Below are 55,294 nucleotides of genomic sequence, written 5' to 3'. Positions count from 1 at the left end.
CTCGTGGTCACGGACTCCAAGGACCCCGAGGAGAGCGCCTTTTGGCTGGACGACGATCTGCCGCACGTGCGGCGCTGGGCGGAGGGCATCTGATGACGGATCTCGCGAAGCTGACCGGAGCGCGTGAGCGCTGGGTGCGCACGGGCGGTATCGAGCTGTGCGTCGTCGAGTTGGGGAGCGCGGGCGACGCGGCACGGCCGACCGTCGTCCTCGTGCACGGCTACCCCGACTCCAAGGAGGTCTGGACGGAGGTCGCCACGCGCCTCGCGGACCGCTTCCACGTCGTGCTCTACGACGTCCGCGGGCACGGCCGCTCCACGGCGCCGACCCCGCTGCGCGGCGGCTTCACCCTGGAGAAGCTGACCGACGACTTCCTCGCCGTGATCGACGCCGTGAGCCCGGACAGGCCCGTCCATGTGGTCGGGCACGACTGGGGTTCGGTGCAGTCGTGGGAGTTCGTCACGGTCAAGCGCACCGAGGGCCGCATCGCGTCCTTCACCTCGATGTCCGGGCCGTCGCTCGACCACTTCGGGCACTGGATCAAGCAGCGCATGAAGCGGCCCACGCCCCGCAAGGTGGGCCAGCTCCTCGGCCAGGGCGCCAAGTCCTGGTACGTGTACATGCTGCACACGCCGGTCCTGCCCGAGCTCGCCTGGCGCGGCCCGCTCGGCAAGCGCTGGCCCGGGATCCTCGAGCGCGTGGAGGGGGTCCCCGCGGGCGACTACCCGACGGCGTCGCTCCCCTCGGACGCCGCACACGGCGCCTGGCTGTACCGGGACAACGTGCGGGCGCGGCTGCGCCGCCCGCGCGAGGACGCGTACGCGCACGCGCCCGTGCAGCTCATCACGCCCCTCGGAGACGCCTTCCTGTCACCGAAGCTCTACGACCAACTGGAGCTGTGGGCACCGCAGTTGACGCGCCGCACGCTGCCCGCCAAGCACTGGGTGCCGCGCACCCGCCCCGACCAGCTCACTGCCTGGATAGGCGAGTTCGTCACGGCCCACGAGGAGCGGGAGGCGGGCGTGCCCGCACAGCACAAGAAGGCCGACGGCAAGTACGCGGACCGGTTCGGCGGCCAGCTCGTCCTGGTCACCGGGGCGGGCAGCGGCATCGGCCGGGCCACCGCGTTCGCGTTCGCCGAGGCCGGCGCGCGCGTGATCGCCGTCGACCGGGACGCCGAGAGCGCCGCACGCACCGCGGAGATGTCCCAGCTCATAGGCGCCCCCGAGGCCTGGGCCGAGACCGTCGACGTCACCGACGAGCAGGCCATGGAGAAGCTCGCGGAGAAGGTCGCCGCCGAGTACGGCGTGCTCGACGTCCTGGTGAACAACGCGGGGATCGGCCTGTCCGGCTCGTTCTTCGACACGACCCCGGAGGACTGGAAGAAGGTCCTCGACGTGAACCTGTGGGGGGTCATCCACGGCTGCCGCCTGTTCGGCAAGCAGATGGCCGAGCGCGGGCAGGGCGGCCACATCGTCAACACCGCGTCCGCGGCGGCGTACCAGCCCTCGAAGGTGCTCCCCGCCTACAGCACCTCCAAGGCGGCGGTCCTCATGCTCAGCGAGTGCCTGCGCGCCGAGCTGGCCGGGCAGGGCATCGGGGTCTCCGCGATCTGCCCGGGCCTGGTGAACACGAACATCACGGCGACGGCCCGCTTCGCCGGGGTCGACGCCGAGGAGGAGAAGCGCCGCCAGCAGAAGTCCTCGCGCCTGTACGGCCTGCGCAACTACCCGCCGGAGAAGGTCGCCGACGCGATCCTGGGCGCGGTCGTGCACAACAAGGCGGTGGTCCCCGTCACCCCGGAGGCCCGCGGCGCGCATCTCATGTCCCGCTTCACGCCCAGGGCGCTGCGCGCGATCGCACGGATGGAGCCGCCGCTGTGAACACCGAGAACGGTACGTACGAGCAGGAGGAGCACGCGGAGCGCGCCGAACACGCCGAACACGCAGAGCACCATCCGATCACCCCGCGCCGCGTCTCCTTCGACTGGCAGAAGACACCGCTGCACTGGATACCGGACGAGCCGACCGCCACCCACGTGATCAACGTGCTGCATCTGCTGCTGCCGGCAGGGGAGCGGTGGTTCGTGAAGGTCTTCAAGGAGGGGCTCCCCCTGGTCGAGGATCCCGAACTCCTCAAGGACGTCAAGGGGTTCATGGGCCAGGAGGCGACGCACAGCGTGCAGCACGCGTACGTCCTCGACCACCTGGCCGCGCAGAAGCTGGAGACGGCCGACTACACGAAGTACGTCGACTTCCTCTTCGAGAAGCTGCTCGGTGAGAAGCCGCCGCTGGGAGCGCCGATACCGACGCAGGAGTGGCTGCGCTTCCGGCTCGCGGTGATAGCGGCGATCGAGCAGTTCACGGCGGTCCTCGGCAACTGGGTGCTGCATGCGGAGGCCCTCGACCGCGCGGACTGCGACGAGGTCATGCTCGACCTGCTGCGCTGGCACGGCGCGGAGGAGGTCGAGCACCGCTCGGTCGCCTTCGACATGTACCAGCACTGCGGCGGCGACGGCCTGTCCCGCTACGCCCGCCGGATCGCCGGGATGGGCGTCACCGCGCCGGTGATGCTCTACCTGTGGGCGTGGGGAGCGGCCTACCTGATACGGCACGACCCGCAGCTCGCCGGGCGCCTCCGCTACTCGCTGGCCGAGCACAACAAGGCGGTCCGCAAGGGCCTGCTGCCCGGCTGGCGCGAGCTGGGTGCGGCGGTACCCCGCTATCTGCGCCGGTCGTACCATCCCTCGCAGGAGGGTTCGCTGCGCAAGGCGGTCGAGTATCTGGCGACCTCGCCGGCGGCCAGGGCCGCGGCCGGCGCGATCGGCCGCTCGGCCATCGCATGACCGCGCCGGCTCTTGTGCGCGTGCGAAGACGTACGACCAAAGGGCGTGGGGTGTGACGGAGCAAGCGGGGCAGCCGGTCGCCGAGTACCGGATCGAGGACCTGGCGCATCACAGCGGCGCCACGGTCCGCACGATCCGCGCCTACCAGGACCGCGGTCTGCTGCCGCGGCCCGAGCGGCGCGGCCGGGCCAATGTGTACACGGCCGCGCACCTGTCCCGGCTGCGCCAGATCGCCGACCTGCTCGACCGGGGCTACACCCTGGCCTCCATCAAGGAGCTCCTGGAGGCCTGGGACGCGGGCCGGGGCCTCGGCGGCGTGCTGGGCCTGGTGGCCGAGGTGGACGGGCCGTGGACCGACGAGCGGGCGGACCGCATCACGCGCGCGGAGCTGGACGAGCGGTTCGGGGGCAACCCCGACGAGGCCGCCGTGCAGGACGCGGTCGAGCTCGGCGTGCTCGAGCGGGTTCCGGGCAAGGACGACGAATTCCTCGTACCGAGTCCCCAAGAGCTGTCTGTGGCAGTGGAGTTGTATGCGGCGGGCGTCCCGCTCTCCGCGATCTCCAGCCATCTACGGGAGTTGAGGGGGCAGATCGAGCACATCGCCGCCCGTTTCCTGGAGTTCACGACCGAGCACGTGTTCGCGCGCTATCTCGGCCCACAGCCGCCGACCGACGCGGAAGCCGCCGAGGCCGCCTCGCTCGTACGCCGGCTGCGCCCGCTCGCACAGCAGTCGGTGGACGCCGAACTGGCGCGCGCCATGCGCCTGTTCGCCACCCGGCACCTGCACCGGCACCTCGCCGACGGCCCGGTGGCCGAACCCGCCGACGGAGCGCAGTCCGTCGCCATACCGGCCGGGACAATGCGGGCCGTGCGCGCGCTGGTTGGGCCGGAGAACATTTCGGTGTTCATCGCGACCGCCGCCGAACGCGAGGTTCAGGCACGGACATTGGACGCAATGACCGTAAAACACAATAAACAAGCATCAGTTGACCAAAAGGGGCCTATCGCTTGAGAGTTGTCCACAGAATCGCCAATTCCCCTGTGGATAACCGCACTTGGCTGTGGATCAAACATGCGAGAGGACGAAATCGGCGTGCGCGCCGGACCGCGTCCCGGGCACTGTGGCGCCATGAACGAACAACGCACCGTCAAGGTGTCGAAGTACCTCTCGAAGCATCTGCGACATCAACCCGAACGCATCGGACTGACCCCCGACAAGGGCGGCTGGGTGGAGATCGACGACCTGCTCGCCGCGGCCGCCGCCCACCACTTCAGGATGACCCGCGCCGACCTCGACCGCGCGGTGGCCGAGAACGACAAACAGCGCTTCACCGTCGACGGCACCCGCATCCGGGCCAACCAGGGCCACACGATCGACGTCGACCTGGGCCTGCCACCGGCCGAGCCGCCCGCGTACCTCTACCACGGCACCGTCGCCCGCGTCCTCGACGCGATCCGCGCCGAGGGGTTGCGGCCCATGAGCCGCCACGACGTCCATCTGTCCGCGGACCGCGAGACCGCCACCCGGGTCGGCGCCCGGCGCGGCCGCCCGATCGTGCTCCCCGTCGACGCGGGCTCGATGCACCGCGACGGCCACACGTTCCGCGTGAGCGCCAACGGCGTCTGGCTCACCGCCGCCGTTCCCCCGCGCTACCTGCGCTTTCCCTGCTGAACCCGCCCGCGGGAAGCGCCTCTGAGGCATGATCAGTGGTATGGACCACCCGCATCTGCCCACGACCGAGGCAGCCGTCGCCGCGCTGCGCGACATAGCCGGCGAGTTCCACCTCGAGATCGAGGTCACGCACGACATCGGCGCGGACCAGACCTCCCGCCGCACCACCGCAGGCGTCGGCACGACCACCGACCCCGACGGCTCCCTGCCCCACGAGGCCTACGTCGAACTCGGCGGCTCCCCACGGATCGACGTCCGGCTCTTCCCCGAGGACGACGCGTTGATCGAGGTCGAGGGCGTCCAGTTCCACGACGTCCCGCGCGACGAGGTGCCCGCGTTCCTGCGCTCCTGCTACAGCGGTCTCGCGTACGTGCACGGCAAACGCTTCCCGCCCGGCTACCGGCTCATCGTGCCGCTGCCCGGGGACCGTACGTACAAGGAGTTCCTGCCGATGATCAACCTGACGCCCTGGCTGAGCGGCCGCGTGCGCTGAGCGCCGCTGCGCCGAGGTCCGCGGCCACCCCGAGCACGGCCGAACCCCTCCGCATACGCTCACAGGCATGACCGACAAGTCCTCCGCTCCCCGGACCCCGCTCCGTCTGAGCACCGTGATCCTGCCCTACCGCCGCTGGCATGAGGGCGCCCGTGACGCCTGGGTGCGCGCCGAGGAACTGGGCTTCCACACGGGTTATACGTACGACCACCTGTCGTGGCGCGTGCCGTTCCGCGACGGCCCGTGGTTCGGCGCGGTCCCGACGCTGACCGCCGCCGCGGGCGCCACCGAGCGGCTGCGCCTGGGCACCCTGGTGACCTCGCCCAACTTCCGGCACCCGGTCACCCTCGCCAAGGAACTGATCTCGCTCGACGACATCTCGGGTGGCCGGATCACCCTGGGCATCGGCGCGGGCGGCACCGGCTTCGACGCGAGCGCCCTCGCGCGCGGCGACCAGGAGGCGTGGACGCCGCGCGAACGGGCGGACCGGTTCGCCGAGTTCGTGCCGCTGCTCGACCGGCTGCTCACCGAGGACGGCAAGGACGGGGTCTCGTACGACGGCACCTTCTACTCGGCGGGCGGCGCCCAGAACATCCCGGGCTGCGTGCAGCGCCCCCGGCTGCCGTTCGCGGTCGCCGCGACCGGGCCGCGCGGGCTCAAGCTCGCCGCGCGCCACGGGCAGGCGTGGGTCACCACCGGCGACCCCAAGCTGTTCGAAACGGGCACCCCCGAGGAGTCGATTCAAGCCATTCGCGGGCAGATCGAGAAGCTGACCGCCGCATGCGACGCCATCGGCCGCGACGTGGCCGAGCTCGACAAGATCCTGCTCACCGGATTCACCCCGGAACGCGGCCGTCCCCTGGAGTCGGTCGACGCGTTCGTCGACTTCGCGGGCAGGCACCGGGAACTGGGCTTCACCGAGCTCGTCGTCCACTGGCCGATCCCGGACACCGCCTTCGCGTCCGACCAGAAGGTCTTCGAGGCCATCGCCACGGACGCTCTCGCCCAGCTCGGCTGACCCGCCGAACGGCAGGCGGGGCGCATGAGCCAGGAACGTACTCATCTGCGCGCCCCGCCGCACGCCCGTGCGCGCATATGCGCGACCATAGGGCGGTGACCTCTCCGACTCCTGGGCCCCGGACCCCGGCCCCCTCGACACCCGCGCCCCGGCTGATCGCCACGGATCTCGACGGCACGCTGCTGCGCGACGACAAGACCGTCTCCCCGCGGACGGTCGCCGCGCTGGCCGCCGCCGAGGAGGCCGGCATCGAGGTCTTCTTCGTGACGGGCCGCCCGGCCCGCTGGATGGACGTCGTCAGCGACCATCTGCACGGTCACGGCCTGGCGATCTGCGGCAACGGCGCCGCGGTCGTGGATCTGCACGGCGGCCCCGGCAACCACCGCTTCGTCACGATCCGGGAGTTGGCCGTCCCCGACGCGCTCGACGTCGTCCGGGTCCTGCGCACGGCCGCCCCCGGCACGTCGTTCGCGGTCGAGCGGACCGGCGGGCTGCACCACGAGCCGACGTACCCGCCGCTGCACCTGGACCCGGGCGAGAGCGTCGCGCCCGCGGAGAAGCTGCTCGCCGGGGACGCGGCCGTCGCGGACCAGCCCGTCCTGAAGGTCCTCGCGTACCACCCGGAGCTCGGCCCCGACGCGTTCCTGACGCTGGCCCGCACCGCGGTCGGCGACCTCGCCGCCATCACGCGCTCCAGCCCGAGCGCCCTGCTGGAGATCAGCGAACGGTCCGTCTCCAAGGCGAGCACGCTCGCCCTGTGCTGCGAGGAGCGCGGCATCTCCCCGGCCGAGGTCGTCGCTTTCGGAGACATGCCCAACGACATGGAGATGCTCGCCTGGGCGGGCACCTCCTACGCGATGGGGAACGCGCACCCGGACGTGCTGACCGCCGCGACCGGCGTCACCGCCACCAACAACGACGACGGCGTGGCCCGCGTCATCGAGGACATCCTGGCCACCCGGCGATAGGGCCCTGGCTTACAGCCGTACGCCCCGCTCGGCGAACCACTTCACCGGGTCCACCCCCGACCCCAGATACGGCGTGAGCCGCACCTCGAAGTGCAGGTGCGGCCCGGTCGAGTTGCCGGTGGTGCCCGACTGCCCGAGCCACTGCCCGGTGCGCACCTTCTCGCCCTGGTCCACGGTGACGGCCGCCAGGTGCGCGTACTGCGTGTAGTAGCCGCCCGGGTGCTGCACGACGACCTCGATGCCGAAGCCGCCGCCGCAGGACACGCTCACCACCCGCCCGGCACCGGCGGCCCGCACGGGCGTGCCGATGCCGACGGCGAAGTCCTGCCCGGTGTGCCGGTGCGCCCAGCGCTCGCCCGCGCTGTCGAACCCGGCGGACAGCTCGTACGTCTCCACAGGGGGCACCCACGCGCGCGTGGCGCGGAATTCCGGCTGCTCCAGGCGCACGGCACCACGGCACTGCCCCGCCGCCGCGGACCGGTCCGCCTCGCCCTGCAGCTCCCACTGCGCCTGCTCGAGCTTGCTCGCGATGCTCCTCTTCAGATGCGCGAGTTGGACGTTGCGCTCCTGCAGGGCGTGCCATTGGGCGGCCGCCTTGCGCTGTCCCGCGGCAAGCTTCTTCTCGGCGCGACGGCTCTTGGCCACGGCGTTGTTGAGCGCCAGATCGGCCTGCCAGACGGCCCGCTGACCGTGCATCAGCTCTTCCGGGTCGTCGGTGAGCAGCATCTGCGCGGTGAACGGGATGTCGCCGCCGCTGCGGTACTGGGCGCGGGCGATGCGCCCGAGGTCGTCGTGGAGCACGGCGATGTCCCGCCGCTCCCGCGCGAGCAGCCGCTCGAGGCGCTGCGCCTTCGCCTTCTGCAGCGCGGCGGCCCTGCGCCCCTCTTCGTAGTGCTGCGTCGCCGCTGACGCCTCCTCAAAGAGGCGAGCCACCTGGGCACTTGGCTCGGGCCCTTCCGCGCCCTGCGACAGCGTGGGCCGGCCGCCGAGAGCGACGAGTACGCACAGCAGCACCGCGGGGGCGACGAGGGAGCGGCGAGGTCGTGGGCGCATGTCTCGGATCGTTGCCCGCTGCGCGGCCGCCCTCCTGTGGGACTCGTACGGCCGGGGGAACGCATGCCCCGTTCGGCGCAGAAACGTACCGCCAAATCGCCGAACCGGCGTGACCCGAGGGTCAGTACGGCGCCTGCCAGACGACCGTCGTACCACCGCCGTCGTCCCCGAGGCCCGGCCCGTACCAACTGTCGCCGCCGAGCGACTCGGCACGCCTCTTGAGGTTCTTCAGGCCGCTGCGCCGCCCGCCCTCCGGGATGCCCACGCCGTCGTCGGCGACCGTCAGGCGTACGCCCTGGCGCCCGTCGGGCAGCAGCACGGTCGCGTCCACGACGACGTCGATCCGCGCGGCCTTGGAGTGCCGGAACGCGTTCGACAGGGCCTCCCTCAGGGCCGCGATGAGGTTCTTGCCGGTGAGTTCGCCGACGACCGTGTCGACGGGCCCCAGGAAGCGGTGCGAGGGCTTGAAGCCGAGCGGCACAGCGGCCATGTTGATCTCGCGCAGCACGCGCGTGCGCAGCCCCGACGGCGCCTCGGCCGGGCCCTGCTGGAGCGCGAAGATGGCGGTGCGGATCTCCTGGATGGTGACGTCCAGCTCGTCGACGGCCTTGCCGACGCCCACCTGCACCTCGGGCACCACGGAACGGCGTTGAGCGGTCTCCAGCATCATCCCCGTGGCGAACAGCCGCTGGATGACCAGGTCGTGCAGATCGCGCGCGATGCGGTCCCGGTCCTCGAAGACGGCGAGCCGCTCCCGGTCGCGCTGTGCCTCGGCCATCATCAGCGCGAGCGCCGCCTGCGAGGCGAACTGGGTGGCCAGGGTGCGTTCGACCTCCGTGAAAGGACGCCCCCCACGCGCGCGGGGCGTCACGAGCGTCCCGAGGACGCGCCCGTCGCTCTGCAGGGGCAGCATCATGGCCGGCCCGTAGCCCCGCGCGAGATCGGTCATCACGCGCGGGTCGGTGGCCGCGTCGTCGATGAACACGGCCTGCCCGTCGAGCAGTTCGGAGACGATCGCGCTCTCCGGCGGGATGATCACGCCGAGCGAGGCGGACGGGGTGTCCGAGGCGACGGCGACGATCTCCATGCCGCCCTCGTCGGCGGGCAGCAGCACTATGCCGGCCGCCGAGTCCGAGAGCTGGCGGGCCTGTTCGGCGACGACCTGGAGCGCGTCCTCGGCATCGCCGCCGGACAGCAGCGCGGTGGTCACGGCGACGGACCCGTCGATCCACCGCTCGCGCTGCCTGGCAGCTTCGTACAGCCGCGCGTTGCCGATCGCGATGCCCGCCTCCGTGGCGAGCACCCGGACCATGTTGAGGTCGTAGTCGTTGAAGTCGCCGCCGCCGTTCTTCTCCGTGAGGTAGAGGTTTCCGAAGATCTCTCCCTGTACGCGGATGGGGACGCCGAGGAACGTCCGCATCGGCGGATGGTTCGCGGGGAACCCGCAGGAGCGCGGGTCGTCCGCGAGGTTCGCCAGGCGCACCGGCTCGGGATCGTGGATGAGCGCGCCGAGCAGCCCGCGGTGCCCGTCGGGCAGCCGCCCGATGAGCTGCGCGGTGTCCTCGTCGATGCCGTAGTAGACGAAGTCCGAGAGCCCCTCGCCGTCCTCGGCGACGACGCCGATCGCCGCGTACCTGGCGTCCGCCAGCTCGGCGGCGGTCTCACAGATCCGGTCCAGCGTGGAGTGCAGCTCCAGGCCGGTCCCCACGGAACGCATCGCCTCCAGGAGCTGCGGCACCCGCGCGGTCAGCTCGGTGGACAGCCCCTGAAGGCTGCGGGTGGCCTGGGTCGCCGCCTCCACCGCGCGGGAGGGGGGAACGTCGGGATCCGTGGGCGCTGACATGCCCCTGAGAGTAGTTAGTCCTATTTGGCGAGGAAAGTCGGGGTTACGCGTGGACCCCCGCGCCTGCCCCCGCGCCGACCAGCAGCTCCGCCGCGCCCTCCCGCTCCCGCAGCACCCGAAGCGGCCCGTCGGCCGCGCTCAGCTCCGCGTACGTACCGCGCTGCACGATCCGCCCGCCGTCGAGCACGACCACCTCGTCGACCGCGTCCAGACCGGCGAGCCGGTGCGTGATCAGGACGGTTGCGCGCCCCTGGGTCGCGTCCAGCAGGTCCGCGGTGAGCGCGTCGGCCGTCTCCAGGTCGAGGTGCTCGGCGGGCTCGTCCAGGACGAGGACCGGGAAGTCGGCGAGCAGCGCGCGGGCCACCGCGAGCCGCTGCCGCTGCCCGCCGGACAGCCGCGCCGCGTGCTCGCCCACGAGCGTGTCGAGCCCGTCGGGCAGCGCGTCCGCCCACTCCAGAAGGCGTACGCGGCCGAGGGCGTCGCGCAGTTCGTCCTCGGTGGCGTCCTTCTTGGCGAGCAGCAGGTTCTCGCGCACGGTGCTGTCGAAGAGGTGCGCGTCCTGGGCGCACAGCCCGACGAGGCGCCGTACGGCATCGCCTTCGAGGGCGTACGCGTCGGTGCCGGCCAGCGTGTACGTCCCGGCGTCCGCGTCGAGGAAGCGCAGCAGCACCTGGGCGAGCGTGGTCTTGCCGGACCCGGAGGGGCCGACGACGGCGATCCTGCGGCCGCGCTCGAGCGTGAGGCCGACCCCGTCGAGCGCGTCCCGCGTCTGCCCCTCGTACCGGGCCGCGAGATCCCGTACGACGAGCGGGAAGGGGTCCCGCGGCGCCTGTGCGGGCCGTTCGGGCTCCCGTACGGGTTCGGGGGCGTCGAGGACCTCGTGGACGCGCTCGGCGCTCTTGTGGACCCGCTGCCGGTACTGCACGGCGAGCGGCAGGCCGAGCACCGCCTCGAACGCGGCGAGCGGGGTCAGCACGACGACCGCCATCGCGACCCCGTCGAGCTGCCCGGAGCGCACGCCATGGATGCCGGCGAGCGCGGCGCCCGCCACGGTCAGGCCGGTGATCAGCGCGGTCAGCCCGTCGCCGAGCGCGGTGGCGGTGGCCGTGCGCGAGGCGATCCGGGTCAGCACCGAGTCGGCTTCCCCTGCCGCCTTCGTACGCCGCTGGAGCGCGCCGGCGACGGTCAGTTCCGCGGTGCCGGTGAGCAGCTCGGCCACCCGGGTCGCGAGCACCCCGCGCGCGGGAGCGAGCCTGCGCTCCGCCCGGCGGGCCACCGCCCCGGACAGCAGCGGCACACCGACCCCGGCGAGCAGCAGTCCGACGGCGAGCACGGCACCGGCCGCGGGGAGCATCCAGGCGGTGAAGGCGACGGAGCCCACGCCCACCAGGGCCGCGGCCGACGCGGGCAGCAGCCAGCGCAGCCAGTAGTCCTGCAGGGCGTCCACGTCGGCGACGAGGCGGGACAGCAGGTCGCCGCGCCGCGTCGTGCGCAGACCGGCGGGCGCGAGCCGCTCCAGGCGCCGGTAGACGGCGACCCGGGTGTCGGCCAGCATCCGCAGCACGGCGTCGTGCGACACGAGCCGCTCCGCGTACCGGAAGCAGGCCCGGCCGATGCCGAACGCGCGCGTGGCCGTCACCGCGACCATCAGGTACAGCACGGGCGGCTGCTCCGAGGCCCGCGAGATCAGCCAGCCGCTGGTCGCCATCAGGCCGACCGAGCTGCCGAGCGCGAGCGCCCCGAGCAGCAGCGCGAGCGCGAGCCGCGAGCGACGCGGCCGCGCGGCGGCCCGCAGCCGGGCGAGGGCGGGACGCCGGTCCACCGCCGTGTCCCGCACCGGCTCGCGGGCCTCAGAGGCCGCGGCCGCCGCTGTGGGCGCCGAAATCCCGGCAGCGGGCGCCGACCCCGCCTGGGCGGGCAGCCGGCGCGCGGCGGGCGTCTCGAGCCGCACCACCCGGTCGGCCACGGCCAGCAGCGCGGGCCGGTGCACGACCAGCAGTACCGTCCGCCCGACGGCGAGCCTGCGCACCGCCTCGACGATGCCCGCCTCGGTCTCGCCGTCGAGCGCGGCCGTGGGCTCGTCGAGCAGCACGACGGGCCGGTCGGCGAGGAACGCCCGGGCCAGCGCGAGGCGTTGACGCTGCCCCGCCGACAGACCGGCCCCGTCCTCACCGAGCTCGGTGCGCACCCCTTCGGGAAGCGCCTCGACGAACTCCAACGCGCCCGCCTCCCGCAGAGCGTCGAGCACCGCCGCGTCGTCCGCGTCGGGCCGCGCGAGCCGGACGTTGTCCGCGATCGACCCGGCGTACAGCTGCGGCCGCTGCGGAACCCACGCCACGCGCGCGTGCCACGCCTCCCGCGACACCTCCGCGAGATCGGCGCCGCCGACGAGAACCCGCCCGCTACTAGGGCGTACAAAACCCAACAGGGCGCTGAGAAGCGTCGACTTGCCCGCTCCGCTCGGTCCTACGAGAGCGACCGTCTCCCCTTCGGCGACCTTGAAGGAGACCTGGGAGACGGCATCCGCTGCACGTCCCTCATAGCGGACAGAAACGCTTTCAAACCCGAGACCACCGGTCGAAGGAGCGGCCTGCACACCGGACTTCGGCAGCGGCTGCTCCAGGACGTCGAAGATCTCCTCCGCGGCGGCGAGCCCCTCGGCCGCCGCGTGGTACTGCGCCCCGACCTGCCGCAGCGGCAGATACGCCTCGGGCGCCAGCACGAGGATCACCAGACCCACGTACAGGTCCATGTCGCCGTGCACGAGCCGCATGCCGATGGTCACGGCGACCAGGGCGACCGACAGGGTCGCGAGCAGCTCCAGCGCGAAGGACGACAGGAAGGCGATCCGCAGGGTCCGCATCGTCGCCCTGCGGTACTGGTCGGTGATCGTGCGAATGGACTCGGCCTGCGCCTTGGCCCGGCCGAACACCTTGAGCGTCGGCAGGCCCGCGACCACGTCCAGGAAATGCCCCGACAGGCGGGACAGCAGCCGCCACTGACGGTCCATCCGGGACTGGGTGGCCCAGCCGATGAGGATCATGAAGATCGGGATGAGGGGCAGCGTGCCGACGATGATCGCCGCCGACACCCAGTCCTCCGTGACCACACGGGCGAGCACCGCCACCGGGACCACGATCGCGAGCCCCAGCTGCGGCAGATAGCGCGAGAAGTAGTCGTCGAGCGCGTCCACACCGCGCGTCGCGAGCGCCACCAGCGAGCCGGTGCGCTGTCCGCTGAGCCAGTTCGGTCCCAGCTGCGCGGCCCGCTCCAACAGCCGCCCGCGCAGCTCCGACTTGACGGCCGCGCTCGCCCGGTGCGCGGCCAGTTCGGTCAGCCAGGAGACAAGAGCACGGCCGACCGCGACAACAGCCAGCAGAATCAAGGGAGTCGACAGTCGAGCAGCGTCGAACCCGTGCTGGAAAGCGCCCACCACCACTTCGGCGATGAGCATCGCCTGAGCGATGACCAGGCCCGCCCCGGCGGCGCCGAGGACGACCACCGCGATCAGGAAGAGACGGGTGGCCCGGGCGTACCGGAGCAGGCGCTGGTCGATCGGTTTCACGTGAAACACACCCTCACATCAGGCGGGTTGGCCCATCAGGGGACTTCAGTGCGCGGCGTCGACGGCGATGTTCTTCGTGCCGATCCGCTTGCGGAACACCCAGTAGGTCCACGACTGGTAGAGCAGCACGATCGGCGTCGCGATCGCCGCGCACCAGGTCATGATCTTCAGGGTGTACGGGCTCGACGAGGCGTTGGTGACCGTGAGGCTCCAGTCCGGGTTGAGCGACGACGGCATGACGTTCGGGAACAGCGTCAGGAAGAGCATCGCGACGGCGGCCGCGATCGTGACGCCGGACAGGGCGAACGACCAGCCCTCGCGGCCGACCTTGATGGCCCCGATCGCCCCGACGAGCGCGACCACGGCCACGATCATCGCGACGAGCGAGCCGCCGTCGCCCTTGTCTACCTGGGTCCAGATCAGGAAGGCGAGGGCGAGCACCGCGGTCACCAGACCGAGCGTCAGCGCCATCTTCCGTGCGCGCTCCCGGATGTCGCCCAGCGTCTTGAGCGAGGCGAACACCGCACCGTGGAAGGTGAACAGCGTCAGTGTGACGAGGCCGCCCAGGATCGCGTACGGGTTGAGGAGGTCCCAGAAGTTGCCGACGTACTCGAAATTCTTGTCGATCTTCACGCCGCGCACGATGTTGCCGAAGGCCACACCCCACAGCAGCGCCGGGATCACCGAGGTCCAGAAGATCGCGTGTTCCCAGTTGGTCTGCCACTTCTCCTCGGGCCGCTTGGCGCGGTACTCGAAGGCGACACCGCGGACGATGAGGCAGACCAGGATGATCAACAGCGGCAGGTAGAAGCCGGAGAAGAGCGTCGCGTACCACTCGGGGAAGGCGGCGAAGGTCGCACCGCCGGCCGTGAGCAGCCACACCTCGTTGCCGTCCCAGACCGGACCGATCGTGTTGATCAGGACGCGCCGCTCGGTGCGGTCACGGGCCAGCAGCTTGGTGAGGATGCCGATCCCGAAGTCGAAGCCCTCCAGGAAGAAGTAGCCGATCCACAGGACCGCGATGAGGACGAACCAGACGTCGTGAAGTTCCATGACTCTGCAGCTCCCTGGGCCTCAGTAGGAGAAGGCCATCGGCTTGTCGGCGTCACGGTCTCCGCCGATCTTGGTGGGCGGGTTGAGGTCGTCGTCCGTGAGCTCGGGCGGCCCGGCCTTGACGTACTTCACGAGCAGCTTCACCTCGATGACGGCGAGGACCGCGTACAGCAGCGTGAAGACGGTCATCGAGGTGATGACCTCGCCCTGCGAGACGCTGGGGGAGACCGCGTCACGCGTCTGCAGGACGCCGTAGACGACCCACGGCTGACGGCCCATCTCGGTGAAGATCCAGCCCCAGGAGTTGGCGATCAGCGGGAACCCGATGGTCCACAGCGCCACGATCCAGTAGAGCTTGGTGAACTTCGGGCTGAGGGCCTTCTTCTTGAAGAGCACCAGGTTCGGTGCTTCGTCCTCACCCGTCCTCAGGTGTTGGGGCAGCATGAACTTCTTGCGCGTGAGCCAGAGTCCGACGAGACCGATGGCGAAGGACGCCATCCCGAAGCCGATCATCCAGCGGAAGGCCCAGAAGGTGACGGGAATGATCGGCCGGTAGTCGCCGGGCCCGTACTTCTCCTGCTCGGCCTTGTTCGTGTCGTTGATGCCGGGGACGTACGAGTGGAAGTTGTCGTCGGCGAGGAAGGACAGTATCCCGGGGATGGAGAGCTCGACGCTGTTGTGACCCTTGCTCACGTCTCCGTAGGCGAAGATCGAGAACGGCGCCGAGTCCTGGCCGTCCCACAGCGCCTCGGCCGCGGCCATCTTCATCGGCTGCTGCTTGAACATGACCTTGCCGAGCTGGTCACCACTGATCGCCGTGAGCAGACCGGCGATGACGACGGTGATCAGACCGAGGCGCAGCGAGGTCTTCATCGTGGAGATGTGCTTCTTGCGCGCCAGGTGGAAGGCCGCGATGCCGACCATGAACGCGCCGCCGGTCAGGAACGAGGCGGACAGCGTGTGGAACGCCTGGGTGAGCGCCGTGTTCTGCGTCAGCACGTGCCAGAAGTCGGTGAGTTCGGCCCGCCCGGTGGCCTTGTTGTACTTGTAGCCGACCGGGTGCTGCATCCAGGAGTTGGCCGCCAGGATGAAGTACGCCGACAGGATCGTGCCGATCGACACCATCCAGATGCAGGCCAGGTGGATCTTCTTCGGCAGTTTGTCCCAGCCGAAGATCCACAGACCGATGAAGGTGGACTCGAAGAAGAAGGCGATCAGCGCCTCGAAGGCCAGCGGGGCCCCGAAGATGTCACCGACGAAGCGGGAGTAGTCCGACCAGTTCATGCCGAACTGGAACTCCTGCACGATGCCGGTGACGACACCCATCGCGATATTGATCAGGAAGAGCTTGCCCCAGAACTTGGTGGCTCTGAGGTACTTCTCCTTCTCCGTCCGCACCCAGGCGGTCTGCAGCCCGGCGGTCAGCGCCGCGAGCGAGATCGTCAGAGGGACGAACAGGAAGTGGTAGACGGTGGTGATGCCGAACTGCCATCGCGCCAGGGTCTCCGGCGCCAGAGCCAGGTCCACTGCGTCTCTCCTTACATCGCTGTGATCACAGCGGCAGTTTGCCCCTTTAATCCCACTGATCCCGGGAGGAACCAGGACACGCTTGTGAACGCGTTCACATTCACAAGCATTATGTCGTACTGATTGTCGGCATCTGAAGGGGGGTCCCCTTACTGCGAGGAACAGCACACGGGCGGGCACACGGGCGGGACTTCCCCGGGGCGGCAGGGGGCTTCCCGGCGACTTCAACATATTGTTGAATGCGCGCCATGACCCGCATCCGCATCTCCTGGCCCGCCGGACACCTCACGGCGACGGTCGAGGACACCCCGACAACTCAGGCCCTGCTCACGGCACTTCCGCTCGCCTCCACGGCGCACACGTGGGGCGAGGAGGTCTACTTCGACACGAACGTGAGCGTCCCCCTCGAGAGCGACGCCCAACAGGTCGTGGAGCCCGGCACGGTGGCCTTCTGGACGGACGGCGACGCGCTCGCCCTCCCCTACGGCCCCACGCCGATCTCGCGAGGCCGGGAGTGCCGCCTCGCGAGCCCGTGCAACGTGCTCGGCCGGCTCGACGGGGACCCCAGGGACCTCGCCACCGTGCGCGACGGTGACCCGATCCGCGTCGAGCTGGTCCCCAACTAGGGGCTGTCCAGAGCTCCTTACTAGTTACTAGGGCCTGCCTAGAGCTCCTTGCGGAACGCCTCCGCCGCCTGCAGGAAGATGTCGTTGCCCTCGGTCTCGGCGATCGTGGCCCGGATCCCCTCACCGGCGAACGGCCGCACGACGACACCGGCCTTCTCGCACGCCGCCGCGAAGTCCAGGGTCTTCTCCCCCAGGCGCAGCCACACGAAGTTGGCCTGCGTCTCGGGCACCGTCCAGCCCTGCGCCCGCAGCCCCTCGACGACCCGGGCGCGCTCGGCCACCAACGAGCCGACGCGGCCGAGCAGTTCGTCCTCCGCGCGCAGCGAGGCGACCGCGGCGTCCTGCGCGAGCTGGCTGACGCCGAAGGGGACCGCGGTCTTGCGCAGCGCGGCCGCCACCGGCTCGTGGGCGATCGCGAAGCCCACGCGCAGCCCCGCGAGCCCGTACGCCTTCGAGAAGGTCCGCAGCACCGCCACGTTCGGCCGGTCCCGGTAGAGCTCGACTCCGTCCGGCACCTCGGCGTCCCGGATGAACTCGCGGTACGCCTCGTCGAGCACGACCAGCACATCGGCGGGCACCCGGTCGAGGAACCGTTCCAGCTCGGCCCGGCGCACCACGGTGCCCGTGGGGTTGTTGGGGTTGCAGACGAAGATGAGGCGCGTGCGGTCGGTGATGGCGTCGAGCATCGCGTCGAGGTCGTGCACCTCGCCGTCGGTGAGCGGCACCTTCACCGACGTCGCCCCGCTGATCTGCGTGATGATCGGGTACGCCTCGAAGGACCGCCAGGCGTAGATCACCTCGTCGCCCGGGCCGCTGGTCGCCTGGAGCAGCTGCTGGGCGACGCCGACCGAGCCGGTGCCGGTGGCCAGGTGGGTCACCGGCACGCCGAAGCGGTCCGCCAGCTCGTTCATCAGGCCGGTGCAGGCCATGTCGGGGTAGCGGTTGAAGGTGCCGGCCGCGGCGATCGCCTGCTCCATCACGCCGGGCAGCGGCGGATAGGGGTTCTCGTTGGAGGACAGTTTGTACGCCACCGGGCCTCCGGCGGCGGCCGGCTTTCCCGGCTTGTAGGTGGGGATCCCCGCCAGCTCCGCACGCAGCTTGGGGTTGGTCTCGCTCACCGCAGTCCTCCTTGTGGCCACCGTTCCAATACTGCTCACCTTAAGAGGATTCGACGCCGTCCCCAATGGGCGGGACCCACCGGCCCCAGGAAGGCGTACAGGAAGGGGGGAGCGCTCCCCGCCCTGGCGTGCGCCGGTGGCTCGCGCCGTGGCGCGCATCACCCGTGAAGGTGAGTTGAGACCTACTCGCAACATCGCGGACTTGGCAGGCCTATGCGCGCCGACAAGTGACCTATCACCGTTCACCCCCTCAACTCCCTTACATTCCAAGGTCATTGATGATCTATCACCTTGCAGAAACGTGCCTGTCAACGCGTGCATATGCACCCCCGCCATGCAGCCGCATGAGCCCTACTATCGGCTCGCCATGACAGCAGCAGGGAAGCACCAGGTGAGCCGGGCGGAGACGACCCGCAGGGGCACCCGGCCGGGCCGGGCAGGCATCAGAGACGTTGCCGCCGCCGCCGGGGTCTCGATCACAACTGTCTCCGATGCGCTCAACGGCAAGGGCCGGCTCCCGGACGCCACCCGACGCCATGTCCGCGAGGTCGCCGATCGGTTGGGCTATCGCCCCTCCGCGGCCGCCCGCACGCTCCGTACCGGCAAGTCGGGCCTGATCGGCCTGACCGTGACGACGTACGGGGATGAACCTTTCACCTTCACCGAGTTCGCGTACTTCGCGGAGATGGCCAGAGCAGCCACGTCCGCCGCGCTCGCCCGCGGCTACGCCCTGGTCATCCTGCCCGCCACGTCACGCCACAGTGCCGTCGACGTCTGGTCGAACGTCGCCCTCGACGGCACCGTCGTCATCGACCCCTCCGACCACGACCCGGTCGTCAGCGAGCTGGTCCGCCAGGGCCTGCCCGTCGTCTCGGACGGACGTCCCGCGGGCACCCTGCCCGTGACCGCCTGGGTCGACAACGACCACGAGGCCGCCGTCCTCGGCATCCTCGACCACCTCGCCGAGGCCGGCGCCCGCCGCATCGGCCTGCTCACCGGCACCACCACCGACACGTACACCCACCTCTCCACCTCCGCGTACCTGCGCTGGTGCGAGCGGATCGGGCAGGAGCCGGTCTACGAGTCCTACCCCGCGCACGACCCGTGCGCGGGCGCCGTCGCCGCCGACCGGCTGCTCGCCCGGCCCGACCGCCCCGACGCGGTCTACGGCCTGTTCGACCCCAACGGGACGGACCTGCTCGCCGCCGCCCGCCGCTACGGTCTGCGCGTCCCGGACGACCTGCTGCTCGTGTGCTGCAGCGAGTCGAGCGTCTACGCCAACACCGAGCCGCCCATCACCACGCTCTCGCTCAAGCCGCGGCGCATCGGCACCGCCGTCGTGCAGCTCCTCATCGATGCCATCGAGGGGGTCGACTCGGACCTTCCGGTCGAGCAGGTGATACCGACGGAACTGATCGTGCGGACCTCGTCGCAGCGCCGCCCGCCGCGCACCACGGTCAGCCCGCCCCGCTCCCCGGGGTCCGGCTGACCGGCCCGTCACCCGCCGCCGCCCCCGCGTCGGACCGGAAAAGTACGCACCAATTCGGGAGAAAAGCGTGGTGAACAGCCGCCCGTCACCGATTCACCACCCCTGGTGCATCACACAGCGCGAGCCGCATTCCTATGATGGGCGCACGACACCGCGGGCCGCTGCGACCAGGCAGTCCGATCCGGTGCACAGGCGGCGCAATGGTGGAGGGGTCGATGACTCAGGGGGCCGGTCAGGGACCCGCAGCGCGCACGGAGACGCTGCGCGACTTCCGCGTTCCCGCGTACGTCCATGACGTACCGGCGAACGTGGTGCCCACCGAGCCGGGTTCCGACCCCGTCCCCGATCCCGTGCCCGACGACGCCGAGGCGTATCCGGACGGGTACACCCCGACCGCGCGCGACCTGCCCGTCATCAACCGCGGGGACACGGTGCAGGTCGAGGTCCCGCAGGCCGCGGCCGCGCCCCGGCCGAGCGGCGAGATGGGCCCGCTGTACGTCGTCGGCGACGTGCACGGCTACATCGACGAGCTCACCGCCGCGCTGCACGAGAAGGGCCTGATCGACGCCGAGGGCAACTGGGCGGCGGGCAACGCACGCCTGTGGTTCCTCGGCGACTTCACCGACCGCGGGCCCGACGGGATCGGCGTCATCGACCTCGTGATGCGCCTGAGCGCCGAGGCGGCCGCGGCGGGCGGCTACTGCAAGGCGCTCATGGGCAACCACGAGCTGCTGCTGCTCGGCGCCAAGCGCTTCGGCGACACCCCGGTCAACTCGGGGGCGGGCACCGCCACCTTCCAGGCGGCCTGGTTGCTCAACGGAGGCCAGAAGTCCGACATGGACCGCCTCCAGGACGTACACCTGCAGTGGATGTCCCGGCTCGACGCGATCGAGATCGAGGACGACCACCTGCTGATGCACTCCGACACCACGGCCTATCTCGACTACGGCGACTCGATCGAGGCCGTGAACGACACGGTCCGCGAGACGCTCACGCGCAACGACGCGGACGAGTGCTGGGACCTGTTCCGCAAGTTCACCAAGCGCTTCGCGTTCCGCGACGAGGAGTCGGGTCCCGGTTCGGTGCGCGAGCTCCTCGGGGCGTACGGCGGCTCGCGCGTCGTGCACGGCCACAGCCCGATCCCGTACCTCCTCGGCGAGGTCGGGACCGAGGACGCGGACGGCGAGGACAGCGGGCCCGTCGTCGAGGGTCCTCATGTGTACGCGGGCGGCCTGGCCATCGCCATGGACGGCGGCGTGACCATGGCCGGAAAGCTGCTGGTCCAGCAACTGCCCATGGATATCTGAGAGTTGATCGGGCAGGCGTGGTAAACGGAGGATTCGGCTGGCCGCAAGGCCAATTTCCGGAAACCCCCTGTCACCACGCGCCGTGACAGCTCTACCATCGGCTTATCCGTAGCAGGCTCCCCTCCGTTTCTGCCCGACGGCTCGTAACCATGCGGGCCACCAAGCCCTACGGAGCATCGGGGGATGCACATGAACAGCGCTCCGCATTTGCTGAACGAGGACCGCCCCGAGTTCGAGCGGATCCTCGATGAGGCGCTGCGTACCGCACCGAACCGCCCTGATCTCGCCGCAGTGGGCCAGCGGCTCAACCCCGAACAGCTGCGCACCATGGCGCTCAACGCCGCGGCACTGATCACCACCGCGGCAGCCACCGAGTACCAGCACTACGTCCAGGTCCGCGAGGAGCTGCGTACCTCCCCGCGGCCCGTCCGTTCGCTACGCGAAGGAGGCGCCGCCGGACCGGCCGAGTCCGGCAGCAACACGATCGGCCTGGTCGCGGAGACCACGGGGCCCGGCGTCGCCGCGGTCGCCGTCGTGCTCGCCCCGGTGCTCGCCGGGACGGCCGCCGCGATCTTCCTGCTGGTCGGCTACATCCTGAAGATGCTCAACCCGCCGCCGGACTTCGCCGACACGCTCCTCGCGGCCGGCTGGGTCTTCGGCGCGCTCACCGCGGTGGGCATCCTCGTCGCGGCGGTGTGCCTGCTCCTGACGGCCCTGCGCAACGGGTCGACCTCGCTCCAGGCCAGCGCCCACGGCGTGGAGAGCGAAGAGGTGGCCCGCGCCAGGGAAGCCTGGAGCAAGGCCCTGCTCGAGCGCGGCATCCTGCCGTTCCTGCGGAACGCCCTGGCGGATCCCCCGGCGGGCGGCCCTGCGCCGCTCGCCGGCGGCCGGGGCGGCGGCTCGACCAGCCGCATGCCGCAGCTCGGCTACAACAGGCCGGGGTTCAGCAGCCCCGACGGCGGCGGCACCGCCACGGGACAGCGGGCCGGCTTCTCCAGCCCGGACTTCTCCAGCCCGGACTTCGGCGGCCCCGAACACCAGCCGGACTGACCCTCCGACGGGTGCACGGGGCCGTGACCACGGCTAACGGCTCGGGGCGATGTGCACGAAACCCCGAGCCCTCAGTCATGCCCGTACGTCGATCAGCGGGAGATCTAGTTGGCGATCGGCAGATAGACACGGTTGCCCGCGTCGGCGAACTCCTTCGACTTCTGCTCCATCCCCGCCTCGACCTCCGCCTTCGTCGAGCCGTGCTCGCGCCGGATGTCCTGCGAGATCTTCATGCTGCAGAACTTCGGGCCGCACATCGAGCAGAAGTGCGCGGTCTTCGCGGGCTCGGCCGGCAGCGTCTCGTCGTGGAACTCCCGGGCGGTGTCCGGGTCGAGGGCCAGGTTGAACTGGTCCTCCCAGCGGAACTCGAAGCGGGCGTCGCTCAGCGCGTCGTCCCACTCCTGCGCGCCCGGGTGCCCCTTGGCGAGGTCCGCCGCGTGCGCCGCGATCTTGTACGTGATGACGCCGGTCTTCACGTCGTCCCGGTTCGGCAGGCCCAGGTGCTCCTTGGGCGTGACGTAGCAGAGCATCGCCGTGCCCCACCAGGCGATCATCGCGGCGCCGATCCCGGACGTGATGTGGTCGTACGCCGGGGCGACATCGGTGGTCAGCGGGCCGAGCGTGTAGAACGGCGCCTCCTCGCAGATCTCCTGCTGGAGGTCGATGTTCTCCTTGATCTTGTGCATCGGGACGTGTCCCGGGCCCTCGATCATCGTCTGTACGTTGTGCCGCTTGGCGATGGAGTTGAGCTCGCCGAGCGTGCGCAACTCCGCGAACTGGGCCTCGTCGTTGGCGTCCGCGATGGAGCCGGGGCGCAGGCCGTCGCCGAGCGAGTACGTGACGTCGTACGCCGCGAGGATCTCGCAGAGCTCCTCGAAGTTCTCGTAGAGGAAGCTCTCCTTGTGGTGCGCGAGGCACCAGGCGGCCATGATCGAGCCGCCGCGCGAGACGATGCCGGTCTTGCGGTTGGCGGTCAGCGGCACGTACGGGAGGCGGACGCCGGCGTGGACCGTCATGTAGTCGACGCCCTGCTCGGCCTGCTCGATGACCGTGTCCTTGTAGATCTCCCAGGTCAGTTCCTCGGCCTTGCCGTCGACCTTTTCGAGGGCCTGGTAGAGCGGCACGGTACCGATGGGGACGGGGGAGTTGCGCAGTACCCACTCGCGCGTGGTGTGGATGTTGCGGCCGGTGGAGAGGTCCATGACGGTGTCGGCGCCCCAGCGGGTCGCCCACGTCATCTTCTCCACCTCCTCCTCGATGGACGAAGTGACCGCGGAATTGCCGATGTTGGCGTTGACCTTCACCAGGAACCGCTTGCCGATGATCATCGGCTCGATCTCCGGGTGGTTCACGTTGGCGGGCAGGACGGCCCGGCCCGCCGCGATCTCTTCGCGTACGACCTCGGGCGCGACGTTCTCCCGGATCGCCACGTACTCCATCTCCGGGGTGATCTCGCCCCTTCGTGCGTACGCGAGTTGGGTCACGGCCTGGCCGTCACGGCCCCGGCGGGGCTGTCGCGGGCGGCCCGGGAAGACCGCGTCGAGGTTGCGCAGACCGCCGCGCGGCGACGTGTGCTTGATGCCGTCGTCCTCGGGGCGGACGGGGCGTCCCGCGTACTCCTCGGTGTCACCGCGGGCGATGATCCAGTTCTCACGGAGGGGCGCGAGGCCCCTGCGGACATCGGTGTCGACGTTCGGATCGGTGTACGGGCCGGAGGTGTCGTACAGGGTCACCGACTGCCCGTTGGTGAGATGCACCTGACGGACCGGCACCTGGAGGTCGGGGCGCGAGCCCTCGACGTATCCCTTGTGCCAGCCGATGGACTTCCCGGCCTCGTCAGAGCTGTCGCCCTGGTTGGAGGCAGGCGTGCGTGCGTCCGTTGTGGTCATGAGACCTACTCCCTACGCCGGCATTACCCGGTAACAGGTTCGGCGGTCGACGCAGCCGTCCTCGTCCTGCGTGTTTCACGTGAAACACGCCTCGGTACGAAGGTCAGCGCCCTCTCAGCCCGGTGCTCCGAGCTCCCGCGTGTGCAAAGGTGCCTCCACGCTAGCGTCATGTCGGACGCGTTGAACAGAGGGCCCCTACCGTTCTTGCGATGATCGGGCGGTGACCACCACGCAGCAGCCCCCGCCCCCGCCGTCCGAACCGCCGCACGGGCCGGGCCCGTCGGGCATAGGGCACGGCGGCCACTCCCACAGCCACGGCCCTGCCGCGCCGGTCTCCAAGCACCTGCGCAAGGTCATCGCAGCGGTCCTGATTCCCTTCTCCGTGGCGGTCGTCGTGGGCCTCGCGGTGCTGTGGCCCGGCGGCGCCCCCGCGCACCAGCGCACCGGGGTCGGCTTCGACCGGCAGACGCAGCAGGCAACGGTGACCAAGGTCGAGAAGGTCTCCTGCTCGTCCGTGAACGCCTCGGGGGACACCCCGACCGGCGACACCTCCACGGCCGAGGGCTCGTCCGCCCAGCAACAGGCCGCCGGTACCTGCGAGAACGCGACGATCAGGGTGGACACCGGCAAGGACAAGGGCCGTACGTTCAAGGAGGTCGTCCAGCCGGACTCGCCCCGGCAGCTGCACGAGGGCCAGAAGGTGATCGTCGCCTACGCGCCCGACGCCCCGGCGAACCTGCAGTACTCGGTCACCGACGTGAACCGCAAGATCCCCATGGCCCTGCTGGCCGGAATCTTCGCCCTGGCCGTGGTCGTGGTGGGCCGGCTGCGGGGCGTGATGGCGCTGGTCGCCCTCGCGGTGAGCTTCATGGTGCTGACCTTCTTCATCCTGCCCGCGATCCTCCAGGGCTCAAATCCCTTGGTGGTCGCGGTCGTCGGGGCGAGCGCCATCATGCTGATCGCGCTCTACATGTGCCACGGGCTGACCGCCCGTACGTCCGTCGCCGTGCTCGGCACCCTCGTATCGCTGCTGCTCATCGGCCTGTTGGGCTCGTTGTTCATCGGCTGGGCCGCACTGACCGGCAACACGGACGACAACACGGGCCTGATCCACGGCCTGTACCCGGACATCGACATGAGCGGCCTGCTGCTCGCGGGCGTCATCATCGGCTCGCTCGGCGTGCTCGACGACGTGACGGTCACCCAGACGTCGGCGGTCTGGGAACTGCACGAGGCCAACCCCACGATGGGCTGGCGCGGCCTGTACCGGGCAGGCATCCGGATCGGCCGCGACCACATCGCGTCCGTCGTGAACACCCTGGTCCTTGCGTACGCGGGCGCGGCGCTGCCGCTGCTGCTGCTCTTCTCGATCGCGCAGTCCAGCGTGGTCGACGTCGCCAACAGCGAGCTGGTGGCGGAGGAGATCGTGCGCACGCTGGTCGGCTCGATCGGCCTGGTGGCCTCGGTGCCGGTGACCACCGCTCTTGCCGCGCTGGTGGTCTCCGCCGACCGGCCGGGGGCGCAGGAGCCCGCCCAGGCCGCTTCCGTACGTGCCGGCAGGGGCCGACGACGCAAGCGCTGAACGGCGCGGAGCTGCTCGGGTGCACCGCGCTGCCGAAGCGTTACGTCGGTCGGGCGCCGGACCCGGCCGGCCCCGGTCAGCCCGCGCTCTGCTCCTCGGCGAGGATCTTGTCGAGGGCCTCGTCGAGTTCGGCCTCGAAGTCGGCCAGGGCCTGCTCCTGGCCGAGCGGGACGAGCTTGTCCGTACGGTCGAGGAACGCGATCAGAGGCGCCACCCCGGCCCGGAACAGCGCCTGATCGCTGCCCACTTGGAGCCGGATGTGCACCTCACCCGGCAGCTCGCCGGTCCCGCCGCCCCCGGCACGCTCCACCGGAGAGATCCGCACATCGCCGTCGCCCGCTGCTCCGTTGACCCCGTCGACGAGGAGTTCCCGGCCGAACGCCCAGGTCACGGGCGCGTCTCCGGGAAGATGGAAGGTCAGGCGCACGGCGTACGGATCCCCGGCCTCGTACCGGAGCTCCACCGGAATGCGGAACGAGAGCTCCTCGGAGACGAGAAAGCTCATCATGACCTCTGCCTGAACTGCTTGTACCGACTCGCGCATCGCCTACCCCGTCAACTTGCCGTCGATTGGCCAGGAATGACCTTCCTGACACTGCTGGCATCTTGCTCAACGTATACGAAGGATCACAAGGAGTGAGTTTTCAGATGCTGATAGAGAAGGCGAGTGTCCCTACGAGCTTTCCGATCTCGTGCTGCAACTGGCGTGCGGCGGGCAGCAGCTTCTCGGCCTGCTGTGAAGGGAGCGAAATGGCCAAAGTCGCCGCGGTCGACCCGACCGTGATCGGGAACGCGGCGCAGGCGGTGCCGAGCGCGTACTCCTGACGCTCGATGACGGGCTCCATCCGCCCCACCGTCATCAGCTTGCGCAGCAGCGAGCGGTCGTCACGGACCGAGTACGGGGTGATCGACCGGGCGGGATAGCGGTCGAGGTGGTCCTTGCGGGCCTCCTCGTCGAGCTGGGACAGCAGGCACTGGCCGATCGCGTGGGCGTGCCCGGTCTCGCGGAAGTCCGCCCATTCCTCGACGGCCGGATTGGCCGGAGTGTCGGCGACGGCGATGATCTCGATCTCGCCCTCGCGGTAGATCGCGAAGTAGACGGGAACACCGATGGTGTCCCGCCAGTGCCGCAGCGCCTCAGTGATCATGCCGCGACGATTCTGCTGCGCTCCGCTGCTGCTCAGCCGCTCGGTCGCGTCGCCGAACATGAAGACGCCCTTCTCCTTGCGGAGATAACCCTCGTGGGCGAGCGTGCGCAGCAGGTGGTACGCGGTGGGGAGGGCGAGGCCGGCCTCCCGGGCGAGCTGCTTGGCCGGGGCCCCCTCCTCGTGCGAGGCGACCGCCTCGAGCAGCCGCATCGCTCTCTGGACAGAGCCGATGAGCGTCTGCGGGGCTGCGGGGTCCGCCGTGGCCAAGGTTCCCTCCCGGTACGCGTGGGTCCCCCCGCGTATCCGGGACTCACGGGGGTGGAGCCATCGGATTCCGGACTTTAACCCTTGGCCACCGCTTGGTGCGGGCCCGGAACGGAAACTTCCCCCGGTCGTGCGAACGGTCGCATCCCACAACCAAACCGTCGCACCGCACCCCCGGCGAAGCCCCCGCCCGCGTCCGCGCCGCGGCTCACCAGTCGCTGCGCGAGGACGAGCCCGCCATGAACTTCCGTACGACGTAGATCAGTCCGCCGACCAGCGCGGCGAACACCAGCACCTTGAAGAGCAGGCCGATCACGAATCCGACGACGCTGGCGATCAGCCCGCCGAACACGACCAGGGCGATGACCGGCACCGCGACCCACTTCACCCACCACGGCATGCTCGCGAATATCTCTCGCACCGCCATCGCTCCTTCATTCGTGAGCCCCGCTTCCCGGGGCCCTTCCGACTTCTCTGCTGTCCTGCACTCGATGCTGACACGTCGCAGGCCCGTGCGGGGCCCCTCGACCCCTTGTCCTCCCCTGACCCGACCCTTAGGGAATCCCGGGGTCCGTGTCAGCCTTCCGGCGGTGAGAAGACCACCATGACCCGCAGATCCTCGCTGATGTGGTGGAACTTGTGGGCGACTCCGGCCGGTACGTACACGACGCTGCCGCGGCCGACCTGCGTGGTCTCCATGCCGACGGTGATCGAGGCGCGGCCGCTCACCACGAGGTAGACCTCGTCCTGGCCGTGCGGCTGCTGCGGATCGTGCTCCCCGGCGTTCAGCGCGTACAGCCCGACGGACATGTTCCGCTCGCGCAGAAACTGCAGATACGCACCGTCGTTGGCGGCGCGCTCCGCCTCCAGTTCATCCAGCCGGAATGCCTTCATCGCCTCGTCGCCCTCACTGTCCACACCCGTCACGGGCCTCGTCTGCCACGATCAGACACATGAAGAATTTCGTAGTCAAGACGATCGCCAACGCGGGGGCCCTGGCCGTCGCGGTCTGGCTGCTCGACAAGATCACACTGACCGGCGACAGCACCGGCAAGAAGGTCGGCACACTGCTGCTGGTGGCGCTGATCTTCGGCCTGGTCAACTTCCTCGTGAAGCCGGTCGTGAAGGTCCTCACCTTCCCGCTCTTCATCCTCACGCTGGGCCTGATCACGCTGATCGTGAACGCCCTGATGCTGCTGCTGACCTCGTGGCTGGCCGACAAGCTCGACCTGAGCTTCCACGTCGACGGCCTGTGGACCGCCGTCGTCGGCGGCTTCATCATCTCGGTCGTCTCCTGGGCGCTCAACGTCGTCCTGCCCGACAACGACTGAGCCCTGCGATGACCGCCGAACCGTTCCGCGTCTGTTTCGTCTGCACCGGCAACATCTGCCGCTCGCCCATGGCCGAGCACGTGTTCCGCGCCCGCGTCGAGGAGGCCGGCCTCGCCGGCGCCGTCGAGGTCGACAGCGCGGGCACCGACGGCTGGCACGTGGGCGACGCCGCCGATCCGCGCACCGTCCAGGTCCTTCAGGAGGGCGGCTACACCAGCGACCACGCGGCCCGGCAGTTCCACCGTGACTGGTTCGGCCGCCTCGATCTGGTCGTCGCGCTCGACGCGGGACACCTGCGCGCGCTGCGCCGGATGGCGCCGACGCCCCAGGACGCCGAGAAGATCCGCCTGTTGCGCTCCTACGATCCCGGGGCGGCCGGCGGGGACCTGGACGTCCCCGACCCGTACTACGGCGATCTGGACGGCTTCGAGGAGTGTCTGACGATGGTCGAGGCGGCGAGCGTCGGGCTCCTCGACGCCGTGCGCGAGACGGTGGAGGGGCGGGTGGCGTGAGCGGGACGGCCGTGACGGTCAATGGAGCCGCTCCTACGGTGATTTCACCGTCCACCTAGTACCGCGCTACGCACAACCTAGTACCGCGCTACGCACAACGGACGGTCCGAGCCTCCCCCCTCGTGGCTCGGACCGTCCCGGTTCTGCGCGCGAAGAACCGCGCAAACAAGGCTAGTTGACTCTGTGTCAGTGTCCAATCACGGTAGCGACAGAGACCTATCGACTTATTTATAGTTGGGCCTACCCGGGGGCAGGGAGGGGAGAGGCATCACCATGGATCTCGCCTTGCTGCGCACCTTCGTGACGGTCCATCGGGCCGGGTCCTTCACCCGGGCCGCCGCGCTGCTCGGCCTCTCGCAGCCCGCCGTCACCTCCCAGATCCGCACGCTGGAGCGGCAGTTGGGCCGCCCTCTGTTCCTGCGCCAGGCGCGCGGCGTGACGCCCACGACCATCGGCGACGAGCTGGCGCACAAGGCCGCCCCGCATCTCGACGCCCTGGTGGAGATCACCGAGGCCGGCCTCGATGCGGAGTCGGTCGTCCGCACCCTGCACCTGGCCGGGCCGCCGGAGTTCACCGCGGAGCGCGCCCTGCCCGCACTCACGGCGCTGACCAGGGACGACGGACAGAGCATCGCTTTACGTGCGTCCTTCGGCACCGCGGAGGAAGCCCTGGAGGGGCTGGCCGCCGGGCACTGCGATCTGGCCATCACCACGGCCCGCCCGCGCGGCTCCCTGCTCACGGCGACTCCGCTCTGCGACGAGGAGCACGTCCTGGTCGCGGCCCCGCGCTGGGCCGCCCGGCTCGGCTCCGGCATGCTGCACCGCGACGCGGCACCCTCGCTCGAGAAGTTCCCGGTCGTCGAGGTCCATGAGTCCCTGCCGCTGGTGTCCCGCTACTGGGCCGCCGTCTTCGACTCCCGCCCCACGGTCTCCGGCACGGTCGTCGTGCCGGATCTACGCGCGGTGCTGGCCTGCGCGATCGCGGGTGCGGGACTTGCCGTCCTGCCTCGCTATCTGTGCTCCCCGGCGCTGGAGAGCGGCGAGATCGTGGCGCTGCTCGATCCGCCCGTGCCGCCTCTGCGGACGTACTTCCTGGTCGTACGCACCGGCACACTCTCCCTGCCGCACATCGCGCGGGCGCACGAGTGGCTGCTGCGTGCTGCTGTCGACTGGTCGTGAGCGGGGACCTGTGCGATGCGGGATGTTTCACGTGGAACCGGCCGGGCCACATTTCTCCCATGACCGTTCGCCCCGTGGTCAAGCGCACCGCACGCGCCGTTCTGCTCGACGGCGACGACCTGATCCTGATCAAGCGCACCAAGCCCGGCGTCGATCCGTACTGGGTGACTCCCGGCGGCGGCGTCGAACCCGAGGACACCACTGTCGTGGACGCCCTCCACCGCGAGGTGCACGAGGAGCTCGGCGCCAAGATCACCGACGTGGTGCCCTGCTTCGTCGACACCGTCGAGCACATCGGTGAGGACGGCGGCGCGACCGGCGTGAAGGTCCAGCACTTCTTCGTCTGCCGCCTGGAGTCGATGGACGCGGACCAGAGGCACGGCCCCGAGATCGAGGAGCCGTGCGGCGAGTACGAGATCGTGCGGGTGCCGTTCACCCGCGTCGGCATCGCCTCGGTCCACCTGGTGCCGCTCTCGCTGCGCCACTACCTGGACGGCAACATCGAGGGCGTACGCGCAATGCACGCGCCCGACCTGGGCTGACCGCTCGACCTGGGCTGACGCCCGACCCGGATGTCCGTGTCCGTGTCCGTGCCGTCAGGACTCTCGTCCGGAGTCAGTCCCCGGCCGCGACCAGTTCCTCGACCGAGTCGTGCCGGATGCGCCCCGCCGGGATGCCGACGTCGCGCAGGGCGTCGAGGCTGCTGCGGATCATGCCGGGCGGGCCGGAGAGATAGGCGTCGTACTCGTTCCAGGGGCCGTACTCGCGCACGGCGTCCGGGAGTTGGAGATGCGCCTGCCGGTCGACGATCGGGCGGACGGCGAGCCAGGGATGGCTCTGCTGGAGCCGCAGCATCGTGTCGATGTCGTACAGGTCGTGATCGGTCCGGGCGCCGTAGAACACCTCTACGGGGCGCCGCTCCCCGTGCTCGGCGACGTCCTCGACGAGCGCCTTGATGGGGGCGATGCCGGTGCCGCCGCCGAGGCAGAGCAGGCCGCTGTCGGAGTTGTGGTCGACGGTCATGGAGCCGGCGGGCGGCCCAAGACGCAGGACGTCGCCGGGGCGGGCGCGGCGCACCAGGGCGTTGGAGACCCAGCCGGCCGGGACCGCTTTCACGTGGAACGAGAGCAGCCCGTCGGAGCGGGGCGCCGACGCGAACGAGTAGTGCCGCCAGATCCGCGGCCACCAAGGTGTCTCGAGGGTCGTGTACTGACCGGCCAGGAACGAGTACGGCTGATCGGGCCGCACGGTCACCACTGCGACGTCGGGGGTGCGCAGGTCGTGCGCGACGACCTCGGCCATCCACCAGGCGGGGGCCGTCAGCTCGTCCTCGGCCGCCGCGTCGATCATGACCTGCGAGATCGTCGTGTACGTACGCACCCACGCGGCCTCGGTCGCAGCGTCCCAGGTGGTCGGGGCGTAGTGGGTGAGCGCCGCGATGAGGCACTCACCGACGGCCGGGTAGTGCTCGGCCTGCGTGCCGTACTTGCGGTGCCCGCGGCCCAGGTTCTTCAGGTACGCGACCAGCACGTCCTTGTTGTCGATGTGCTCGGCGGCGGTCAGCAGCGCCTTGAGGAGCCGGTCGCGCTGGGTGTCCATCGCGGCGGGGAAGAGCGGACGCAGTTCGGGGTGACGCACGAAGAGCAGCGCGTAGAAGTACGAGGTGACCTTGTCGGCGACCGGGCCCACTTCGTCCATCGTGCGGCGCACGAGGAGGGCGTCGGGGGAGGCGTTCTGCCGGACGGGACGGGGGCGTCGGGGTTCGGCGACGGGCCCCCGGTCCGGGGCCGCGGTGTGCAGCGGATCCGGCTCCGGGCCACGGTGGGTACGCGGTTCGGGTATTCGGCCCTCGTCGGCCGGAGCCGAGTCCGGGGCCGGTGCGGGCCTGCCGACCGGACGTATCGGGGAGACCCTGCGGCCGTCGCCCGCCTCTCTCTCCGCGCCAGAAGGCGTGGAGTGCGGCGCCGGGGACGTGCGCGGCGTGAACCAGCCGCCCCCGTCGCCCGCATCGGAATCGGCCGACGTTGTGGTCGGAGCGTCCATGTTGTGCCTCGCCTCGAACATCTCGCGGTCGGTCTACGTACTTCCGCGCTCTTTCACGGTCTCCCGGCGTCTCTGCCGTCGGAAGTTGTGCGCTTTCCCCCGTTTGTCTCGCTCATCGATGCGGCCACATTGAACCCTGCATTCAGGCCCGCTACGGACAAGTAAGGCAAGAATGTGACATTGCCCGCAGTCCTCTCACCCGCAGCGTGCCACCGGGGTGCATTGCATCGAACGCAAAGCAGAAAGTGCGGGTTTTCGATCTCTCCGTCCGGTTAGGCTGCGTCGGCCTGCGTGTGTCCCCCGGTCTCTCCCTTGCCTCCTGAGGCGCCGGGCGCGAACCGGAGTCGACCATACCGGCAGCCGCGAGGGGCACAAGCCCCTCCTGCCTTAACCACCCATTAAGCACTCCTCAACCCGTGCCGGTAATTCCTCAATTACCGGTCGCGTCGCACCAATTCGTACGCCTCCCGCAGATCACGGCCCACATAGGAGTGTGTGGCGAGTCCCACCACATGCCGATCCGCATTGACGGCCACCGAAACCGGTACGGCCCCGAAGAGTTCCACGTCCGAGTACGAGTCGCCGTACGCAATGCAATCGGCCCGGTCCACCTCGAACTCTTCACACAGCCGGTCCGCGATCTTCACCTTGGTCGCCGCGCTGAGCACGCCCGCGGGGTCGACGGGCTCGGCGAACGGCACGGCCGGGAAGGCAGAGCCGTATGCCGCGTGCGCGCCCCACCCCTTGAGCCGCTCCACGAAGAAGGACGGCGAGAGGGAGACCACCGCGCAGTAGTCGCCGCTCTCCCGGATCTCCGCCCAGGTCTCCCGGATTCCGCCGAGCCAGGGCGCCCCGTCGAACGCCGCCGTCACGTGGTCGGCCGTCAACTGCGCCCAGAGGGCGTGAATGCGGCGCGCGTACTCCGGCGGGCCGATGAGCTGGGCACCGATCTCGGCGTCCAGGGCGCGGGTCTCGGCCTCCAGACCCAGTTGCCGCGATATCTGCACGGGCGCCGTGGTTCCGGGCAGCAGGGTCCCGTCCAGGTCGAAGAGATGCAGTCTTGGTCTCACCATGTACGCCGAGGCTAGTACTCGGGGTTACTCCCGCCGTCAGATGTCCGAGAAGTGCGATCCCGGCACCGTGTTTCACGTGAAACTTCAGCGCCGCCCTCGACGGGCACTCCTCGTTGTCCACGTCGCCGCCTCCGCCTGCTGGCTCGGCGTCACGCTCGGGCTGCTCGCGCTGGCCGTCACGGCGACGACCACAGGGGCCGGACCGGCCGTGGAGGCCTCCGCCCGCGCGATGAAGCTCTTTGCGGACTGGCTGGTGATTCCGCTTGCCCTGGTGACCCTGCTGAGCGGACTGGTGCTCTCCCTCGGCACGCAGTGGGGTCTGGCCCGGCACCGCTGGGTCTACGTGAAGTTCTGGCTGACCCTCGCGACGACCGCCGCCTCGGTGTTCGCGCTGCGGCCCGGCGTCAACGACGCGGTGGTGACGCTGTCGGCCGGCGGAACAGTGAGCCGCCCGACCGATCTGCTGGCTGGACCGGTCGTCTCCCTGGCCTCGTACGTCTTCATGACCGCGATCTCGGTGCTCAAGCCCTGGGGGCTGACGCGACGTGGCCGAAAGCACCGGGTCAGTGCCCGCAAAGCGGTGGACGCCGGTGGGCCGAGTCCGACAGCCTGACCTGCGTGTCGACACCTTCCCTCTCCGACCTGCCCATCCGCCGCCTCACCCCGCGTGATGTGCGCGCCTGCGCCGACCTCTCCGAAAACCGGGGCTGGCCTCGCGAGGACCACAAATGGGGTCTGCTGCTCGCCGCCGGAACCGGCTACGGCATCGACGACCCCGACGGCGGACTCGTCGCCGCCTTCGTGGTGACCGAGTACGGACCCCGGGAGCAGCCCGAGCTCGGCGCGATCGGCATGGTCCTGGTCGCCGAGCGGCATGCCCGTCAGGGAGTGGGCAGGCGCCTGATGCAGTACGCGATCGAGCAGGCGGGCACGACGCCGCTGACGCTGCACGCGACGCCGTACGGGCGGCCGCTCTACGAAGAGCTGGGGTTCAAGGTGACCGGGCGGGCCGAGATGGTGCGCGGCCGCTTCGTGGCCGGCGGCGCGGAGCCCGCTGTCACGACGCGACCGGCCACCGCCGAGGACCTTCCGGCGATCCTGCGCCTGGACGCCGAGGTGTTCGGCCCCGATCGCACGCACATCATCACGCGCCTTCCGGCCTTCGCCGACCAGTTGCGCGTCGCCGAGGACGGCGGCGGCCTCATCGGTTACGCGGCGGCCTGGCCCAACATGGACACCCATGTCGTGGGCCCGCTGATCGCCCGCGACACCGAGACCGCGAAGGCCCTGGTCGCCTCCCTGGCGGCGGGCACGGACCGGCCACTGCGGACCGACATCGACGTACGCCACGAGGAGCTGCTGAGCTGGCTCAAGGCGCACGGCCTGGAGGGCGTCGGCATGAACGCGGTGATGAACTACGCGGCTCCGGACCTGCCCGGGGACTGGACCCGCCGCTTCGCACCGCTGACGGTCGCGGCGGGCTGACCGCCTACGCCTATGGGCACGCCCCCAAGTAGCCGCATCGCAGCGGTACTTGGGGGCGTGCCCGTTCTCCGTGCCCGTGCTCGTCATCCGTGCCCGTGCTCGTGCCCGCCTCGCTTACGCGAGCGTGTTCACGGCCGTCGTGGCGAAGCCGTGGTCCTGCTCGGGGGCGCCGCCGCCGACCCCGACGGCGCCGATGAGACGGCCGCCGCGGTGCACCGGCAGGCCACCGGCGATGAAGAGCAGCGGCTGGTCGAGGGCGGTCGGCAGGCTGTGGAAGGGGCCGTCGGGCTTGACCAGGTCGACGAGGTCGGCGGTCGGGGCGTTCAGCTGCAGTGCGGTGTACGCCTTGCGGGTGCTGGTCTCGCCGGAGATGAGGACGGCGCGGTCGTCGCGGCGGAAGGCGAGGAGGTGGCCCCCGGCGTCGAGGACGGTGACGCTGACGGTGACCCCGGCCGCTTCGGCGGCTTCACGGGCGGCGGAGACGAGGCTCTCGGCGTCCTGGATGGTCAGCGGGGCGACGGCGGTGGTGGTGCTCATGAGGGGTGCTCCTAGCGGGGTGGTGCTCAATGCATTGCGTGACAGAGGTGTGGGACGGGGACGGCGTCGGCCCCGCCCCGGCGGTCAGTGGTGGACCGGCTCGGCGTGCCGCTGCTCGGTGGCACCGGCGACGACCAGGCTCGGCACCACGGCCGAGCGGCGCTCGAGGCCTGCGGAGACGACGGCCAGGACGAGGGCGCCCGCGGCGAGTGCGGCGCCGACCCAGTTCGGGGCTGTGTAGCCGAGCCCGGCGGAGATGACCATCCCGCCGAGCCAGGCGGAGAGGGCGTTGCCGAGGTTGAAGGCGCCGATGTTCACGGCCGAGGCGAGCGTCGGGGCGCCGGAGGCCTGGTCGAGAACGCGCTTCTGCAGCGGCGGGACGGTCGCGAAGCCGAGTGCGCCGATCAGGGCGATGGTGACCGCGGCGAGGATCTTGTGGTGCGCGGTGACCGTGAAGAGGCCGAGCACGAGCGCGAGGGCGCCCAGGGAGACGTACAGCATGGGCATCAGGGCGCGGTCGGCGAACTTGCCGCCGACAAGGTTGCCGCCGACCATGCCGAGCCCGAAGAGGACGAGCAGCCAGGTCACCGAACCCTCGGAGAATCCGGCGACGTTGGTCATCATCGGCGTGATGTACGTGATGGCCGCGAAGACGCCGCCGAAGCCGAGCACGGTCATCGCCATCGCGAGCAGGACCTGCACGTTCTTGAAGGCGGCCACCTCGTGGCGAAGGTGCACTCCTTCGGGCTTGGGCAGGTCCGGTACGAGCTTGGCGATGCCGACGAGACCGAGCACGCCGAGCGCGGCGACGAGCGCGAACGTGATGCGCCAGCCGACCGACTGGCCGATGAGGGTGCCGAGCGGGACGCCGACGACGTTGGCCACGGTCAGACCGGTGAACATCATCGCGATGGCTCCGGCCTTCTTCTCGGGCGCGACCAGCTCGGCCGCGACGACCGAGCCGATGCCGAAGAAGGCACCGTGAGCGAGCGAGGCGACCACGCGGCCGATCAGCATCACGGCGAAGACGGGGGCGACGGCGGAGAGCAGGTTGCCGACGATGAACAGGCCCATCAGCAGCATCAGCATGCGCTTGCGGGAGATCCGGGTACCGAGGACCGTCATCAGCGGGGCGCCGAACATGACGCCGAGGGCGTAGCCCGTCACCAGGAATCCGGCAGTCGGGATGGAGACTCCGAAGTCGCCCGCGACCTGTGGGAGCAGTCCCATGATCACGAATTCCGTGGTTCCGATGCCGAAAGCCCCGATCGCGAGGGCGAGGAGCGCGAGAGGCATGGGGTTCACCTTCCCAGACTGTTGCGGATGCGCTTTACGAGACCTCACAATAATTGCAGACGCCGACTAATTGCAAACGCTGGCAATTTCGCGCATCGACTATCCTGGTGTGCAGCCACTCCGGGACGGAGGATCCACGAGCCATGACCGCGACAGACCCAGCACTCACCGCCCTCTCCCAGGGCTGGTGCGCCCTCTCCCTGCTCCACGGGAAGATCGAGGCCCACATCGAGCGCGCCCTGCAGGCCAAGCACGGCCTCAGCGTGCGCGAGTACTCCCTGCTGGACGTTCTCAGCCGACAGCACGACGGAGAAGGGGGGCATCTGCAGATGAAGCAGGTCGCCGACGCCGTCGTGCTCAGCCAGAGCGCCACCACGCGCCTGGTGACCCGCCTTGAGGACCGCGGCCTGCTGCTGCGCTACCTCTGTCCCACCGACCGGCGCGGCATCTACACGAACGTCTCCGACGCGGGCCTCGCGCTCCTCGAAGAGGCCCGCCCCACGAACGAGAGCGCGCTGCGCGAGGCGCTGGACACGGCGGCCGAGAACCCCGAGCTCGCCCCGCTCGTGCGGGCCGTCGAAGGGCTGCGCGTCCCCGCGTAACCCGGGAGACCCACCGGGGGCCTCTCTCTTAGGCTGCGCCCATGGGAGATCTTGAAATCAGGCCGACCGAGGTCGAGGACATTCCGGCGATCGTGGCGATGCTGGTGGACGACTCGCTGGGTGCACAGCGGGAGTCGCCGGACGACCTCACGCCTTATGTCGCCGCCCTCGCGCGCCTGGCCGCCGACCCGAACCAGCACCATGTCGTCGCCGTCCGCGAGGGCCGCGTCATCGGCACACTGCAGCTGACCGTCATCCCCGGCCTCTCCCGCAAGGGAGCCACGCGCTCGATCATCGAGGCCGTACGCATCCATGCGGACGAGCGCGGGCACGGCCTCGGCACCCAGCTCATCGAGTGGGCCATCGATGAGTCCCGGCGCCAGGGCTGCCAGTTGGTGCAGCTGACATCTGATGCGAGCCGCACCGATGCGCATCGCTTCTACGGCCGACTGGGCTTCGTCGACTCGCATGTGGGGTTCAAGTTGCAGTTGTGACAGCGGGCCCGTCGCGGCCTCGCGGGCCCGTTTCACGTGAAACGGGCAGCGGGCGGTGGTCCGTTTCGCACAGGCTGGTCCACGTCGGTCGTTTCACGTGAAACAAGCCTCTGGGAAACGGGAAGCGACCACCGCCCGCTGTCCCGCCTACTGCGGAATCCCGCGCCAGCCCTCCGGGTCGACCCCACCCGGCACCGGTGCGTCACTGTCGTACGGCTGCCGTGTGAAGACGAACGACCCGAGATCCAGGTGGCTCACCGAGCCGTCGGGCCGCCGCACGGCCCGGAGCAGCTCCCCCGCGTAGTAACCGTCGAGGCCCGTCCAGGTGCCGTCGCCGTTGGCCCGGAACCGGGAACGGCGTCCACCGCCGGCCACCGGCCCGAGCTCGACCGCCCCCTCCGTCCCGAGCCGGAGCGCCACGACCTGTGTGCCCCAGTACCAGGGACCCGCCAACTCCAGTACGGATACGTCCACTTCGGGGAGCGGACGCCAGGGCTCGGGCATCCGCGGCTCGGCTTCAGCGACGATCTTCAAGAGGTCGGCGGCAACAAGGCCTGTGGGCACCCCGGACGTGCAGTTGGCCAGGGCGACAGCCACGAGACCGTCCTCCTCGCTCAGCCACAGGCCCGCTACGAACCCGGGCAGTGACCCGGTGTGCCCGACCAGCGTCCGCCCGTCCCGCCGGATCACCTGGGCACCGAGCCCGTACGTCGCATCCCAATCGCTCGGCAGGGTCGGCGCGGCCGGTGTCCGCATCTCGCGCACGGACTCCGCACTCAACACCCGGTCGTCGCCCACGGCGAGGAAGGCGGCGAACGTCACCAAGTCCCGGGCGGTGGACCACAGTTGCCCGGCCGGGGCCATCAGGCCGAGGTCCTCGGACGGCTCCGGCAGCATCACATCGGCGTACGGATGCACGGCCCAGCCGCCGGCGTGCGGCATCTGCGGCTGCGCACTGGTACGGCTCAGGCCGAGCGGTTCGAGGACCTCGCTGCGCAGAGCCTCCTCCCAGGGGACACCGCGCACCTTCTCGATCAGCGAACCGAGCAGCGTGTAGCCGGGGTTGGAGTAGTGGTGGCGGCGGCCGACGGGGTGCCGGAAGGGCTGCTCGCCGAGCACGTCGGCAAGCGTCGGGCGCAGCGACGCGGACGAACGCTCCCACCACTCTCCGGGCGTCTCCGCCGCCAACCCACCGGTGTGCGCGAGGAGTTCGGCGATGCTGACCTCCCCCGCACCCGTCCCGGGAAGATGCTTCTCCAGCGGATCGCCGAGGTCGAGCAGCCCCTCGTCGCGCAGCCGCAGCACCAGCACGGCGGTGAACGTCTTGGTGATCGAGCCGATCCGGTACTGCACGTTCTCGTCCGGCCCGTGCCCGTCCACCGAGGTCCGCGAACCGGTCCAGACGAGCTCTCCGTCCCGGGCGACCGCGCCGACGAGGGAGGGTGAGCGCCCTTCGCTCTGCGCCACGGCGATGCGGTGCAGAAGGGCGCGACGGGTCTGGGGCAACAGTTCTGGGGGTGTCGTCATGGCCCCAGTCCACCGTGGCCGTCGGCCCGCGTCGAGCGGATTTCACCGCGGGCTGATCGTCGGCTCCCGGGGAGCCCTCCCGCCGGAGTCGATCAGGTCTGCGCCATGTCCACGAAGCGCGAGTAGTGGCCCTGGAAGGCGACCGTGATCGTGGCCGTCGGACCGTTACGGTGCTTGCCGACGATGATGTCGGCCTCGCCCGCGCGCGGGGACTCCTTCTCGTACGCGTCTTCGCGGTGGAGCAGGATGACCATGTCCGCGTCCTGCTCGATGGAGCCGGACTCACGCAGGTCGGACACCATCGGCTTCTTGTCCGTGCGCTGCTCGGGACCACGGTTCAGCTGCGAGAGGGCGATCACCGGGACCTCGAGCTCCTTGGCCAGCAGCTTGAGGTTTCGGGACATGTCCGAGACCTCTTGCTGGCGGCTCTCGGAACGCTTCGAACCACCGGCCTGCATCAGCTGCAGATAGTCGATGATCACGAGCTTGATGTCGTTGCGCTGCTTGAGGCGACGGCACTTCGCGCGGATCTCCATCATCGACAGGTTCGGGGAGTCGTCGATGTAGAGCGGCGCGGCCGAGACCTCGGGCATCCGGCGCGCGAGCCGCGTCCAGTCCTCGTCCGTCATCGTGCCGGAACGCATGTGGTGCAGAGCCACCCGCGCCTCCGCCGACAGCAGACGCATCGCGATCTCGTTGCGCCCCATTTCGAGGGAGAAGATGACGCTGGGCAGGTTGTGCTTGATCGAGGCCGCACGGGCGAAGTCGAGCGCCAGCGTCGACTTACCCATGGCGGGACGGGCGGCGATGACGATCATCTGGCCCGGGTGCAGACCGTTCGTCAGCGAGTCGAAGTCGGTGAAGCCAGTGGGCACACCCGTCATCTCGCCGCTGCGCGAACCGATCGCCTCGATCTCGTCGAGCGCGCCTTCCATGATGTCGCCGAGCGGGAGGTAGTCCTCGCTGGTGCGCTGCTCGGTGACGGCGTAGATCTCGGCCTGCGCCTTGTTGACGATCTCGTCGACGTCGTCGTCGGCCGCGTATCCCATCTGCGTGATCCGCGTGCCCGCCTCCACGAGGCGCCGAAGGACGGCCCGCTCGTGGACGATCTCCGCGTAGTACTCGGCGTTGGCCGCCGTCGGAACCGTCTGGACGAGGGTGTGCAGATACGATGCGCCGCCGACCTTGTTGATCTCGCCGCGCTTGGTGAGCTCGGCCGCGATGGTGATCGGGTCGGCCGGCTCGCCCTTGGCGTAGATGTCGAGGATCGCCTGAAAGATCGTTTCGTGAGCCGGCTTGTAGAAGTCGGCCCCCTTGAGGACCTCGACGACATCGGCGATCGCGTCCTTCGACAGGAGCATGCCACCGAGAACGGACTGCTCCGCGTCCAGATCCTGCGGCGGTACGCGCTCGAACGTGGCCGGACCCTCGTCCCAGGCACCGCCCTCGCGCCCTCGCTCGTGCTGGTCACCCTGACCGCGGCCGCCACTGCGACCCTGACGGGAAGGGGGCAGACGATCACTGGGACCGCTGTCGGCCCAGGGGTCGTCCAAGGGCTCGGAGATACTCACCGGGCCACCTCCTCCCGTCCGCCGAGCGGACCTCGCCGTGCCTCTCATTCCTACGGCACGACACTGACAAATAGGGGGCCCGATTCCGGTTCCGACGCGTCGGTTTTGCGAGGTTTCCGAGGCCTGAGAACACGGCGGGCGCCGCACCACGTTAGGCCTGCGGGCACCGTCAGCCAATCTGGTTATCCACAGGCGGTGTGGACGACGGGGCTCTCGCTGTGGAGAACCCGGCAAAACCTGTGCACGACCCGGTGGACAGGCCTGTGAACAAGCCCTCAGCCGATTCCACGCATAGCCACTGACCTGCAGATATCCCGTCCACCGGCTGTGCAGAAGAAAAACTTCCCCAGTCGGCCCAAGTTCGTCGAGCCCCCCGTCCCGCGACACACGAAGGCCGCCTCAAAGTAAGGGGCGGAATGCAATTGCGTCACTTACCTGTGGAAGATTAGATTAGTGCCCATGACACAGGCTCCAGCGAGACCCAAGGCCGCCCGTCGACGGCACGACCGAGAGATCGTCGCCCTCGCCGTCCCCGCCTTCGGCGCGCTCGTCGCAGAGCCCCTCTTCCTGATGGTCGACAGCGCCATCGTCGGTCATCTCGGCACGGCCCAGCTCGCCGGACTCGCCATCGCCTCGGCCCTGCTCACGACCGCCGTCAGCGTCTTCGTCTTCCTTGCCTACGCGACCACGGCGGCCGTCGCCCGCCGGGTCGGCGCCGGTGATCTGCGAGCCGCGATCCAGCAGGGCATGGACGGCATCTGGCTCGCTCTCCTCCTGGGCGCCGCCGTCATCGCGGTCGTCCTGCCCACGGCTCCCGCCCTGGTCCAGCTCTTCGGCGCCTCGGACACCGCCGCGCCGTACGCGGTCACGTACCTCCGCGTCTCCGCGGTCGGCATCCCCGCCATGCTCGTCGTCCTGGCCGCGACCGGCGTCCTGCGCGGCCTCCAGAACACGAAGACCCCCTTGTACGTCGCCGTCGCCGGCTTCATCGCCAACGCCGCGCTCAATGCCGGACTCGTCTACGGCGCCGGACTCGGCATCGCTGGTTCCGCCTGGGGCACGGTCATCGCCCAAGTGGGCATGGCCGTCGTCTACTTGGTCGTGGTCGTCCGCGGAGCCCGGCGCCACGGAGCCTCTCTGCGTCCGGATGCCGCGGGGATACGCGCCTGCGCCCAGGCCGGTGTTCCCCTGCTCGTCCGTACGCTCTCGATCCGCGCGATCCTGATGCTCTCCACAGCCGTCGCCGCCCGACTCGGCAACGCCGACGTGGCCGCGTACCAGATCGTCCTGTCCCTGTGGAACCTGCTGGCCTTCACCCTCGACGCCATCGCCATCGCCGGGCAGGCCATCATCGGCCGCTACCTCGGCGCCGACAACGCCGAAGGTGCGCGCGACGTCTGCCGCCGCATGATCCAGTGGGGCATCGTCACGGGCGTGGTCCTGGGCCTTCTCGTCGTCGTCGCCCGCCCGCTGTTCGTTCCGCTGTTCACCAGCGACCCGTCTGTCCAGGACGCGGCCCTGCCCGCCCTGATCGTGGTGGCCCTGGCTCAGCCCATCTGCGGCATCGTCTTCGTCCTCGACGGCGTTCTCATGGGCGCGGGCGACGGCCCGTATCTGGCCTGGGCGATGCTGATCACTCTGGCTGTCTTCACCCCGGTGGCGCTGCTCGTACCAACCCTGGGAGGTGGCCTCACCGCACTGTGGGGAGCGATGACGCTGATGATGGCGGTCCGCATGGCGACGCTCTGGACGCGCTATCGCTCCGGCCGCTGGGTGGTCATGGGGGCGACGCGCTGAGCCGTGCGCTCTGTTTCACGTGAAACAGCCGGTTTCTCGCAGACGTATCCGTTTCACGTGAAACGGAGAAGGCACAGCGGCAAGCATGTGGGGCCGCACCCCGAAGGGTGCGGCCCCACATTCGCTTCAGCTCTGCTCAGGGCAGGGCTCAGGCAGCGACGACCTCGACGTTGACCTTGGCGGCAACCTCGGGGTGCAGACGCACGGTCGCCTCGTGGGCGCCCAGCGTCTTGATCGGCGAGCCCAGCTCAACGCGGCGCTTGTCGACCTTCGGGCCACCAGCGGTCTCGATCGCCGAAGCGACGTCAGCCTGCGTGACGGAGCCGAAGAGACGACCGGCGTCGCCGGAGCGGACGGCCAGACGGACCTTCGTACCCTCGAGCTTGGCCTTGATCTCGTTGGCCTGCTCGATGGTCGCGATCTCGTGGATCTTGCGGGCGCGGCGGATCTGCGCCACGTCCTGCTCGCCACCCTTGGTCCAGCGGATCGCGAAACCACGCGGGACCAGGTAGTTGCGGGCGTACCCGTCCTTGACGTCGACGACGTCACCGGCGGTACCGAGGCCAGAGACCTCGTGGGTCAGGATGATCTTCATTAGTCGGTCACCCTTTCCTTATCGCGCGGTGGACGTGTAGGGCAGCAGCGCCATCTCACGGCTGTTCTTCACGGCCGTGGCGACGTCACGCTGGTGCTGCGTGCAGTTGCCGGTCACGCGGCGGGCACGGATCTTGCCGCGGTCGGAAATGAACTTCCGCAGCATGTTCGTGTCCTTGTAGTCCACGTACGTGACCTTGTCCTTGCAGAATGCGCAGACCTTCTTCTTAGGCTTGCGCACAGGCGGCTTCGCCATGGTGTTTCTCCTGTGTGATCAAGAAGTGTGGGTACGAGCCACGCCCTAGAAGGGGGGCTCGTCCGAGTAGCCGCCGCCGGAGCCGCCGGAGCTTCCGCCCCAGCCGCCACCGCCGCCGCCCTGCTGCTGACCGCCACCGGCCGGCGCACCGGTCGCCCAGGGGTCGTCGGCGGGAGCACCGCCGCCACCCTGCTGCTGACCGCCACCGGAGCCACCGCTCCAGCCGCCGCCCTGCTGGCCGCCACCGCCGCCGAAGCCACCACCCTGGCCACCGCGGCCACCACCACTGGTCTTGGTGACCTTGGCCGTGGCACTGCGGAGGCTGGCGCCGACTTCCTCGACATCCAGCTCGTAGACCGTGCGCTTGACGCCCTCACGGTCCTCGTAGGACCGCTGCTTCAGTCGGCCCTGCACGATGACGCGCATGCCTCGCTGAAGCGACTCCGCGACGTTCTCCGCCGCCTGACGCCAGACCGAGCAGGTCAGGAACAGGCTCTCGCCGTCCTTCCACTCATTGGTCTGCCGGTCGAAGGTGCGGGGAGTGGACGCGACACGGAACTTCGCGACCGCCGCACCGGAGGGGGTGAAGCGCAGCTCGGGGTCGTCGACAAGATTGCCGACGACCGTGATGACGGTCTCGCCTGCCATGGGGAACCTCTCGGCGGGTTTGCTGCGGACTGCTTGCTGCTACTCGAATCCCGGATACCGCTGAACTAGGAAGTTCAGTGGGTCTCGGGACGGAGGACCTTGGTCCGGAGGACCGACTCGTTCAGGTTCATCTGGCGGTCGAGCTCCTTGACGACCGCAGGCTCGGCCTGCAGGTCGATGACCGAGTAGATGCCCTCGGGCTTCTTCTTGATCTCGTACGAGAGACGACGACGGCCCCAGGTGTCGACCTTCTCGACCTTTCCGGCGCCCTCGCGGACGACGGAGAGGAAGTTCTCGATCAGGGGGGCGACAGCGCGCTCCTCCAGATCGGGGTCGAGGATGACCATCACCTCGTAGTGACGCATGTAGAACCCACCTCCTTTGGACTCAGCGGCCACGGTCGTTCCGTGGCAGGAGGGTTGTTATGCGTGAGCAACGGTATCGGCCACCACTGACAATCGGGCCCCGTGAGGGAGATCCCTGCAGATCAGTGGGTATCAATCCCTGGTCGGGACGTGGGCAGACACCAATGCAGACGGTACAGACTACCCGCACCTCGGCTTCCGGTTGAAATCCGACAGCGGACGACCGCAATCTGTACACATCGGGTGTGTATGGCGCTACGATGCGCCGCCTTCCGCAGGAGGTGCCCTCATGGCACAAGCAATGCGACCGAACAGCACGAGCGCCGGCTCTCTCTTCGCCAGCGACGGCAAGGCCCATCCGCTCCCCGACACCCTGCTCGCGGTGACCGCCGTGCTCGGCGCGATCGCGATCATCTCCTCGATCTGGAGCGGTCTCCACCTCCTCAGCTCGTGGACGGGCCTCGTCGGAATCCTGACCGGCGCCTACGGCCAGTTCGTCTCCGAGACGACCCGGGAACGCTTCGGGCTGATCCTCGGCCTGGGTGCGTCGGCCGTCGGCTTCTTCATCGGAATGGCCCACGGCGGCCTCTTCGGCGGTGTCATCGGCTGAGGTCAGGCCCCTCCCGAGGGCCGACCTCCCATACGGCCAGTCGGGGCGCTCGCAGGGCGCAGTAGGCTTCGGCGCGAGAGCCGGAGCCCCTGTACCCATGGGGACACACCAGCCCGAGGAGCGCCCCGAATGAGCCTGACCCTGAGGACCATCAGCAGAGAGCAGCATCTGGCATACATCCAGAGCCTGCCCTCCGCGAGCCACATGCAGGTCCCGGCCTGGGCTGATGTGAAGGCGGAGTGGCGCTCCGAGAACCTGGGCTGGTTCGACGACCGCACCGGCGAGATGGTCGGTGCAGGCCTCGTCCTGTACCGCCAGCTGCCCAAGATCAAGCGGTATCTCGCGTACCTGCCCGAGGGCCCGGTCATCAACTGGTACGCCCCGAACCTCGAAGAGTGGCTGCGCCCGATGCTCGCGCATCTGAAGCAGCAGGGCGCCTTCTCCGTGAAGATGGGCCCGCCGGTCATCATCCGCCGCTGGGAAGCCCCCTCCATCAAGAAGGGCATCCAGGACCCCGATGTGAAGCGCCTGCGCGACATCGAGGCGGACTTCATCGAGCCGCGCGCCTTCGAGGTCGCCGACAAGCTGCGCCGCATGGGCTGGCAGCAGGGCGAGGACGGCGGCGCCGGCTTCGGAGACGTCCAGCCGCGCTACGTCTACCAGGTGCCACTCGCGAACCGCTCCCTGGAAGAGGTCCACAAGAACTTCAACCAGCTGTGGCGCCGCAACATCAAGAAGGCCGAGAAGGCCGGTGTCGAGGTCGTCCAGGGCGGCTACCAGGACCTCGCCGAGTGGCAGCGCCTGTACGAGATCACGGCCGTGCGCGACCACTTCCGGCCGCGCCCGCTCTCGTACTTCCAGCGCATGTGGACGGCCCTCAACACCGAGGACCCCAACCGCATGCGGCTGTACTTCGCCCGCCACAACGGGGTGAACCTGTCCGCGGCGACGATGCTCGTCGTCGGCGGGCACGTCTGGTACTCCTACGGCGCCTCCGACAACATCGGCCGCGAGGTCCGGCCCTCGAACGCGATGCAGTGGCGGATGCTCCGCGACGCGTACGCGCTCGGCGCCACCGTCTATGACCTGCGCGGCATCTCCGACTCGCTGGACGAGACGGACCACCTCTTCGGTCTGATCCAGTTCAAGGTGGGCACGGGCGGGCAGGCCGCCGAATACCTCGGCGAGTGGGACTTCCCGCTCAACAAGCTGCTCCACAAGGCGCTCGACATCTACATGTCGCGGCGCTGACCGCGCGCCGGGCGCAGAGCCGGCACAGGCCCGCCCCGGCGCACTCCGCACACCCCGCTCCGCTTTCCCGGCGGACCCGGCACAATTCACGTAGCTCCAAAGTTTCTTCATACCTCTGATACACCGCAGCCACGAGAAAGGTTCCGGGACCGGCCATGGCGCTCACGCTCTATGTCGACACCGCGCGCTGGCGGGCACACCACAAGCAGGTGCTCGGGCAGTTTCCGGGGCTCGTCCCCGTGTGCAAGGGCAACGGCTACGGCTTCGGCCACGAACGGCTGGCGGAGGAGGCCACGCGCCTCGGCTCCGACATCCTCGCCGTCGGGACCACGTACGAAGCCGCCCGGATCAAGGACTGGTTCAGCGGTGATCTGCTGGTCCTGACCCCGTTCCGGCGCGGCGAAGAACCGGTTCCGCTGCCCGACCGTGTGATCCGCTCCGTCTCCTCCGTCGACGGCGTCCACGGCCTCGTCGGCGCCCGCGTCGTCGTCGAGGTCATGTCCTCGATGAAGCGGCACGGGGTGAGCGAGCAGGATCTGCCGCAGCTCGCGCACGCCATCCAGGACGTACGCCTGGAGGGCTTCGCCATCCACCTGCCGCTCGACCGCACCGACGGCTCGGACGCCGTCGAGGAGGTCATCGGCTGGATGGACCGGCTGCGTGCGGCCCGTCTGCCCCTGCACACCATGTTCGTCAGCCACCTCAAGGCCGAGGAACTGGCGCGACTGCAGCAGCAGTTCCCGCAGACCCGCTTCCGGGCCCGTATCGGCACGAGGCTGTGGCTGGGCGACCACGAGGCGACCGAGTACCGCGGCGCGGTCCTGGACGTCACGCGCGTCGCGAAGGGCGACCGGTTCGGCTACCGGCAGCAGAAGGCGGCCTCCGACGGCTGGCTGGTGGTCGTGGCGGGCGGTACGTCGCACGGTGTGGGCCTGGAGGCCCCGAAGGCGCTGCACGGCGTCATGCCGCGCGCCAAGGGCGTCGCCCGGGCCGGCCTGGCCACGGTGAACCGGAACCTCGCACCGTTCGTCTGGGCGGGCAAGCAGCGCTGGTTCGCCGAGCCGCCGCACATGCAGGTCTCGATCCTCTTCGTACCGTCGGACGCGCCCGAGCCGAAGGTGGGCGAGGAACTGGTGGCCCATCTGCGGCACACCACCACGCAGTTCGACCGGATCCTGGACCGCTGAACCGGACACCGCTGAGCCGGACCGCTGAACGCGCGCCTACTCAAGGACGTACGAAAGCCAGGAACGCATGAAAGAGGGGCCGTGCACCCAGGAGGTGCGCGGCCCCTCTTTCGTTCCCACGGCCTGTTCGCTCAGAGTGAACTGCCCTGGTCCTTGCCCCAGTTCACCGACGGGGGCTGCTCCCCGGCGTGGACCGCGTGCCGCGGGGGATGGGCGGCGGCACCGAGCACGAAGACGTCCCTGGCACCGTCCAACACCCCGCCCGAGGGATCGTCGTCGCCGGAGCGCCGCACCACGTCCCTCTCGGGCATCCAGATGTCGCGCACGATGACGGCGCACAGGTACAGCGTCCCCAACAGGTGCACGGCGATGGCCAGTTGATAGCCGTCGGTCGGCAGCCCCTGGTGCTTGTCGCCGCTGGTCGTGTACGCGAGGTACAACCAGATCCCCAGGAAGTACGCGACCTCGCACGCCTGCCAGATCAGGAAGTCCCGCCACTTCGGCCGCGCCAGGGCGGCGAGCGGGATCAGCCACAGTACGTACTGCGGCGAGTAGACCTTGTTGGTCAGGATGAAGGCGGCGACCACCAGGAACGCCAGTTGCGCGAAGCGCGGCCGGCGCGGTGCGGTCAGCGCGAGGGCCGCGACGCCGAGGCAGGCAAGCAGCATCAGGGCCGTGGCCAGGGTGTTGACCACGTCCTTGTCGAGCGGCGTGTCCATGTGCTGGGAGATGATCAGCCAGAAGGAGCCGAAGTCGACGCCGCGCTCCTGGCTGAAGGTGTAGAACTTCGCCCAGCCCTCGGGCGCGAGGACCATCACCGGCAGGTTCACGACCAGCCACGCGCCCGCCGCGCCCAGCGTCGCCAGCGCGAAGTCACGCCATTTCCCGGCCCGCCAGCACAGCACGAGCAGCGGGCCGAGCAGCAGAACGGGATAGAGCTTGGCGGCGGTGGCGAGCCCGAGCAGCACGCCGAAGGCCACCGCGCGGCCGCGGGACCACATCAGCATCGCGGCCGCTGTGAGCGCCACGGCGAAGAGATCCCAGTTGATGGTGGCGGTCAGCGCGAACGCGGGCGCCAGGGCGACCAGGAGGCCGTCCCAGGGGCGCCTGCGGTGGGTCCTGGCGACGCAGACGGCGATGACCGCGGCGCAGATCATCAGCATCCCGGCGTTGACCATCCAGTACACCTGCTCCTGGTGCTGGATGGTGCCGCTGCCCGGCGTCAGCCAGGCGGCGACCTCCATGAACACACCGGTGAGGACCGGGTACTCGAGGTAGTCCATGTCGCCGGACAGCTTGTCGAAGTACGGCACGAGGCCGTCGGCGAAACCGCGCCCCTGGTAGAGGTGCGGAATGTCCGAGTAGCAGGCGTGCGTGTACTGGGAGCTCGCGCCGTAGAACCAGGCCCCGTCGTAACAGGGGAACTTCTGCACCATCCCGAGCGCGAACATGCCGAGCATGACGAGCGCGATGACGCGTACAGGGGTCCACCACGAGCGCCCGAGCAGCGCCCGCCGCCCGACGGGCCCCCCGATGAACTCGCTGCCGGCCGCCGCGACCTCGTCCTCTCTGGTCGGCCGTACGGGGTCCGGCTGCTGCGGGTTCGTGCGTGTGGTCTCTGCGCTGGGCATGGCGCACATCCTGCCGTACGCGGCTGAGAACGGGGTCAGGACCGTCGGCCAAGGGCGCTCGTCCCCGGGCAACTGGCGACAGAAAAGAAGGCGCCAGGAAAGAAAGAGGGAGTGGGCGGCTGTCCACCGCCCACTCCCTACGCGTGGCCCTCTCCGGAGCTCCGGGCGTTAGCCCGAATTGCCCCCGATGAAGCCGCCGTTCCCGTTTCCTCTCGAATTCCCGTTGCCGGTGCTCTCGCTGGCCGACGGCGACGAGGTCACCCCGCCGTCCGTCGTACCGCCGTCGGTCATGCCGCCGCCGGTCGTACCGCCGGTCTGGCAGTCCCAGCTCCACTGGCTGCAGGTTTCGCTCGTCGACGGCGACGGGTCGGGCGAGGACTGGGTCGGCGAGGGCTCGACCGGGGCCGAGGTGGTCGGCGCCGGCGGGCTCGTCGGGGTCGGTGTCGGGCTCGGCGAGCCGACCACCTCACCGATCTTCGAGGCCTCGGGGAAGTCCTTGTGGTCGACGCCCTTGAGCGCCGCCGACATGTAGTCCCGCCAGATCTGGGCCGGAATGTCACCACCGTGGATGGACGGCACGCCACCCGTGCCGTTCATGGAGAGGAGTTCCTTGCCGTTCGACCGGGGGTCGGTGCGGAACAGCGTGACGGCGGTGGACAGCTCCGGCGTGTAGCCCACGAACCAGGCCGACTTGTTCTTGTCGGTGGTACCGGTCTTGCCGGCGACGGGGAAGCCGATGTCGGCGACCTTCTTGCCCGTACCGTTCTTGACCACGTTCTGCAGGACGTCCGTGACGTTCTCCGCCACGTCCGGGTCCATGGCCCTGGACGGCTTCGGCACGTCGAAGCCCGGCAGTTCCTTGCCGTCCTTGTCGACGGCCTTGGTCACGGAGTACGGCTCATAGTGCTCGCCCGACGTGGCGAACGACCCGTACGCGTCCGCCATGCGAATGGCACTCGGCGTGGACGTACCCAGGGAGAACGAGGCGTTGTTCAGGTTCCCCTGGTCGAAGCTGGCATCGAGGATGCCCATCTTCTTGGCCATCTCGCGCGTCTTGCCGAGGCCCACGTCGATGCCGAGCTGCACGAACGGCGAGTTGATCGACTGCTCCATGGCCTTGCGCAGCGTGATCGGGCCCCACATCCTGGTGCCCTCGTTCTTCTGCCGGAAGGGCGTGCCGTCGGCCGCCCGGATGGGATCGCCGTTGCGGTCCTTGATGACGAGCAGGTCGTTGCCGTTGTACAGGCTCATCGGCGAGATGCCCTCGCCGTCGCTCTTGTAGGTGCCGTACTGCATCGCGGACGCCAGCACGATGGGCTTCCAGGTCGAGCCGACCGGCACACCCGCGGTGTTCGCGTTGTTCGTGTAGTGGTCCTGGTCGTACCCGGCACCGCCGTAGATCGCCACGATCTTGCCGGTGTCCGGCTCCACGGAACCGGCGCCGAACTGTACGTACTTGTCCGTCTTCGGCCGCTTCTTGGAGTCGAGGAAGACCTTCTCCGTCTTCTTGACGGACTTCTCGAGCTCTTCGACCTTCTTCTTGTTGAAGGTCGTGTAGATCTTGTATCCGCCCTTCTCCAGGTCCTCGGGCGAGATGCCGCTCTTCTTGGAGACGTAGTCCTTGGCGATGTCCACCAGGTAGCCGGTCTGCCCGGACAGTGCGGACTTCTGCTTCTCGAGCTTGGGGAAGCCCTTGAGGCCGTCGCGCTCGCTCTGGGGCATGTTCCCGACCTCGACCATGCGGTCGGCGATCCACTTCCAGCGGGACTGCGCGCGCGCCTTGTTGGCGGCCGGCGTCGCGCTGTCGCCGATGCCGCCGTCGGGGTTGTAGAGGTTCGGCCCCTTCAGGACCGACGCCAGGAAGATGCTCTGCTCGGTCGTGAGGTCGGCGGCGTCGCGGTCGAAGTAGGCCCGGGCCGCCGCCTGGATCCCGTAGGCGTTGCGACCGAAGTACGCGGTGTTGAGGTAGCCCTTGAGGATGTCGTCCTTGTCGACCGTGGCGCCCACCTTCACCGAGATGAAGAGCTCCTTGGCCTTGCGGGACAGCGACTGGGACTGGTCGTCCAGCATCGCGTTCTTCACGTACTGCTGGGTGATGGTCGAACCGCCCTGGGTCTCGCCGCCCTTCGCCATGTTGAACATGGCGCGTGCGATGCCCATGGGGTCGACGCCCGAGTCGTCGTAGAACGAGGCGTTCTCCGCGGAGATCACGGCCTTCTGCATGGACTTCGGGATCTCGGACAGCGGCACGATCTGGCGGTTCTGCTCACCGCCCGTCGCCGCCATCTGCGTCCCGTCGTCCCAGTAGAAGACGTTCGACTGGGCGGTGGCCGCCTGCGCCTCGATCGGCACGGACACGATCATCAGGCCGATGCCGAACGCCCCGATGCCCAGGAGCATGAAGCCGAAACACGTACCGACGACCTGCTTCCAGGACGGCACGAACCGGGCCCAGCCGTACTTGCCCGCGCGCGGGTAGTCGATGAACCTCTTCTTCTCGGGACGGCCGCCGCGGCCCCTGCCGCGCCCCGGGCCGTTCGGCCCGCCGCCACCGCGACGGCCACCGCCGCCGGCTCCACCACGGCCCGCGCCGTCGTCGGCGGCCCTGCGCCTGCCGCCTCCGGCGCCGCGCTGAGCCGCACGGCGCGCCTCGGCGCGGCCGCCCCAGGGGCGCTCCTCGCTCGCGCCCCCGTGCGAACCCGAGGACCTCGGGCCGCCGTAGGAATCAGACGGCGATCCAGTGGTGCCGCGCGGCATTGCACGACGGCCCGGTGATCCTCCGGACGCTCCGCGACGGGCCGCGGCGCGTCCGCCGCCCTGCGGCTGCGGCGGTTTGCGACGGTGCTCGCTCATCGAACGACTACTCCTCGGGCAGGCGCGGCCTCGCGCGCCTGGAAACGGCGGCTGGTTTCCGGTCCCCCCGAAGTACGGATGCGTCCCTTTCGGCACTCACCCGCACTGCACCCGGGACGACGACGCCCCCAGGCGTCACTTGGTTCCCGGTGGTCTGCATGGCGGACAGACTACGCACCGTCAAAACCCACCGAGGGGCGAAGTTCACCCCAAATCAGGCAAGTTGCTTCCTACGAATCGGTGATGTGACGCCGTTCACCGTGATCCCTCTTGTCGCAATCGTTGGGTCGTTCTATCGTCGAGATGTATCGAGCCGATACATCAGCACGACATAAAGAGTCGATACATGGGCCCGCGACAGTGAGGAGGCGACGATGAGCCGGCGCTCCGGCATCCTCGAGTTCGCCGTACTCGGACTGCTCCGCGAATCCCCGATGCACGGCTATGAGCTGCGCAAACGACTCAATACGTCGCTGGGGGTCTTCCGTGCCTTCAGCTACGGGACGCTGTACCCCTGCCTCAAGACGCTGGTCGCGAGCGGCTGGTTGATCGAGGAAGCGGGCGCGGGTCCCGCCGATGCCCTTGCCAGCTCACTCGCAGGGCGTCGCGCCAAGATCGTCTATCGGTTGACGGCGGAAGGTAAGGAGCACTTCGAGGATCTGCTCTCGCAGACCGGCCCCGATGCGTACGAGGACGAGCACTTCGCCGCGCGATTCGCCTTTTTCGGGCAGACGTCGCGTGACGTACGGATGCGCGTACTCGAAGGCCGTCGCAGCCGTCTGGAAGAGCGCCTCGAAAAGATGCGCCTCTCCTTCGCCCGCACCCGGGAGCGCCTGGACGACTACACGCTCGAGCTTCAGCGACACGGCATGGAGTCCGTGGAGCGCGAAGTGCGCTGGCTGAACGAGCTCATCGAGAGCGAGCGCGCGGGCCGCGACCAGCAAAGGTCGGGCCCGGGGGACGCAGCTCAGCAGGACACATCTGGAGAGACGGGCGGCCTGCCCCGGCACCGGGACAGCACCCGGCCGGATCCGTCCGACGACACCGCCACGTGAAGTCCAATCAGGACTTCACCAGTACACACAGGGAGCAACCGGAATGGGTTCGGTTCGCGTAGCCATCGTCGGCGTGGGCAACTGCGCCGCCTCGCTGGTGCAGGGCGTCGAGTTCTACAAGGACGCTGACCCGGAGACCAAGGTCCCCGGCCTCATGCACGTCCAGTTCGGCGACTACCACGTCGGCGACGTCGAGTTCGTCGCCGCGTTCGACGTCGACGCGAAGAAGGTCGGCCTCGACCTCGCGGACGCCATCGGCGCCTCCGAGAACAACACCATCAAGATCTGCGACGTCCCGAACACGGGCGTCCAGGTCCAGCGTGGTCACACGCTCGACGGTCTGGGCAAGTACTACCGCGAGACGATCGAGGAGTCCTCCGAGGCCCCCGCCGACGTCGTCCAGGTCCTCAAGGACAAGCAGGTCGACGTTCTCGTCTGCTACCTGCCCGTCGGTTCCGAGGACGCGGCGAAGTTCTACGCCCAGTGCGCCATCGACGCCAAGGTCGCCTTCGTCAACGCTCTTCCGGTCTTCATCGCCGGCACCAAGGAGTGGGCGGACAAGTTCACCGAGGCGGGCGTCCCGATCGTCGGCGACGACATCAAGTCGCAGGTCGGCGCGACCATCACGCACCGCGTGATGGCGAAGCTGTTCGAGGACCGCGGTGTCCGTCTTGAGCGCACCATGCAGCTCAACGTCGGCGGCAACATGGACTTCAAGAACATGCTCGAGCGCGACCGCCTCGAGTCGAAGAAGATCTCGAAGACGCAGGCCGTCACCTCGCAGATCCGCGACCGCGAGCTGGGCGACAAGAACGTCCACATCGGCCCGTCCGACTACGTCGCGTGGCTCGACGACCGCAAGTGGGCGTACGTCCGCCTCGAGGGCCGCGCCTTCGGTGAGGTCCCGCTGAACCTGGAGTACAAGCTCGAGGTCTGGGACTCCCCGAACTCCGCGGGTGTCATCATCGACGCCGTGCGCGCCGCGAAGATCGCCAAGGACCGCGGCATCGGCGGCCCGATCCTCTCCGCTTCCTCGTACTTCATGAAGTCCCCGCCGGTGCAGTACTTCGACGACGAGGCCTACGAGAACGTCGAGAAGTTCATCAAGGGCGAGGTCGAGCGCTGACCCACCCCTCATGAACGGCTGCGTGGCTGTTTCACGTGAAACAGCCACCGCCTGAGGGCTGTTGAGGCCCCCGGATCGCACACCTCGTGCGTCCGGGGGCCTCTCCCATATGTGAGGCTGTGCCCCATGGCTGTCGTCCGTGACCTGCGCGTCCTGCTGCGGCTGCGCGACTTCCGGCGCCTGCTCGCGCTGCGCCTGCTCTCCCAGGGCGCGGACGGCGTGTACCAGGTCGCACTCGCCACCTACGTCGTCTTCTCTCCGGAGAAGCAGACCTCGCCCGCCGCGATCGCCTCGGCGATGGCCGTCCTGCTGCTGCCGTACTCCCTCGTCGGCCCGTTCGCAGGCGTGCTGCTCGACCGCTGGCGCCGCCGCCAGGTCTTCCTCTACGGAAATCTGCTGCGGGTGGTCCTGGCCTCCGCGACCGCCGTACTCATGCTGAGCCAAGCGCCGGACTGGCTCTTCTACGCTTCGGCCCTCTGCGTCACCGCGGTCAACCGCTTCGTCCTGTCCGGTCTCTCGGCCGCGCTGCCCCGCGTCGTCGACGCCGACCGCCTCGTGATGGCCAACTCGCTCTCGCCGACCGCGGGTACCCTCGCCGCGACCCTGGGCGGCGGTCTCGCCTTCGCCGTGCGACTGCTCGCCTCGGACTCGGACGCGGCAGTCGTCCTCCTCGGCGCGGCCCTGTACCTGTGCGCCGCACTCGCCTCGCTGCGCATGGACGTACAACTCCTCGGACCGGACCAGGAGTTGGTGCAATCCCGGCTGGGTGCGGCGCTGTCCGGCACCGCGCGGGATCTCCTCTCCGGCGTACGCCATCTCGCTTCCCGGCGTCCCGCGGCACGCGCCCTGGCCGCGATCACGGTGATGCGGTTCTGCTACGGCGCCCTGCTCGTCATGGTGCTCATGCTGTGCCGGTACGCGTGGTCGTCCACGGAGTCCGACGGCCTGGCACTGCTCGGCCTGGCGGTGGGCATCTCAGGAGCGGGGTTCTTCGTCGCTGCCGTCGTGACACCGGCGGCGGCCGCTCGGTTCGGAGCGGGTGGCTGGATCGTGATCTGCGCCGGCGTGGCCGCCGTCCTGGAACTCGCACTGGGGCTCCCCTTCGAACCCGCCCCCACTCTGGTGGCCGCCTTCGTCCTGGGGCTCACCACTCAGGGCGCGAAAATCGCAACGGACACGGTCATCCAGTCCTCGGTGGACGACGGCTTCCGCGGCCGGATCTTCTCCGTCTACGACGTGCTGTTCAACATCTCGTTCGTCGGCGCAGCCGCCGTGGCAGCCCTGATGCTTCCGCCGGACGGACGCTCGATCCCGCTCGTGGTGCTCGTGGCGGCTCTCTACGGGGCAGTGGCACTCACCATGGCCCGTTTCGGTACACGGGTGAACGACGGCGTGGACGACGCGGTCTGACCCGGTCTGACGCGGCCGGGCGCGGCCGGGCGCGGGAATCGGCGTATCCCTCACGATCCGCGCGATGTTTCACGTGAAACACGATCCGGATCGACCTGTCGACCTATGGCTGGGGGCGCTGTTTCACGTGAAACAGCGCCCCCACTCCGTGCCGGTTCTCAGTCCTGCGAGAGCCCGGCCCACCACTCCTTGAGGGCCGCCACGGCCGCGTCGTACTCCATCGGCCCGTTCTCCAGACGGAGTTCGAGCAGGAACTTGTACGCCTGCCCGATCACCGGGCCCGGCCGCACATCCAGGATCTCCATGATCTGGTTGCCGTCGAGATCGGGGCGGATCGAGTCCAGCTCTTCC

Annotated in this window: 52 protein-coding genes and 1 riboswitch (2 of these 53 running past the window's edge); of the genes, 28 read left to right on the top strand and 24 right to left on the bottom strand. The window is 69.6% G+C overall.

The features are described 5' to 3' along the window. From ACIBUY_RS15270 to ACIBUY_RS15235, 8 genes are all read left to right on the top strand, one after another. Positions 1-93, top strand: the 3' portion of a protein-coding gene (locus ACIBUY_RS15270; protein ID WP_365560462.1) for a M24 family metallopeptidase. The gene continues 750 nt to the left of window position 1, outside the view; the window shows 93 of its 843 coding nt (coding positions 751-843); its start codon lies off the left edge, out of view; its stop codon occupies positions 91-93. Continuing rightward, positions 93-1,883 (top strand): SDR family oxidoreductase, encoded by a 1,791-nt coding sequence (locus ACIBUY_RS15265; protein ID WP_365560459.1) that lies wholly within the window; start codon positions 93-95, stop codon positions 1,881-1,883. Before ACIBUY_RS15270 ends, ACIBUY_RS15265 begins: the two co-directional genes overlap by 1 nt. Further along, positions 1,880-2,845, top strand: a complete 966-nt coding sequence (locus ACIBUY_RS15260; RefSeq protein WP_399152790.1) for a metal-dependent hydrolase — start codon at positions 1,880-1,882, stop codon at positions 2,843-2,845. The genes ACIBUY_RS15265 and ACIBUY_RS15260 overlap by 4 nt, the downstream gene beginning before the upstream one ends. Before the next feature lie 52 nt (positions 2,846-2,897). Beyond that, positions 2,898-3,857, top strand: a complete 960-nt coding sequence (locus ACIBUY_RS15255) for a MerR family transcriptional regulator (protein WP_365560456.1) — start codon at positions 2,898-2,900, stop codon at positions 3,855-3,857. Positions 3,858-3,974: 117 nt separating this feature from the next. After that, the gene (locus tag ACIBUY_RS15250; RefSeq protein ID WP_365560454.1) at positions 3,975-4,517 is read left to right on the top strand and encodes an RNA 2'-phosphotransferase; all 543 of its coding nucleotides are present in this window, start codon (positions 3,975-3,977) and stop codon (positions 4,515-4,517) included. Between the two features lie 28 nt (positions 4,518-4,545). After that, entirely contained in the window at positions 4,546-5,010 is a 465-nt protein-coding gene (locus ACIBUY_RS15245) for a hypothetical protein (RefSeq protein WP_365560452.1), read from the top strand. A 67-nt stretch (positions 5,011-5,077) separates the two neighbouring features. Next, complete coding sequence (locus tag ACIBUY_RS15240; protein ID WP_399152789.1) at positions 5,078-6,028, top strand: LLM class flavin-dependent oxidoreductase; 951 nt, start codon at positions 5,078-5,080, stop codon at positions 6,026-6,028. Positions 6,029-6,105: 77 nt separating this feature from the next. After that, positions 6,106-6,996: an HAD hydrolase family protein gene (locus tag ACIBUY_RS15235; protein ID WP_399152788.1), complete on the top strand. Its 891-nt coding sequence runs from the start codon at positions 6,106-6,108 to the stop codon at positions 6,994-6,996. A gap of 9 nt (positions 6,997-7,005) precedes the next feature. Here the strand turns inward: ACIBUY_RS15235 and ACIBUY_RS15230 are convergent, their stop codons facing one another. The 5 genes from ACIBUY_RS15230 to ACIBUY_RS15210 form a co-directional block, all read right to left on the bottom strand. Next, the gene (locus tag ACIBUY_RS15230; protein WP_399152787.1) at positions 7,006-8,049 is read right to left on the bottom strand and encodes a M23 family metallopeptidase; all 1,044 of its coding nucleotides are present in this window, start codon (positions 8,047-8,049) and stop codon (positions 7,006-7,008) included. A gap of 121 nt (positions 8,050-8,170) precedes the next feature. Further along, entirely contained in the window at positions 8,171-9,892 is a 1,722-nt protein-coding gene (locus ACIBUY_RS15225) for a GAF domain-containing protein (RefSeq protein ID WP_365560412.1), read from the bottom strand. Between the two features lie 43 nt (positions 9,893-9,935). Further along, positions 9,936-13,457, bottom strand: coding sequence for a thiol reductant ABC exporter subunit CydD (gene cydD / locus ACIBUY_RS15220; protein WP_399152786.1), 3,522 nt, complete (start codon positions 13,455-13,457; stop codon positions 9,936-9,938). A 45-nt stretch (positions 13,458-13,502) separates the two neighbouring features. Further along, positions 13,503-14,510: a cytochrome d ubiquinol oxidase subunit II gene (cydB, locus tag ACIBUY_RS15215; RefSeq protein ID WP_365560407.1), complete on the bottom strand. Its 1,008-nt coding sequence runs from the start codon at positions 14,508-14,510 to the stop codon at positions 13,503-13,505. A 21-nt stretch (positions 14,511-14,531) separates the two neighbouring features. Beyond that, positions 14,532-16,037, bottom strand: coding sequence for a cytochrome ubiquinol oxidase subunit I (locus ACIBUY_RS15210; RefSeq protein WP_365560404.1), 1,506 nt, complete (start codon positions 16,035-16,037; stop codon positions 14,532-14,534). 239 nt (positions 16,038-16,276) lie between these two features. Here ACIBUY_RS15210 and ACIBUY_RS15205 point away from each other — a divergent pair, with 239 nt between their 5' ends. Further along, positions 16,277-16,663, top strand: a complete 387-nt coding sequence (locus ACIBUY_RS15205) for a cyclophilin-like fold protein (protein ID WP_399152785.1) — start codon at positions 16,277-16,279, stop codon at positions 16,661-16,663. Positions 16,664-16,701: 38 nt separating this feature from the next. Here the strand turns inward: ACIBUY_RS15205 and hisC are convergent, their stop codons facing one another. After that, positions 16,702-17,781 carry a histidinol-phosphate transaminase gene (hisC, locus tag ACIBUY_RS15200; protein WP_365560400.1) on the bottom strand — a complete coding sequence of 360 codons (1,080 nt, stop codon included), beginning with the start codon at positions 17,779-17,781 and terminating at the stop codon, positions 16,702-16,704. Positions 17,782-18,148: 367 nt separating this feature from the next. Between hisC and ACIBUY_RS15195 the strand changes: the two genes are divergently transcribed. The 3 genes from ACIBUY_RS15195 to ACIBUY_RS15185 all read left to right on the top strand — a co-directional run bounded on the left by ACIBUY_RS15195 (position 18,149) and on the right by ACIBUY_RS15185 (position 21,627). Then, a complete protein-coding gene (locus tag ACIBUY_RS15195; protein ID WP_365560397.1) occupies positions 18,149-19,270 on the top strand; it encodes a LacI family DNA-binding transcriptional regulator in 1,122 nt (373 codons plus the stop codon). Positions 19,271-19,485: 215 nt separating this feature from the next. Continuing rightward, a complete protein-coding gene (locus tag ACIBUY_RS15190; RefSeq protein WP_365560396.1) occupies positions 19,486-20,577 on the top strand; it encodes a metallophosphoesterase in 1,092 nt (363 codons plus the stop codon). Positions 20,578-20,760: 183 nt separating this feature from the next. Further along, on the top strand, positions 20,761-21,627 hold the full coding sequence (locus ACIBUY_RS15185) for a hypothetical protein (protein ID WP_365560394.1): 867 nt from the start codon (positions 20,761-20,763) through the stop codon (positions 21,625-21,627). Between the two features lie 104 nt (positions 21,628-21,731). Here the strand turns inward: ACIBUY_RS15185 and thiC are convergent, their stop codons facing one another. Then, positions 21,732-23,516 carry a phosphomethylpyrimidine synthase ThiC gene (gene thiC / locus ACIBUY_RS15180; protein ID WP_365560391.1) on the bottom strand — a complete coding sequence of 595 codons (1,785 nt, stop codon included), beginning with the start codon at positions 23,514-23,516 and terminating at the stop codon, positions 21,732-21,734. Further along, a riboswitch (TPP riboswitch) is annotated at positions 23,509-23,665 on the bottom strand. It overlaps the preceding gene by 8 nt. 71 nt (positions 23,666-23,736) lie before the next feature. On the opposite strand from thiC, the gene ACIBUY_RS15175 reads away from it, so the two are divergent. Beyond that, on the top strand, positions 23,737-25,098 hold the full coding sequence (locus ACIBUY_RS15175; protein ID WP_365560388.1) for a YibE/F family protein: 1,362 nt from the start codon (positions 23,737-23,739) through the stop codon (positions 25,096-25,098). 76 nt (positions 25,099-25,174) lie between these two features. On the opposite strand, the gene ACIBUY_RS15170 is transcribed toward ACIBUY_RS15175, so the two are convergent. From ACIBUY_RS15170 to ACIBUY_RS15155, 4 genes are all read right to left on the bottom strand, one after another. Next, positions 25,175-25,642, bottom strand: coding sequence for an SsgA family sporulation/cell division regulator (locus ACIBUY_RS15170; protein WP_365560385.1), 468 nt, complete (start codon positions 25,640-25,642; stop codon positions 25,175-25,177). 100 nt (positions 25,643-25,742) lie between these two features. After that, the gene (locus ACIBUY_RS15165) at positions 25,743-26,456 is read right to left on the bottom strand and encodes an IclR family transcriptional regulator (RefSeq protein ID WP_399152875.1); all 714 of its coding nucleotides are present in this window, start codon (positions 26,454-26,456) and stop codon (positions 25,743-25,745) included. A gap of 262 nt (positions 26,457-26,718) precedes the next feature. After that, positions 26,719-26,931, bottom strand: a complete 213-nt coding sequence (locus tag ACIBUY_RS15160; protein WP_365560381.1) for a DUF5326 family protein — start codon at positions 26,929-26,931, stop codon at positions 26,719-26,721. Between the two features lie 155 nt (positions 26,932-27,086). Continuing rightward, entirely contained in the window at positions 27,087-27,404 is a 318-nt protein-coding gene (locus ACIBUY_RS15155) for a cupin domain-containing protein (RefSeq protein ID WP_365561209.1), read from the bottom strand. 59 nt (positions 27,405-27,463) lie between these two features. On the opposite strand from ACIBUY_RS15155, the gene ACIBUY_RS15150 reads away from it, so the two are divergent. From ACIBUY_RS15150 to ACIBUY_RS15135, 4 genes are all read left to right on the top strand, one after another. Beyond that, positions 27,464-27,841 carry a phage holin family protein gene (locus ACIBUY_RS15150; protein WP_399152784.1) on the top strand — a complete coding sequence of 126 codons (378 nt, stop codon included), beginning with the start codon at positions 27,464-27,466 and terminating at the stop codon, positions 27,839-27,841. A gap of 8 nt (positions 27,842-27,849) precedes the next feature. Further along, positions 27,850-28,353, top strand: a complete 504-nt coding sequence (locus ACIBUY_RS15145) for a low molecular weight protein-tyrosine-phosphatase (RefSeq protein WP_399152783.1) — start codon at positions 27,850-27,852, stop codon at positions 28,351-28,353. 273 nt (positions 28,354-28,626) lie between these two features. Then, the gene (locus ACIBUY_RS15140; protein WP_365560373.1) at positions 28,627-29,532 is read left to right on the top strand and encodes a LysR family transcriptional regulator; all 906 of its coding nucleotides are present in this window, start codon (positions 28,627-28,629) and stop codon (positions 29,530-29,532) included. Between the two features lie 59 nt (positions 29,533-29,591). Next, positions 29,592-30,074, top strand: coding sequence for an NUDIX hydrolase (locus ACIBUY_RS15135; protein ID WP_365560371.1), 483 nt, complete (start codon positions 29,592-29,594; stop codon positions 30,072-30,074). Positions 30,075-30,147: 73 nt separating this feature from the next. Here the strand turns inward: ACIBUY_RS15135 and ACIBUY_RS15130 are convergent, their stop codons facing one another. Together ACIBUY_RS15130 and ACIBUY_RS15125 are read right to left on the bottom strand one after the other, a co-directional pair. Next, on the bottom strand, positions 30,148-31,575 hold the full coding sequence (locus ACIBUY_RS15130; protein WP_365560369.1) for a globin domain-containing protein: 1,428 nt from the start codon (positions 31,573-31,575) through the stop codon (positions 30,148-30,150). Positions 31,576-32,009: 434 nt separating this feature from the next. Then, entirely contained in the window at positions 32,010-32,648 is a 639-nt protein-coding gene (locus ACIBUY_RS15125; RefSeq protein WP_365560366.1) for an HAD-IB family phosphatase, read from the bottom strand. A 76-nt stretch (positions 32,649-32,724) separates the two neighbouring features. On the opposite strand from ACIBUY_RS15125, the gene ACIBUY_RS15120 reads away from it, so the two are divergent. Further along, complete coding sequence (locus tag ACIBUY_RS15120; RefSeq protein WP_399152782.1) at positions 32,725-33,261, top strand: DUF2269 domain-containing protein; 537 nt, start codon at positions 32,725-32,727, stop codon at positions 33,259-33,261. A 5-nt stretch (positions 33,262-33,266) separates the two neighbouring features. Then, the gene (locus ACIBUY_RS15115; protein WP_399152781.1) at positions 33,267-34,133 is read left to right on the top strand and encodes a GNAT family N-acetyltransferase; all 867 of its coding nucleotides are present in this window, start codon (positions 33,267-33,269) and stop codon (positions 34,131-34,133) included. Between the two features lie 114 nt (positions 34,134-34,247). Here ACIBUY_RS15115 and ACIBUY_RS15110 read toward each other — a convergent pair whose 3' ends face one another. Together ACIBUY_RS15110 and ACIBUY_RS15105 are read right to left on the bottom strand one after the other, a co-directional pair. Then, on the bottom strand, positions 34,248-34,670 hold the full coding sequence (locus ACIBUY_RS15110; protein ID WP_365560360.1) for a heme-binding protein: 423 nt from the start codon (positions 34,668-34,670) through the stop codon (positions 34,248-34,250). 84 nt (positions 34,671-34,754) lie between these two features. Continuing rightward, positions 34,755-35,966 (bottom strand): MFS transporter, encoded by a 1,212-nt coding sequence (locus tag ACIBUY_RS15105; RefSeq protein ID WP_365560357.1) that lies wholly within the window; start codon positions 35,964-35,966, stop codon positions 34,755-34,757. Positions 35,967-36,109: 143 nt separating this feature from the next. On the opposite strand from ACIBUY_RS15105, the gene ACIBUY_RS15100 reads away from it, so the two are divergent. Continuing rightward, positions 36,110-36,568: a MarR family transcriptional regulator gene (locus ACIBUY_RS15100; RefSeq protein ID WP_365560355.1), complete on the top strand. Its 459-nt coding sequence runs from the start codon at positions 36,110-36,112 to the stop codon at positions 36,566-36,568. A gap of 41 nt (positions 36,569-36,609) precedes the next feature. Beyond that, positions 36,610-37,062 carry a GNAT family N-acetyltransferase gene (locus ACIBUY_RS15095; protein ID WP_365560353.1) on the top strand — a complete coding sequence of 151 codons (453 nt, stop codon included), beginning with the start codon at positions 36,610-36,612 and terminating at the stop codon, positions 37,060-37,062. 147 nt (positions 37,063-37,209) lie between these two features. On the opposite strand, the gene ACIBUY_RS15090 is transcribed toward ACIBUY_RS15095, so the two are convergent. After that, positions 37,210-38,589: a serine hydrolase domain-containing protein gene (locus ACIBUY_RS15090; protein ID WP_365560351.1), complete on the bottom strand. Its 1,380-nt coding sequence runs from the start codon at positions 38,587-38,589 to the stop codon at positions 37,210-37,212. Between the two features lie 92 nt (positions 38,590-38,681). Then, positions 38,682-40,160, bottom strand: a complete 1,479-nt coding sequence (dnaB, locus tag ACIBUY_RS15085) for a replicative DNA helicase (protein WP_365560349.1) — start codon at positions 40,158-40,160, stop codon at positions 38,682-38,684. A gap of 459 nt (positions 40,161-40,619) precedes the next feature. Here dnaB and ACIBUY_RS15080 point away from each other — a divergent pair, with 459 nt between their 5' ends. Further along, complete coding sequence (locus ACIBUY_RS15080) at positions 40,620-41,957, top strand: MATE family efflux transporter (protein ID WP_365560346.1); 1,338 nt, start codon at positions 40,620-40,622, stop codon at positions 41,955-41,957. Between the two features lie 148 nt (positions 41,958-42,105). Here ACIBUY_RS15080 and rplI read toward each other — a convergent pair whose 3' ends face one another. From rplI to rpsF, 4 genes are all read right to left on the bottom strand, one after another. Further along, positions 42,106-42,552, bottom strand: coding sequence for a 50S ribosomal protein L9 (rplI, locus tag ACIBUY_RS15075; protein WP_018529699.1), 447 nt, complete (start codon positions 42,550-42,552; stop codon positions 42,106-42,108). Between the two features lie 18 nt (positions 42,553-42,570). After that, complete coding sequence (rpsR, locus tag ACIBUY_RS15070; RefSeq protein WP_003949403.1) at positions 42,571-42,807, bottom strand: 30S ribosomal protein S18; 237 nt, start codon at positions 42,805-42,807, stop codon at positions 42,571-42,573. A 45-nt stretch (positions 42,808-42,852) separates the two neighbouring features. Next, positions 42,853-43,455 (bottom strand): single-stranded DNA-binding protein, encoded by a 603-nt coding sequence (locus tag ACIBUY_RS15065; RefSeq protein WP_399152780.1) that lies wholly within the window; start codon positions 43,453-43,455, stop codon positions 42,853-42,855. Positions 43,456-43,529: 74 nt separating this feature from the next. Further along, entirely contained in the window at positions 43,530-43,820 is a 291-nt protein-coding gene (gene rpsF / locus ACIBUY_RS15060; RefSeq protein WP_037615007.1) for a 30S ribosomal protein S6, read from the bottom strand. Between the two features lie 289 nt (positions 43,821-44,109). On the opposite strand from rpsF, the gene ACIBUY_RS15055 reads away from it, so the two are divergent. The 3 genes from ACIBUY_RS15055 (at position 44,110) to ACIBUY_RS15045 (ending at position 46,868) form a co-directional block, all read left to right on the top strand. After that, positions 44,110-44,430: a hypothetical protein gene (locus tag ACIBUY_RS15055; RefSeq protein ID WP_365560340.1), complete on the top strand. Its 321-nt coding sequence runs from the start codon at positions 44,110-44,112 to the stop codon at positions 44,428-44,430. Positions 44,431-44,559: 129 nt separating this feature from the next. Next, the gene (gene femX / locus ACIBUY_RS15050; protein ID WP_365560338.1) at positions 44,560-45,681 is read left to right on the top strand and encodes a peptidoglycan bridge formation glycyltransferase FemX; all 1,122 of its coding nucleotides are present in this window, start codon (positions 44,560-44,562) and stop codon (positions 45,679-45,681) included. Between the two features lie 155 nt (positions 45,682-45,836). Then, complete coding sequence (locus ACIBUY_RS15045; RefSeq protein WP_365560335.1) at positions 45,837-46,868, top strand: alanine racemase; 1,032 nt, start codon at positions 45,837-45,839, stop codon at positions 46,866-46,868. Positions 46,869-46,999: 131 nt separating this feature from the next. Here ACIBUY_RS15045 and ACIBUY_RS15040 read toward each other — a convergent pair whose 3' ends face one another. Beyond that, complete coding sequence (locus ACIBUY_RS15040) at positions 47,000-48,508, bottom strand: glycosyltransferase 87 family protein (protein WP_365561206.1); 1,509 nt, start codon at positions 48,506-48,508, stop codon at positions 47,000-47,002. Between the two features lie 159 nt (positions 48,509-48,667). Continuing rightward, positions 48,668-51,352 (bottom strand): transglycosylase domain-containing protein, encoded by a 2,685-nt coding sequence (locus ACIBUY_RS15035; protein ID WP_365560332.1) that lies wholly within the window; start codon positions 51,350-51,352, stop codon positions 48,668-48,670. Between the two features lie 374 nt (positions 51,353-51,726). Here ACIBUY_RS15035 and ACIBUY_RS15030 point away from each other — a divergent pair, with 374 nt between their 5' ends. From ACIBUY_RS15030 to ACIBUY_RS15020, 3 genes are all read left to right on the top strand, one after another. After that, entirely contained in the window at positions 51,727-52,407 is a 681-nt protein-coding gene (locus ACIBUY_RS15030) for a helix-turn-helix transcriptional regulator (protein ID WP_365560330.1), read from the top strand. A gap of 43 nt (positions 52,408-52,450) precedes the next feature. Next, a complete protein-coding gene (locus ACIBUY_RS15025; RefSeq protein ID WP_365560327.1) occupies positions 52,451-53,533 on the top strand; it encodes an inositol-3-phosphate synthase in 1,083 nt (360 codons plus the stop codon). Between the two features lie 126 nt (positions 53,534-53,659). Continuing rightward, a complete protein-coding gene (locus ACIBUY_RS15020) occupies positions 53,660-54,943 on the top strand; it encodes an MFS transporter (protein ID WP_399152779.1) in 1,284 nt (427 codons plus the stop codon). A 158-nt stretch (positions 54,944-55,101) separates the two neighbouring features. Here ACIBUY_RS15020 and ACIBUY_RS15015 read toward each other — a convergent pair whose 3' ends face one another. Continuing rightward, positions 55,102-55,294, bottom strand: the end of a protein-coding gene (locus tag ACIBUY_RS15015; protein WP_365560322.1) for a CCA tRNA nucleotidyltransferase. The gene runs 1,280 nt beyond the window's last position; only the last 193 of its 1,473 coding nucleotides appear in the window; its start codon lies beyond the right edge, outside the window; it ends in the stop codon at positions 55,102-55,104.

Source organism: Streptomyces sp. NPDC050085 (assembly GCF_044460595.1).
GTDB lineage: Bacteria > Actinomycetota > Actinomycetes > Streptomycetales > Streptomycetaceae > Streptomyces.
The sequence above is the reverse complement of the archived record's forward strand: the minus strand, read 5'-3'. Positions and strand labels throughout refer to the sequence as shown.

What these genes read in the sequence shown, in the direction of transcription:
- rpsF (WP_037615007.1), bottom strand. Translation starts at nt 43,820, where the DNA reads ATGCGTCACTACGAGGTGATGGTCATCCTCGACCCCGATCTGGAGGAG.
- ACIBUY_RS15225 (WP_365560412.1), bottom strand. Translation starts at nt 9,892, where the DNA reads ATGTCAGCGCCCACGGATCCCGACGTTCCCCCCTCCCGCGCGGTGGAG.
- ACIBUY_RS15235 (WP_399152788.1), top strand. Translation starts at nt 6,106, where the DNA reads ATGCGCGACCATAGGGCGGTGACCTCTCCGACTCCTGGGCCCCGGACC.
- rpsR (WP_003949403.1), bottom strand. Translation starts at nt 42,807, where the DNA reads ATGGCGAAGCCGCCTGTGCGCAAGCCTAAGAAGAAGGTCTGCGCATTC.
- ACIBUY_RS15125 (WP_365560366.1), bottom strand. Translation starts at nt 32,648, where the DNA reads ATGGTGAGACCAAGACTGCATCTCTTCGACCTGGACGGGACCCTGCTG.
- ACIBUY_RS15080 (WP_365560346.1), top strand. Translation starts at nt 40,620, where the DNA reads ATGACACAGGCTCCAGCGAGACCCAAGGCCGCCCGTCGACGGCACGAC.
- ACIBUY_RS15165 (WP_399152875.1), bottom strand. Translation starts at nt 26,456, where the DNA reads ATGCGGCTGCTCGAGGCGGTCGCCTCGCACGAGGAGGGGGCCCCGGCC.
- ACIBUY_RS15140 (WP_365560373.1), top strand. Translation starts at nt 28,627, where the DNA reads ATGGATCTCGCCTTGCTGCGCACCTTCGTGACGGTCCATCGGGCCGGG.
- ACIBUY_RS15040 (WP_365561206.1), bottom strand. Translation starts at nt 48,508, where the DNA reads ATGTGCGCCATGCCCAGCGCAGAGACCACACGCACGAACCCGCAGCAG.
- ACIBUY_RS15100 (WP_365560355.1), top strand. Translation starts at nt 36,110, where the DNA reads ATGACCGCGACAGACCCAGCACTCACCGCCCTCTCCCAGGGCTGGTGC.
- ACIBUY_RS15065 (WP_399152780.1), bottom strand. Translation starts at nt 43,455, where the DNA reads ATGGCAGGCGAGACCGTCATCACGGTCGTCGGCAATCTTGTCGACGAC.
- ACIBUY_RS15245 (WP_365560452.1), top strand. Translation starts at nt 4,546, where the DNA reads ATGATCAGTGGTATGGACCACCCGCATCTGCCCACGACCGAGGCAGCC.
- ACIBUY_RS15155 (WP_365561209.1), bottom strand. Translation starts at nt 27,404, where the DNA reads ATGAAGGCATTCCGGCTGGATGAACTGGAGGCGGAGCGCGCCGCCAAC.
- cydB (WP_365560407.1), bottom strand. Translation starts at nt 14,510, where the DNA reads ATGGAACTTCACGACGTCTGGTTCGTCCTCATCGCGGTCCTGTGGATC.
- ACIBUY_RS15130 (WP_365560369.1), bottom strand. Translation starts at nt 31,575, where the DNA reads ATGGACGCTCCGACCACAACGTCGGCCGATTCCGATGCGGGCGACGGG.
- ACIBUY_RS15190 (WP_365560396.1), top strand. Translation starts at nt 19,486, where the DNA reads ATGACTCAGGGGGCCGGTCAGGGACCCGCAGCGCGCACGGAGACGCTG.
- ACIBUY_RS15025 (WP_365560327.1), top strand. Translation starts at nt 52,451, where the DNA reads ATGGGTTCGGTTCGCGTAGCCATCGTCGGCGTGGGCAACTGCGCCGCC.
- ACIBUY_RS15230 (WP_399152787.1), bottom strand. Translation starts at nt 8,049, where the DNA reads ATGCGCCCACGACCTCGCCGCTCCCTCGTCGCCCCCGCGGTGCTGCTG.
- ACIBUY_RS15250 (WP_365560454.1), top strand. Translation starts at nt 3,975, where the DNA reads ATGAACGAACAACGCACCGTCAAGGTGTCGAAGTACCTCTCGAAGCAT.
- ACIBUY_RS15170 (WP_365560385.1), bottom strand. Translation starts at nt 25,642, where the DNA reads ATGCGCGAGTCGGTACAAGCAGTTCAGGCAGAGGTCATGATGAGCTTT.
- ACIBUY_RS15090 (WP_365560351.1), bottom strand. Translation starts at nt 38,589, where the DNA reads ATGACGACACCCCCAGAACTGTTGCCCCAGACCCGTCGCGCCCTTCTG.
- thiC (WP_365560391.1), bottom strand. Translation starts at nt 23,516, where the DNA reads ATGACCACAACGGACGCACGCACGCCTGCCTCCAACCAGGGCGACAGC.
- ACIBUY_RS15045 (WP_365560335.1), top strand. Translation starts at nt 45,837, where the DNA reads ATGGCGCTCACGCTCTATGTCGACACCGCGCGCTGGCGGGCACACCAC.
- ACIBUY_RS15110 (WP_365560360.1), bottom strand. Translation starts at nt 34,670, where the DNA reads ATGAGCACCACCACCGCCGTCGCCCCGCTGACCATCCAGGACGCCGAG.
- ACIBUY_RS15185 (WP_365560394.1), top strand. Translation starts at nt 20,761, where the DNA reads ATGCACATGAACAGCGCTCCGCATTTGCTGAACGAGGACCGCCCCGAG.
- ACIBUY_RS15205 (WP_399152785.1), top strand. Translation starts at nt 16,277, where the DNA reads ATGCGCGCCATGACCCGCATCCGCATCTCCTGGCCCGCCGGACACCTC.
- ACIBUY_RS15145 (WP_399152783.1), top strand. Translation starts at nt 27,850, where the DNA reads ATGACCGCCGAACCGTTCCGCGTCTGTTTCGTCTGCACCGGCAACATC.
- femX (WP_365560338.1), top strand. Translation starts at nt 44,560, where the DNA reads ATGAGCCTGACCCTGAGGACCATCAGCAGAGAGCAGCATCTGGCATAC.
- ACIBUY_RS15020 (WP_399152779.1), top strand. Translation starts at nt 53,660, where the DNA reads ATGGCTGTCGTCCGTGACCTGCGCGTCCTGCTGCGGCTGCGCGACTTC.
- ACIBUY_RS15030 (WP_365560330.1), top strand. Translation starts at nt 51,727, where the DNA reads ATGAGCCGGCGCTCCGGCATCCTCGAGTTCGCCGTACTCGGACTGCTC.
- ACIBUY_RS15035 (WP_365560332.1), bottom strand. Translation starts at nt 51,352, where the DNA reads ATGAGCGAGCACCGTCGCAAACCGCCGCAGCCGCAGGGCGGCGGACGC.
- ACIBUY_RS15265 (WP_365560459.1), top strand. Translation starts at nt 93, where the DNA reads ATGACGGATCTCGCGAAGCTGACCGGAGCGCGTGAGCGCTGGGTGCGC.
- ACIBUY_RS15195 (WP_365560397.1), top strand. Translation starts at nt 18,149, where the DNA reads ATGACAGCAGCAGGGAAGCACCAGGTGAGCCGGGCGGAGACGACCCGC.
- ACIBUY_RS15055 (WP_365560340.1), top strand. Translation starts at nt 44,110, where the DNA reads ATGGCACAAGCAATGCGACCGAACAGCACGAGCGCCGGCTCTCTCTTC.
- ACIBUY_RS15135 (WP_365560371.1), top strand. Translation starts at nt 29,592, where the DNA reads ATGACCGTTCGCCCCGTGGTCAAGCGCACCGCACGCGCCGTTCTGCTC.
- ACIBUY_RS15105 (WP_365560357.1), bottom strand. Translation starts at nt 35,966, where the DNA reads ATGCCTCTCGCGCTCCTCGCCCTCGCGATCGGGGCTTTCGGCATCGGA.
- ACIBUY_RS15150 (WP_399152784.1), top strand. Translation starts at nt 27,464, where the DNA reads ATGAAGAATTTCGTAGTCAAGACGATCGCCAACGCGGGGGCCCTGGCC.
- ACIBUY_RS15240 (WP_399152789.1), top strand. Translation starts at nt 5,078, where the DNA reads ATGACCGACAAGTCCTCCGCTCCCCGGACCCCGCTCCGTCTGAGCACC.
- ACIBUY_RS15095 (WP_365560353.1), top strand. Translation starts at nt 36,610, where the DNA reads ATGGGAGATCTTGAAATCAGGCCGACCGAGGTCGAGGACATTCCGGCG.
- rplI (WP_018529699.1), bottom strand. Translation starts at nt 42,552, where the DNA reads ATGAAGATCATCCTGACCCACGAGGTCTCTGGCCTCGGTACCGCCGGT.